We start from the raw sequence: 57671 nt of genomic DNA, 5'->3' as shown, positions 1-57671 counted from the left end.
CAATCAGGGCATATCGATATTTATGTCTGTGGTATGACGGTATATGACTACTGTCATATTGGTCATGCTCGCACAGTGGTTGCATTTGACTACATTGTCCGTTTCTTGCGCAGTCAAGGTTGGTCTGTGAAATATGTGCGTAATATTACAGATATTGACGACAAAATTATTAAACGTGCCAATGAGCGAAATGAAAGCATTCAGGTACTCACAGATCGTTTTATTGATGCAATGAATGAAGATTTTACAGCTTTAGGTTGTGTTGCGCCTGATGTGTCACCACGTGCAACAGATTATATTGATAAAATGCAAAATATGATTGGTACACTGGTCAATAATGGTACGGCGTATGCTGCCAATAATGGCGATGTATATTTTGAAGTCGATCAATTTAAAAAATATGGTCGTTTATCTGGGCGAAAGCTAGAAGACATGCAAGCGGGTGCAAGTGAGCGTGTTGATGTAGAAGTAGAAAAGAAACATCCATTTGATTTTGTATTGTGGAAACGTGCAAAACCGAATGAGCCCTTTTGGCCATCGCCGTGGGGGAATGGTCGGCCGGGGTGGCATATCGAATGTTCTGCCATGTCTACATGCTGCCTAGGCAATCACTTTGACATTCATGGTGGTGGTGGTGATTTACCTTTTCCACACCATGAAAATGAAATTGCACAAAGTGAAGCTTCAACAGGTGAGCAATATGTCAATTACTGGATGCATGTTGGTTTTGTAAATATTAATGGTGAGAAAATGTCTAAGTCATTAGATAACTTTTTTACTATTCGAGAAGTGCTAGAAAAATTTCACCCAGAAGTGGTGCGTTACTTTATTACTGCTTCGCATTACCGTAGCCCAATTAACTTTTCTGATACAGCACTGAAAGAGTCAAAAACTGCACTCAGCCGTTTTTATCATGCATTTAAAGGCTATGAACAGGTCTATGGTGCATTAGCACCAACGCATCAGGCAGATGCAGACTATGTGACTCGTTTTAATGCGGCGATGAATGATGACTTTAATACGCCTGAAGCGTTTGCGATTTTGTTTGAAGTCTCTCGTGAGCTGAACCGTGCACTCAAAGAACAAATCGAGGCAGATGCTCACCGTTATTGTGCAACGCTGAGACATCTTGCAAATGTATTGTGTTTAGTTCAACACCCGATTGATGAGTTTTTACAATCGACCATTGGTCAAGAAGCCAATGGCTTGTCTGATGCAGAGATTGAAGACAAAATACAAGCACGTGTTGATGCAAAAACAGCCAAGGACTTTGCACTGTCTGATGCTATTCGAGCAGATTTACTCGCTCAAGGTATTGTGCTTGAAGATACGCGACAGGGTACAACATGGCGACGTGCGGATTAATCATTCGCTTTAGATATTAAAAAACTGCCCATTTTCGGGCAGTTTTTTAATTCATATCTTGGCTATTTTGATGTGAAGTAAATAATTATTTGTCTTTTTTAAAGGTAATAATTGAACGTGTAGTGCCTGGCCAGTTTGGCATTTGACGCCACGGCGTCAGCACATTCAGCGTATCATCAGCGTTCAACTGAAATTCTCGGCACTGTTGAGTACCCACCCATTTAGGGTTCCAAGCTGCTTCAACATCAGTACACCATTGGTTCCCTTTAATTGACCATTTCCCTGTATATGCAATCACTGAGTCAAGCAGCGCTGCTTTTTCTGCATCTGTTTTGGCATTGGTATTTCGATTATCGCCTGTAAGCACAAAGTTAATTCGATGATCTGCGGTAAAAATCACGCGTCCTGTAGGATGCTCCCCCATAGCAGGGATAAATTTATGCGTGGCTTGGTCTTCTACTTTATAGCTTTGTAGCACCCAAGATCCTTCAATTGATGCGGGAGTCGTTGTTTCTGCTGCAAATACATGTGTACTCAAACAGGTTAAAGACATTAGTGTGGAAGATAGAATTTTATTGAATGAAAACATAATTTCCCCGAGGTGTTAAAAAATGAAGATTTTAAAAATAGAAAGTTGATGATTTTACGATCAAAAATGCTTTGGTTTCTCTAAAGTTGGCATTTTTGTATATTAAATCACATACATTGTAATTAAATTTTTATAAAAAGTATCTGTTTTTATTCGAGTTACTTTAATACTGTTCGATTCTTTGCAGTGTTCTCATTTATCTATCTTATTTTACGACTTCTTGTCTTACATAAACCACGATGATTTAAAATTATAGTACAGATTATTTTAATCTTATTTGTTTTTGATGAAAAAAGTCATAGATAATAAAAAATAGTTCACTAAACTTCATGTATGTTTACTTATTGTAAGTAAGATTCTTTAGCGTCGTGTCTTATGTATGTTTTTGAGTACAAAAATAGGCGCATCTCACTTTAGCTGAATTTAGGCCATAACAATGAAAAGTTTAATTCAATCTATGCATTGGAAAATGTGGGGATATTCATCAGTACTTGTTTTATGCCCAACGCTTTATGCCCATGCGGCACAAGATGTACAACAATTGCAACCTATTGTTGTGAATAGTGATACTGCTAATACCACAAAATATGCAACAAACAGTACTGAGTTAACAGGTTTTAGTGGGCTTCAATTACAACAAACACCTGCATCATTGTCGAGTATTACTGCAGGGATTATTGCAGATCAGCATGCAAAAATTTTAACTGATGTGGTTAAAAATGATGCTTCTGTTGGAGATGGTTATGCAGCTATAGGGTATTACCCAAACTTTATGGTTAGAGGGTTTTCTTTAGACACGGCATCAAGCTATTTAATTAATAATAATGTGGTACGTGGTGAGCAAAATATCGCTTTAGAAAATAAAGAACGAGTTGAAATACTTAAAGGTATTTCTGCAATACAAAGTGGTATGTCTACACCTGCAGGTGTGGTGAACTATGTGACTAAACGCCCTAAAGATATTAAAACCATAACTTTAGATCTAGACCAATATGGCGATCGTACAGTCTCTACAGACTTAGGTGGTTTTTTTGGCTCGGTAGATCAGCTTGGTTATCGTCTAAATTTGGCGCAAGAACGCCTGCACCCTTATGTAGAACAGAGTAAAGGTGAGCGTTACTTTGGTAGCTTGGCTTTAGATTGGAAAATAAATGATCAATCTAGTCTGGCTTTTAATATTGAGTCACAACGTCAACAACAGCGTTCTGTACCAGGTTATCAATTATTAGATGGTCAGATAGTTCCACAGAATATAGATTGGTCTAAATTATTGGGCTACCAAAGTTGGAGTAAGCCTGTCACTAATAAAAGTTTAAATACAGACTTAACTTATTATTATCAATGGTCTGAACACTGGAAAAGCAGTTTAACTGCTTCACGCAGTAAAGTGGTCATGGATGATTATTCAGCTTTTCCATATGGCTTTTATGCCAATGGTGACTATGATGTATATGACTACCGTAGCCCTAAAGATACGTATGTGACGAATCAAGTGAAAGCACAGCTTGAGGGGGAATTTACTACAGGTGTCATAAATCACCACACTGTTTTTGCAGTGTCTGATTTAGGAAAATCACGTACTCGCTATAAAGGAATTAATGAGTATGTGGGTACAGCCAATATTTATCAAAATAATACAGATTTTGAACCTTCAGCAAAAACCAATTTAGGTGCACGTTACAAATCTCTAGACAGTAAACAGCTTAGCCTGTTGGCTTCAGATTTAATTGACTTAAATAGCCAGTGGTCAGTGTTATTGAGTGGCCGTTGGATTCACTTAGATGAGCAAGCTTACAAAGCAAAAGGTTTAGTACGCTCAACAAAATTGGATCAATTTTTACCACAGGGCGCGATCATTTATAAACCGTCAAGTACGACGACACTATATGCAAGCTATGCGAAAGGCTTATCTGATGGTGGTACTGCGCCGTGGTATACCAATAATGATGGCGTGACTTTAGCCCCTCGTCACGCGACACAGTATGAGTTAGGTCTCAAACAACAATTGAATCAGGCTTTATTTAGCTTATCTATTTTTGATTTAAAGCAAGATAATCAATACAGCAAAGCCAATACAGATGGTTCGCTCGATTTTGTGCAAGAAGGCAAGCAACATAATCGTGGTGTGGAAGTATCTGTGAGCGGTCAACTCTTTGAGCGTTTAGATCTAAGCACGAGTATGAGTTATACCAAAGCACGTTTGCAGAATGTGAGTGATGTAAGTTATCAGAACCATCAAATACAAAATGTACCGACATGGCGTTTTGCAACTTATCTTTCTTACACTTTGCCTGTGTTCGATGATCGTTTGCGTATGCTTGCAGGAATGCAAAATAGCGCTACTAAATATGCCAATAGAGCAGGTACAGTGAAAGTTGCAGGGTATAGCGTATTTAATGTAGGTGCCGCATACACTGCTAAACCGTTTGGATACGATACAGATATTCGCTTAAATGTAAATAATGTATTTAATAAGCAATATTGGCGAGATGTCGGTGGATTTATGGGCGATGATTATATGTTCTTAGGTAATCCACGAACAACTCAGTTATCTGTTACGTTACACTTTTAATTATTTTCTTGCTGTAAATAACCCCATTTGCGTGCGTCGCAAATGGGGTGTTTTTTTACACAAAATCAATTTGCATATATTGTTCAAGTTTAGTTGTACTTAGACAATGCAGCTCATCTAAAAAAGCCACATTAAAAATACCTATACTTTGTGATTTCTGTGCAGCCAATTGACCCGCAATCGCAAAGTGTACATGCGCAGCGATTGTTGCAATTGCGGTGGGTGCAACAGCGCAATAGGCTGCAATGAGTGCACCGAGAGCACAACCTGTTGCAGTCACTTTGGGCTGTAGGGCGCTACCACCACTGACTTTTACAATATGTGGTAAATCATTCGAAATAATAAAATCTGACTCACCAGAAATTGCCACACATGATGTGAATTTGAGTAAAGCGGTTGCAGTATGATAAGTATCTGCACTACTTTGCGTGCTATCTACACCTTTTGCTTTGGTTTCATCTCCTGCAAGGCAAGCAATTTCAGAAGCATTACCACGAATGACTGATGGTACAAAATTAAGGAGCGATTGTGTCATTTCACTGCGCCATTTGAGTATGCTACTGTAACCTACAGGGTCTAATACCCAAGGAATACTTTGCTGATGTGCCGTGGCTGCTGAAATTCTAATGGCTTGCATTTGCTCAGATGTAGGTGTACCAATATTAATGCTGAGCGCATTACTCACTCGAGTAAAGCTTTCAGCCTCATAAGGATTATCTACCATGGCAGGAGATGCTCCACAAGCAAGCAGTACATTTGCAGCATAGTTTGCCGCTACAGTATTGGTAATACATTGTACTAAAGGCGTTTGTTGTTGTAACTCAATCCAAGCTTGGATGATTTGTGTTTTTAAATCATTAATTGCTGTCATGGGAGTACGTACCTTAAATCATTTACTGGGTAAAATAGTGGTCTCTATGCTTGCACTTACGACAAATCATAGAGACATAACTTTGAGCATCATATTCAATATCTAACTCATTTGAACCGCAATGCATACAGCGTTTGTCTGAGTAAAAGCCTAAGCGTGGTGATATTTTTTGCCATAAATGCCATACGGGTTGGCTTAAAATTTTTTGGTCATGATTTAAAAATTTGAAGTAAAGAATTTCTCCCATTTTGTGAAAAGGCAGTTGCTCTGGACGAGGAAAATTGGGTGTTTCCCAGCGCTGTGATATGGCTCTTTCACGATATTGTATAATGGTTTTTTTGAGTCTATGTGTATTAATAAAGCCATCATTTCGTGTTTCTAGTGCATTCTTTTCATGTAAATAAGATAACGCCGTATAGACTAAATGAAATATTTGTTCAACAGCCAGTTGATCTAATAGTTGATAACATAACTGTCTAAATGAGGCATGACCAGCAATTTGAATATTCCATGGTTTACAGGTGAACATACAAAATTGTATCACCTCTTGGTAGAGCATTAAATAAAGCACATCTTTGACTTCATTGCTATCTTCAAAAGGTACACCTTGGCTTAAATTTTCATAGAACCATGCTCTTAGCTGATGTGTAATACTAAATAAGCTAGGCTCTGTGTAGCCATCTAATCGTACATTAATATAATATGTAGCACAGTCATCTTGTTGTTCAGTTAGACAAATAATATCTTCTTTTTCAAGTTGTTTAATTAAAGCATTTTGGAATGATATATTGGGTGAAATAGGGGCATATTTTAACCTATTCCAATCGATATACTCTTTATGTTCAGAGTCTTCTCGTATATTGTCATCGAGTACAGCCAATAAAAAAAGTTTATGTAAAAAAGATATTTTATCTAGACGAGGTGTAGGTCGGTCTTTAACTTTCTTTTTTTTGTACTCTTGAATACGTGTCTCTTTTAAAAGGTTTTTACGCTGTTTTGTGCATCGTTCGCAGTGACAAGTAAAATGCTCACTTTGAAATACACGGTGTTGGCAGTGGCTACACTCGTGAAAATTAAAGTCATGCTCAAGTTGCTCTGCATCGACCCAGTACATTGCAGCTTGGCATAGAGGACATAAGGTACTGCTATCTAATTGTTTTTTGACTACTTGAATAAACACAAAAAACGACTCTGATTTAGACTTAATTTAAAGTATACAAGCCAAACGCCAATAAGTCAGTGTGATTTAATATTTTTGTATGAAACAAAGCCATTTTAAATATATTTAAAATTATTTATCTGATAAGTAATCACATAATCTATAAAATAATCATTTGATATATAAAACATTAACCTTTGAATAGATGAGGAAAGTAATCGCTCAATATGTGTGGAATATTATTTGGAAAAACTGTTTCAGGTGTGTTTTTGAGTTCATTCAAATGCCACCACTGATATTGCTTAATGACGCTTTTCTCATGTTTGGTCCAAGAGTCCATTTTAATGTCATTGTTTTCAATAAAAACAGCAAAAAAATGTTCATCAGCGATCACAGTCTCGGCGCTTGGTAGTTGCATTTCAAAACTGCGTGTGGCGATGCATGGCCCAACATCATTTATACTAAGCCCTGTTTCTTCTAATAATTCTCTACAAGCCGCTTGTTGGAAAGTTTCATTGGTTTTGACACCACCACCGACAGTTGCCCAGTAGCTTTGTCCTGCTAAAGCATCTGTTGTGTGACAAAATTTAAAAAGCAATATTTCTAAGTTTTTATTGATAAGTAATACTCTGGCTTATTTTCTAACACGCATAGGAAAGACTCTTTTGTTAATATTTTATTTATTTAGTAGATTGAAATGATAAAAACCAATGAAGTGATTTTATGACTTAATGTACAAGTGTTAATTTTGCTTACAAAAGCACTGTTAGTATTATCGTGCAAAGGATAAAAATTATAAAGTGGTTTAAGTTTGATCTCTTAGAATCTAGTAATAAACATATTCAAAAAACTGTAACTATATGGCATGTTTTTTGTATTTAATGCACAAATCAAAGTCAATTGAGCAGTGATCTATTGAATTTCTAGTGTGACTGCCTCATTAATGACATATATAACGACAACACTTAACAAAAGAAGGTTAAGTTGGTGCAACCAATAGGATCTAATATGAATATAGCTGCAAACCCTGTAGTACAAGCAGATGAAACGGTTTACCTAAAAGACTATCAAAAACCAACATATTTGGTTGAATCAGTTCACTTAGACATACAAGTCTTCGATGATTACACGATTGTTAATAGTGTGCTACATATGCAACGTCAAGCTGAAGGGCCATTGGTATTGCTAGGCCGTGAGCTTGAACTTAAATGTGTGAAAATAAATGATGATGTTCTGAGTGAAGCACAGTATCAGCTAGATACAGAGCAACTGGTGATCTTAAATACACCAGAGAAACTAAAGCTTGAAACATCAGTACATATTCATCCAGAAACAAACACCATGCTTGAAGGTTTATATAAAGCAGGTGATTTATTTGTGACACAAAATGAACCTGAAGGATTCCGTAAAATTACCTTTTATCCAGACCGTCCAGATGTACTGTCTGTGTTTACAACACGTGTAGAAGCAGATAAAAAATATCCAATTCTGCTGGCCAATGGTAACTTGCTTGAAAAAGGCGAAGTGAATGCCACACGCCATTATGCGATTTGGGAAGATCCAACCAAAAAACCTGCGTATTTATTTGCCTGTGTGGTCGGTGATTTAGCTGTACTAAAAGACCACTATGTGACGTCTGAAGGCCGTGATGTGGCTTTAGAGATTTATGCGATTGAAAAAGATATTCCTAAGTGTCACATTGCGATGGAAGCCTTGAAGCACTCTATGCGTTGGGACGAAGAGCATTACGGACTACCGTATGATCTAGACAACTATATGATTGTTGCTGTAAGCCAGTTCAATATGGGAGCAATGGAAAATAAAGGTTTAAATATCTTTAATACAGCGTGTGTATTGGCAGATGAAGAATACACCACAGATGGTGCGATTATGCGCGTACAATCGGTGATTGCACACGAATATTTCCACAACTGGACAGGGAACCGTATTACGTGTAGAGATTGGTTTCAGTTGTGTTTAAAAGAAGGCTTAACTGTTTTCCGTGATCAATCATTCTCGGAAGATTTACAGTCAGCGGCTGTACAGCGTATTGATGATGTATCTGTATTGAAATCACATCAATTCCCTGAAGATGCAGGCCCGTTATCACATCCACCGCGTCCAGACCACTTTGTAGAAATTAATAACTTTTATACTGCCACTGTGTATGAAAAAGGTGCTGAAATTAACCGTATGATGGCGACTTTACTGGGTAAAGCCAAATATCGTGCGGGTACAGATGAATACTTCCGCCGTCACGATGGTCAAGCCGTTACAGTAGAAGATTGGATTACTTCATTATCAGCAGGTTCAGGTGTTGATTTATCTGCATTTTTACGTTGGTATAATCAACCAGGTACGCCAACACTACATGTTCATGCAGACTACGATGCTACGGCGAAAACATACCAGCTTAGCTTTAAGCAAAGTCTAAAAGCCAATGCAAAATATCCTGATTTAAAAGCTGTACCGATTCCTGTTGCAGTCGCATTGTTTAATCCAAATACAGGTGAGCAATATACGTTGCATTCAAGTGACTTATTTGAAAATCACGTACAAGATGGCATGTATTTATTTGATCAAGATGAAGCAAGTATTGTTTTTACAGATGTAGCGCAAGCACCTGTTGTATCTCTATTGCGTAACTTTTCGGCGCCTGTGAACTTGGTCTTTGATTATTCAGATGATGCACTGGCATTTTTAATTCAACATGAAACCAATGGTTTCAACCAATGGCAAGCAACACAAACCTTGCTTGAACGTATTTTACTCAATGGTCACGCTGCACAAAGCTATATTGATGCGTTAAAGCATACTTTACCTGCGGTAGTGAAGAAAGATCCGTTACTGGCCTCTCGTTTGCTTGACGTACCTTCTGAAAATTATTTAGCTAGTCTTATAGATAATAACTATTCACCAGAGCATGTGAAAGCAATTCGTAGCCAATTAATTCAAACTGTTGCTGAAGCGATGGGTGAGTTTTGGAAAGACACTTATAAATCGCTAGATCCTGCAAAGCAATCTGAGTTTTCACAAGCGATGGGTGAGCGTGCTTTAAAAAATATTATGCTGAGCTATATGGCGACTCAAAAAGACAAAGAGGTCTTTGATTTGGCATTTGCACAGTTTAGTGACAGTAAAAACATCACTGAGCGCTTGGGCGCATTAAAAGTTTTGGTTTGGTATGATGCACCACAAGCGACGGATGCCTTGGCAACATTCTATACACGTTTTAAAGATGAACCTTTAGCACTTGATCAATGGTTTATGATTCAAGCAGCACATCCAAACTTAACAGAAGCGCAGTTAAAAGCATTGGCTACTCATCCAGATTACGACTTAGGTACACCAAACCGTATTCGTGCAGTGATTGGCGGTTTGAATAGTCGTCCTGTCAATGCATGGAGTTTTGGTGTACAACATGCCGTTGAGTTGGCGAAGTATTTAGACGAGAAAAACCCAATTATTGGGTCTCGACTATTACAAGCCTTGTCACGTTGGTATACGCTTGCAGAGCCAAAACGATCTGAAGTGTTGCAGGCGTTAAAAGACGTGCAACCAAGTATCCGTTCAAAAAATGTATCGGAAACACTCAGTAGTATACTGAATGCATAAGCAAATTTTTAAAAACCGTATCACGATGTGATGCGGTTTTTTTTAATATTATTAGGATGAGCTACAATGAACAGTACACAACTCATCAATGAAATAGATAAATTAAAACTTCCAATACATGAATATATTGTTGTTGGGGGCGGTGCTTTAGCCATTAGGGATATTCGAGAGACTTCTGATATTGATATTGTGGTAACGCCAAAACTATTTGAAGAACTAAAAAATAATCCTGATTGGATTTATAAGGTACGTCCAAATGGAAAACCTAAGTTATATCATCATGTGGCTGAAATTTACCTTGATGTAAATACTGAAAGCTTCTCATTAAGCACCAGTGAATTATTTGAACATGCCGATATTTTTCATGAAGTTCAGTTTATTGATTTACACACTTTAGCTAAATTTAAAAAGCACTATGGACGAGAGAAAGATGCTCAAGATCTCGAGCTAATTTATGTAGCATTAGGGTATATATTAGATTGAGATCATGAAAATATAACTGTTATATTTTGAAATAAAAAGAATTTTTATAGATAAAAGATATGCTGTTTCGCTGAAAAGGAATCATAAATAAATGAAAAAAACATCTATTTTAGGGTATACAGATTATCATTTTGACTGTGTTGTTAAATTTGGAGGAAGTTTACTCCTAGAACACGACAAAATGTACTCTGCTATTCAGTCTTTAGAACTGTGTAGACAGCATGGTAAGAAAATACTAGTAATACCAGGGGGTGGTCCAACAGATAAAACCATTGAAAGTATTAATAAAAAATTTCCATTGTCCCCTGAAACGCATCATGCGGCCTGTGCAAGAGCGCAAGATCAAACGGGGTTATTCATTTGTGATAAAGTTTTTAGCCAATTTTTACGGCCATGCACGACACTTTCTGAAGCTCGGTGTATCTCTGAAGAAGGGTTTATTCCAGTAGTCTTGCCTTCAAAAATTATTTTTGCTATGGATCCCTTTGAAAAAACTTGGGATATTACATCTGATGGCATCGCAGTTTGGTTTGCTTGGGCTGTACAAGCGCCAATCACCATGATTTTAACCAATGTGGATGGCATATTTCCTATAAATTCAGACTTTTCAAATGCAATTCCTATTCAAAATATTTCAGCAAAAGACCTGCTTACATTAGGTCATACTTCTGTAGATAAGTGCGTTCCAGATTTTATTTCAAAACGAGGCGGTAAAGTTTGGGTTGGAAGTGGGTTTTATGAAGATCGGCTATATAAAGCTTTAATTGGAGAAGATGTTTTGGGAACCTTTATTTTTTAAGATCTACTCATTAGATGTATAGTTTCAAATGCTAAACCTATAAATAAAAGGAAGTTTATCTACAATGATAAATTATGCTGATCTTTCTTTAGAATTAATCACTGAGTTTCAACTCAGCCAAGAAACAAAAGAGCAAATAGCCATATTGTTACATGTTGCGTTTCCAGAAGAAGACTTTCATGGTCGGCACTATTTTAAACAACTTCCACATAGTCGATTTTTGTTGAAAGATCATACTCAGTTGGTTGGTCAAATTGGTCTAGATTTTCGTGTAATGACGTTAAATAAACAGCCCATTAATGTATTGGGTCTGATTGATTTTGCAATTGTACCGGCATTACATCATCAGGGTTTAGGTACATTTTTACTTAAATCATTAATAGAGCAAGTCTCTGTATTGAGTGACAATATTGATTTTTTATTGTTATCGACAGATAAGCCTGATTTTTATGAAAAATTTGGTTTTAGATTAACTAGTCAATATGTAAAATGGCTCGTTACAGAAGAGCATGTAAATTATGGTATGAAAGAAGAACATGTTGGACATTGTTTGATGTATAAACCATTGGCTAACAAGGAATGGGTTGAAAATAGTGTATTAGAAATGATGGGATATTGGTATTAATAACATCTTGTTAAATATTTAACGATAAATAATATTTAATTTTCGGAGATATAGGTGAGCAGAGCATTACTGATTATAGATATGCAAGTTTTTATTGAAGAAAGAATACAAGCGGGCGTTGCTTTTTTTCCACCAAATGCCATAGATAATATGGTTTATGTACTTCATAAATTTAGAGAAAATAACGTGCATGTTGTACATGTCATGCATGAAACAGTTGAAAAGGGAAGCTTTTTACATAAAGAGGCGACCTCTTACCCAATAATTTCTAAGTTTCAAAGTCAAGCAAGAGAACCAGTTTTTATTAAAAATACATCATCTGCATTTGTGTCAACCGATCTTGCTGATCACTTAAAGCAAATACAGGTGGATGAAATTATTGTAATTGGTGGTGTCACAGGCTTTTGTGTAAATTCAACCATACGACATGGTGCTGATTTAGGCTTTAATATGTGTGTTGTTAAAGATGCGACCATCAGCTTTGATTTAGCAACTGATGGCTTAGATGCCGAGATCATTCACAATACAACAATATCTTTACTTGATGCTGACTTTGCCAAAGTACTCTCGATGCAAGAGGTTTAGTGAGCAGATGGTTACTATGCACTTAATGTGATCCCCATTTTTTATATTCAAGAACTACATATAGAGATAAAGATACAAACCAATGCTGTTTTTAAACAGAACTTTATCTATATTTAAGATTTAATAGAATAACGATATATGAAATGTGATGCGGAGTAGGAAAATGAAAAAGAAAAACTTACTGTTTGCAACAGTGGCAATTGGCGTAGGCGTGGTGCTATACCGGAAAAAGAAAAGTAAATCGGTTACGCATACCCCTCAAGCAATAGAAAGTGTTGATCTTTCAAAATACTTAGGACAGTGGTATGAGATTGCTCGATTACCGAACTATTTTCAAGATCGGGCCAGTTATAATACATCGGCACATTATGCGCTGAACCCAGATCAAACCATTGCTGTAACTAACCGTTGCATAGATAAAAAAGGCCGTAACAAAACAGCGAAAGGTACCGCATTTGTTCAAAACAAAGGCAACAGCCAACTTAAAGTGAGTTTTTTACCAAAATGTTTGCAGTGGTTACCTTGTACAAAAGGTGACTATTGGGTTTTACGTTTAGACGAAGACTATCAAACCGCGCTGATTGGTGATGGTCAACATAAATATTTATGGTTATTGGCACGCACACCTGAAATTTCAGAAGAAACGCGCCAATCTTTTTTAGATACAGCGATTGAACAAGGTTATGACTTATCATCTCTCATTGTTGGTGAGCATCGTTAAACCACGTTATTAACTCTGTTCATTGAGCAATGTATGTAAAATACTCGAGAAGTTAATGGCAGGTTGACAATGGTAGTCGTGCTGATGAGCTAGACCTAAACTGACTTTTGTGGTGTCTGGATGCAAAGCTTTATAGCGAATGCCTTTTATATTGACTTGTTGGGTTGTTTCAGGAACCAATGACACACCCAAATTAGCTGCAACAAGCGATAGAATAGATACAATTTGTGGTGCACTTGGGCCAAATATAGGCTCAAAGCCACTTTGTTTACAGGCATTAATGGTCGCATCGTGTAAGCCTGCGCTCACTTCGTATGGTGATACAATAAATTTTTGGTCTTTGAGTGAGCTGAGTAAAATGTAAGGCTCGCCCGTACAGGGTGTGTCTTGATGAAGTACAGCAACTAAATTTTCATAAACAAGATGTTGAATGCAAATATCTGAAGGGTAGTTGTGAGGTGTACGAATTACAGCAATATCTAATTCATTATTTGCAACATCATCTATTAATAATAATGAGTTTGCTTCTTTTAAAATAAGATTGACATTAGGATACTTTTTTTGAAAGGTATAGATTGCTTGTGGTATGAGTGGGTTTAATATAGCTGTACCAGTAAAGCCTAACCGTAATTCCCCCATATCGCCATTTGCAACGCGTTGCGTTTGTTCTATGGCCGATAATAGTTGTGCTTCAATATTCGCCACAGACTTTAAAAACACTTCACCTGCAGCCGTAAGTGTTGCACCTTGCGATGTACGATAAAATAATTCGCTACCAATTTCTTCTTCTAAATGTTTGATTTGAATACTTAAAGGTGGCTGACTAATCCCTAGCAGTTGTGCTGCTTTTGAGAAATTATGTGTTTTTGCCACAGCCATAAAGTATTTTATGTGACGTATTTCCATATTTAAAAAGTATAGTTCTATGATGTCTAATATATTATACATATATATTTCAAATTGTTACCATATTTCACATCTAATATATATTTTGTGATCATTTAGGCACATCATGAAAACTCAGTCAGCGACAGATTCTCTGGAGCAAAGTACATCAACACCTATTCAAAATGACCGCCCTTATGAGGGTATTAGCTGTGGAACAACAGACTATCAAAAAGCTGGAATATCTATATTCTTATTAGGCTTTGCCAGTTTTTCTTTAATTTACTGCGTACAACCTTTATTGCCTGAATTTACACATGCTTTTGGTGTAACAGCAAGCACTAGCTCATTGGCTTTGTCATTAACCACAGGGTTTTTAGCATTTTCTATTGTATTATCTAGTGCATTTTCGCAAGCTTTAGGCCGTAAAGGGCTTATGTTTTGTTCTATGGGGCTTGCCGCATTACTCAATATTTTATGTGCAATTTCCCCAAGTTGGAATTTAATGCTTGTTGCACGAGCAGTTGAAGGGTTTATTTTGGGTGGTGTGCCTGCGGTTGCAATGGCGTGGATTGCTGAAGAAATAAACCCAAAACATTTAGCACGCACAATGGGCTTATATATTGCAGGTACGGCTTTTGGCGGTATGATGGGCCGAGTAGGCATGGGCTTAATGACAGAGTACTTCTCATGGCGAGTTGCTATGGGTATTTTGGGTATAATTTGCTTTATGTGCTGTGTAGGCTTCTTTTTTCTACTGCCTGCATCGCGTAATTTTGTTGCTAAAAAAGGGATTAATTTTAATTTTCATTGCCAAGCATGGGCAACGCATTTAAAGAATAAAGTTCTCGTCACCAATTATGTGATTGGCTTTTTAGTGATGAGTATTTTCGTTACATTATTTAACTACGTGACGTTTAGACTATCTACTGCGCCTTATGAGCTGACTCAAACGCAAATTAGCATGATTTTCTTGTCTTATAGTTTTGGTATTGTATCGTCTACACTTGCAGGCTATATGGCTGATAAATTAGGTCGTACACCTATTATGTGTTTAGGTTTTTTATCTATGCTCATTGGTGCGCTAATTACATTAAGTGGTCATCTATTTGCGATTATTATTGGTGTTGCTTTTGTTGCAACAGGGTTCTTTATTGCACATGCAATGGCAAGCAGTAATGTAAGCTCAACCGCTAAAACCAATAAAGGGCATGCCTCTTCTTTATATTTACTATTTTATTATTTAGGCTCAAGTATTGTGGGTTCTTTTGGCGGTGTATTTTGGCAACATGGTGGTTGGCCTGCAGTTGTTGGGTTAAATATTGCATTATCAATAATTGCATTATGTTTAATTTGGCGAGCGGTCAAGGTTAAAATTTATGAATGGTAAGCGATAACAGTCTATAAAAGGCCACACATTATGTTGTGGTCTTTTTTATACAGTCATAAGTGAGTGATTAAACCATTAAATAAAATAAATAAAAAAATTATTTTAGTATATTAAATGTAGTATTTGGAAGATGGATTGATTTTAAGTGACAAGTTTTAGAAACCATATCAATTTAAATAAATGTCAGCAAATTAATATGGTATAGGTCTATATATACAGGTCTGTTTACAGATTACTCATCGCGAGTTTGATACCGAAACCAATAAATAAACATCCTACAATCAAAATAGAAATACTGGTTAGGCGTAAGTTTTTAGCAAAGTAGCTTGAAAGTTTGACCCCAGAAAAAATCAATAAAGTTAAATAAGTAATACTAATGGCTTCTAGAATTAGAGATAACACTAAAAAGCTCAATAGAGGAGAGTCATGCTTAGGATCAACAAATTGAATAAAAAAAGAGAGGAAAAATAAAATGGCTTTCGGGTTAAGTAAGCTAATGGTAAGTGCAGTTTTATAAGGTGTTTCTTTTCTGTTAGTGACATCAAAGGAAATTGTTTCGCGAGCAACAGGGCGATTTCTATTTTTCCAAGTGGTTATGGCATGTTTAATAAGCTTAATACCCAGATAAGATAAATAAATTGCACCACCACTTTTTAAAATTAAAAATAAAATTGGAAAATTATGTAATAAAGAGGCTGCTCCAAAAATTGTTGCTAAAATGAGAAAGAAATCGCCAGAAATGACACCAAAAGCCGCTTTATATCCCGCTTTAATACCATATTTGGAAGCAATAGATAAAATATAAAAAGAGTTTGGGCCAGGCAGAATAATAATCATGACTGTACCAATAATAAACGTAGATAAATTAATGATACCTAGCACGGAAAACCCCTTTTTTATTGAAATGAAAAACCGACACTGTAAAAGTATCGGTTTATATACTGCTTATATTAAATGATTTATTTTTTAATTTCAGCACTTACGCCCAATGATTGATGTAGTAGTTCGCTTAATTGCTCTCTAGCTTTAATAAATCCATCAATACCAGATTGCAATAATTGAAATGCCATAAGATCATGTTCGAGTTGTTGTTTAAACTCAGTTTCATTTATTGCAGTGGTTGTTTGTGTTGCAGATGTAGGCACGCTGAGTTGTTTTTCTACAGGAGTTGTTTCTTTCTCAAGATCAGCCAAAATACTTGGTGAAATTGTCAATAGGTCACAACCTGCAAGGCCTAGTACTTGTGCTGTGCTACGGAAGCTTGCACCCATAATTTCAGTAGGAATACCATGTGTTTTATAATAGGTGTAAATTTCTTTTACAGATAAAACACCTGGATCTTTCTCAATTGGATAGTCTGAAACATTTTCAGCTTTTTTATACCAATCTAGAATACGGCCAACAAATGGTGAAATCAATTTTACATCTGCATCTGCACAGGCTTTTGCTTGATGTAAACCAAATAATAATGTCAAATTACAATCAATACCTTCGCTTTGTAAAATTTTCGCCGCTTGAATACCTTCCCATGTCGAAGCAATTTTAATTAAAATACGGTCGGCTGAGACACCATAGCTTGCATAGAGTGCAAGTAGTTCTTTAGCTTTTGCAACAGTAGCTTGTGTGTCATAAGATAAGCTGGCATCTACTTCAGTAGACACACGGCCTTTAATTAATTTTAATATTTCTACACCAAGTTTTACAGTCAAAATGTCAATTGTACGTTCAATGAGTGCATCTGATGCATAACCTTCTGTTTTTGCTTGAGCATATGCATCTTCAATGAGTTGAAGGTTTTGAGGTTGATTTGCCGCAGCAGTAATTAATGATGGGTTAGTGGTTGCATCAAGTGGTCTAAATTGCTCAATTGCAAGTAAGTCGCCACTGTCTACAACAACAGTTGTCATTTGATTGAGTTGAGACAAAGCAGATTCAGTCATACTATATTTCATCATAGAGTCATACGTGGGGTATTTATACCATATTTGAGCAATTTTTTGATGACAATTCAGTGGCTATTTTTATCAGCTCTTTGTTTCTTCACGTAATTTATTAAAAACTGGCTGGCAACACCATGTGCGTGTTCCTTATGCCAAACCAAATCAACAAAGTAATTCAGTTGTTCAGTAAAGTTAATGACATTTAATGTCTGAATTTTTGCTTTCTTTTGGTCTATGTGTTGTAGCGACCTGAGTGGGAGAAATCCCCAGCCTAAATGTTCTTGAATCATAGAAACAGCCAAATGATGCTGATTGGTCCGCCAATACGTTTTAGAAAATAGTAATTCAGGCTGAATATTCAGTTGGCGACTGGTGACCACAATTTGCCGATATTGCTCTAAATCCTGTAAAGAAATTTCTTTAAATTGTGCAAGCGGATGATTTTGACTGACTACGGGTACAATGCTTTCATGAAAAAGTTCTACAAAGCTTTCTCTATAATCTAAAATTTCACGCTCAAATAATAGTGCAAACTGTACCTGATTATGGAGTAATAGTTGCATCGCTTCTTCTTGTGGTGCAGTAAATACATTAATTTCTAAGCTTGGAAAGGTCTTTTCTAGTAATAAAATATATTCGATCCAAGGGGTATAAATGAGTTCAGAAGCAATCACAATATTGAAATGACTTTCTAACCCCTCACTGAGTGCATGTGCATGCTGTTTCCATTGGTTCATTTCACTGAGTAAATATAATGTCTTTTGATATAAGCTGTGTGCAGCAGGTGTGGCAATCGGTTCACGCCCTTGTCGAGTAAATAACTGCATATTTAAATCAATTTCTAAATTTGCAATTGACATACTTACTGCCGAAGGGACTTTACCAAGCTGTCTTGCTGCAGCAGAAAAAGAGCCAAATTGCATAACGGCTTTAAAAATAAGAAGTTGCTCTTGATTAATATTCATCTATCACTATTACTGAAAGTTTCTAACTAGATATATCACTATTATAGAAATAAAATAAGCTCATATTATTAAGATTAAGAGGTTTTTTTAAATGTTTATTTCAAAACGTAGATTGATTCATGCATTAACTTATGAAGTCATTTTACTTGTTATTATTGCTGTTGCATTGAGTATTTTTTTACAAATGCCACTTGAGGTGACAGGTACTCTAGGGATCATTATGGCTGTTACCTCAGTCATCTGGAATATGATTTTTAATTATATGTTTGAAAAAGCTGAACATAAATATAAGCTCAAGAGAACAATTTTTGTACGTATTTTGCATGCCATTGGCTTTGAGGGTGGATTAGTTTTAGCGACTACACCGATGATTGCATATGCATTAAAGATCTCATTGTTTGAAGCTTTCGTATTAGATATTGCGCTTGCACTGTGTATTTTGGTTTATACATTTATTTTTCAGTGGTGTTATGATTTGATTGAGCAACGAATGATGCTTAAACAAAGATCTGAATAGGCTATATTTGAATATGAAAAAAGAGGTGTCTTGAAAAGGCTATTCTACAATGAATAGCCTTTTTTTTTATGTATTTTTGATATATGTATAGCGACATGCTTAAAGTGATCTGAATAAATATAGAGTATGTTCTTTTATAAAATGTCATATGAATATTGGCTTTAGAGGGGTAATAATCAAATGCCTAGAGTAAGCCGTGTATTTAAAGTTTACAAAATGAAAATGCCCCCAAGTAAACTAACTTGAGAGCATTAGATTAAATAATCCATTTAAAATGATGGATATTTAAGTCTTTGATCTAAAATATAATTTAGATTTTACCTACGAGGTCGATAGATGGCGCAAGTGTTGCATCACCTTCTTTCCATTTTGCAGGGCATACTTCACCTGGGTGAGCATGTACATATTGTGCAGCTTTTACTTTACGTAGAAGTTCTTGTGCATCACGGCCAATACCGCCAGCATTTACTTCAACGATTTGGATTTTACCTTCTGGATCAATGACAAAAGTTCCACGGTCTGCAAGGCCTTCACCTTCGATCAGTACTTCAAAGTTTTTAGACAGTGTCCAAGTTGGGTCACCTACTAAAGGATACTGAATTTTTTTAATTTCTTCTGATGTATCGTGCCATGCTTTGTGCGTGAAATGAGTATCTGTAGATACACCATAGATTTCTACGTTAAGCTTTTGGAACTCAGCATAATTATCAGCTAAATCACCAAGTTCTGTTGGGCATACAAACGTGAAGTCTGCTGGATAAAAGAAGAATATAGACCATTTGTTCTTAAGATCTGCTTCAGATACTTCGATGAATTGACCATTTTTGTACGCAGTTGCATTAAACGGTTTAACTTCTGTGTTAATCAAGCTCATAATATGCTCCGATTGATTATGGTTGCGTTTTAATAATTGGTTAAATGGTAAAAAAAATATCTTATACGAGGAAATGGTATTTTTAAATAAAGATTATCGGAAAAATAAATCACTTAGTATATATAAAACCGATAGTGCTTTCACAGTGCCTAAATATCGTGACATGCTGATGAATGACATGGGGCGCTTTTTATTTTTTTCAAGCGATTAGTCAAAAAAAACTTTAAATATAGTCTCTTTATATCGCCCTTAGAGTGGCGTAAAATAGCGCTCTTATGAAATTTATGTAGGGAATAAGTTCAGTGCAGAACGATTTATTAGATGTAGATCATTTAGTTATGGCACGTGACCGACATCATTTAAATCTGTTGGGTAAACAAAAAGGCAAACAATCCGAACAGTATATTCATGCATTTGAACGTTCAAATCATAAAGTCAAAGCACGTGCACAAACAAGGCCACGTATTCGTTTAAATCAAGATTTGCCTGTCACACGTTATGCGGATCAATTGATTACTGCTATTCAAAAAAATCAAGTGATTATTGTGGCGGGAGAGACAGGTTCGGGTAAAACAACACAGTTACCACAAATTGCTCTGCTCGCAGGGCGTGGTCTTACAGGTATGATTGGCCATACGCAACCGAGACGTCTAGCAGCACGTAGCGTGTCACAGCGTATTGCAGAAGAAGTGGGTGAAAAGCTAGGTCAATCTATTGGCTTTAAAGTTCGTTTTAATGAGCAGGGTTCAAACGATGCTTTAGTTCGTGTCATGACAGATGGTATTTTACTTGCCGAGTTGGTGAATGATCGTTACTTATTAAAATACGACACGATTATTATTGATGAAGCTCATGAGCGCTCACTCAACATTGACTTTATTATGGGGTATTTGAAGCAGTTGCTTAAAAAACGCCCTGATTTAAAGGTGATTATTACTTCAGCGACGTTAGATGTAAACCGATTTAGCCAATATTTTAACAATGCCTCTGTATTTGAGGTTGAAGGGCGCAGTTACCCTGTAGAGCTAAGATATCGTCCAATTTCAGAAATGAGCATCGCGAGTAGTGATGACGATGAGTTCGATGACTTTGAAGAGTTATTACCTCGTGCAGTAGTTAATGCTGTAGAAGAGTGTTTTGCAGATGCAGACCGTTCAGGGCACCCAGAACATGCCGATATTCTAATTTTTGCCAGTACTGAGCGAGAGATTAGAGAATTACAAGAAACTTTACAAAAGCATGGCCCGCGTCATACCGAAGTTTTGCCGTTATATGCACGCCTTGCGCTTTCTGAACAACAAAAAATATTTAACCCAAGCGGGCGAGGTCGCCGCATTATTATTGCCACCAACGTGGCAGAAACAGCACTCACAGTACCCAATATTCGCTATGTCATAGACAGTGGTTTTGCACGTATTTCTCGTTATAGTTATCGTTCACGAGTACAGCGATTACCGATTGAAGCAATTTCTCAAGCAGCAGCCAACCAGCGTAAAGGACGTTGTGGTCGTATAGCGCCAGGTGTATGTATTCGTTTATATAGCGAAGAAGACTTTTTAAGTCGTCCCGAGTTTACCGAACCTGAAATTAAACGTACCAATCTTGCTTCTGTGATTTTACAAATGCAAAGTTTAGGTTTGGGAGAGCTTGAGCAATTTGATTTTATTGAACCACCAGATCATCGTTTAGTGAATGATGGGCGTAAGCTACTTATAGAGCTTGGGGCAATGAATGAGAAGAAAACCATACTGACAAAAGTGGGTCAAATGATGGCAAAAATGCCCATTGACCCAAGACTTGCACGTATGATTGTGGGCGGTGCACATTTTGGCGTGTTGCAAGAAACACTCATTATCGTCAGTGCTTTGGCAGTACAAGACCCTAGAGAACGTCCTGCAGATAAACAAACCCAAGCAGACCAAAAACATGCATTGTTTAAACAAGCTGATTCTGACTTTCTATTTTATTTAAAGTTATGGGAAGTGCTCGAAAACAATAAAATAGAGATGAGTGAAAGTAAGCGTAGGCAGTTTGCTCGTCAGCATTTTTTAAGTTGGCTACGTATACGTGAATGGAAACAAACGTATATTCAATTGGTTGCATTGGCTGAGAGTTTAAAACTTTCTATGAATGAAAAGCCAGCCAGTTATGAAAACTTACACCGTGCTTTACTAACAGGATTATTGTCTTTTATTGCCAATAAAACAGATGAAAAAAATGTATATATGGCTGTTAAGCAACAAAAAGCACGTATTTTTCCTGCCAGTACTTTGCATAAAGCAGGTGCATCATGGGTAATGGCCTTTGAAATGGTTGAAACCTCGCAGGTGTATTTGCGAAGTTTGGCTAAAATTGAGCCAGAATGGATTTTACTGGCTGCACGAGATTTATTGAAATATCATTACTTTGAGCCACACTGGTCTAAAAAAACAGGCATTGTGCACTCATATGTGCAAATGACCTTATTTGGATTAGTTATTGAACCCAAACAATTGACTAATTTTGAAAAAGTAGACCAACCTGCAGCACATGAAATCTTTTTGCGAGATGCACTGACTACTGGGAATTTGGGTATTACACCGCCATTTCTAAAGCATAACTTGTTGAAACTACAAGAAGTCGAGAGAGTTGAAGACAAGCTAAGACGCCGTGACTTGGTGGTGGATGAAGAAACCATTTTTCAGTTTTATGCCAGTAAAGTACCGACAGATATTGCGAGTCGAAAAAGTTTTGAAGATTGGCGAGCTACGGTAGAAAGTAAAGATGCTCGCTATTTATATATAGATGAAGAATCACTATGGCAAGATGACCGACCAACTACGCAACAGTTTCCTGATTATTTACAGAATGGTGGTTTACGATTGTCCACCAGTTATCACTTTGACCCAAGTCATGATGAAGACGGTGCAACGGTTAAAATACCACTACAAGCACTGTCACAAGTCGATGAAAATATATGGTCATGGGGTGTTCCCGGTTGGCATTTAGCTTTGATCGAAGCATTACTAAAAACATTACCTAAAGATAAACGCCGTCATATTGTACCTATTCCAGATACAGCACAGCGTTTACTACGTGCAGTCGATGCTATACATTTAAAGCAACATATTTTTAAATATTTGGCGTTTGCGCTGCGTGGCGAGCAAATAACGACACAAGATTTTTCATTTGAGCGTGTACCAAGCTATCTTGTCCCTTTGATTAAAGTGGTTGATGATAAAGGGCGTGTGATTGAAAAAGGGCGTGATTTAGACGAATTAAAAGCCCGTTGCCGTGTTGAAACCCAAAAACCAGTTGTACAAACCAGTGGGGTATTAAGTAGTTTTCCTGAGCAATTTACTTTTGAATCAGCAAAAAAAGTGACAGGTGTGATGGTTAAGCAATACCAAGCGCTTGTACCAGAAAAGTTATTTTCTGAATTAAAATCAAAAGAAGATGCGAACGTAACAGTTCATACTTTACATGATGAATCAGAAGCATTACGTTTACATAAAGAAGGTGTGATTTTTCTGCTATATGCTCAGCTTGGTGACATGGTTCGACAACTGAAAAAGCAAATTAGTAGACCGCTGGCATTGGCTTATTCGCCTTTGGGTGACAAAACACAATTAGAAAATATGCTAGTCTACGCGACTTTAGATAATGTAATTAGCCAAGTTGAACTTCCTCAAACACTTGAAGCATTTCAAAAGCTACAGCAACATTTAAAGCAACAATTTTTGAGTACTGGCCAAGTGGTATTACAACAATTTCATCAAATTTATACGGATTGGCAGTCAGCGAGAACACAACTTGCACGCTTAGATGAGCGTATTTTTGGTGCGAGTATAGATGATATTGAAGATCAGTTGTCATTGATGCAGTTAGATCAATTTGCTTACACACAACCTGTATCATTGTGGCAAGAGTTTCCGCGTTACTTAAAAGCATTACTCATTCGTTTAGAACGTTTGCCTAATAATTTGAGTAAAGATAATGTTGCGATTGATGAGATTGATCCATGGATGGAAAAACTATTTGATAAAAAACGGCCATATACTCATGAGTTTTATAAAATGGTGGAAGAATTTCGGATTTCACTATTTTCTCAGCCAATGAAAACTAAAGTGGCTGTATCTCCAAAACGGTTACAACAGGTATGGAATAAACAGTAATAGGACTTTTGGTATTGTAAGCTGTTAGATATAAGTGTGCTGTTTGTATTGGCTTTAAAGATGCAAAGAGCATCAATATTTAATCATGTATAAAAAAATAGGGAGCTTAAATTGCTCCCTATTTTTTGCTGGTTTGAAAATTAGTCAATTTCAGGATGTTTATCAGCTAAACCTTGACGTTTTTTCTGTAGTGCAATGATTTTCTCATCAATTTTTTCAATACTTTCTTCAAGTGTGCCATGAAATTCCTCAAGCAATTCTTGCGCTTCTTCTTTATTGGTTGCCATTGGCGTACCACCAAAAAGTGGTTTATTGGCTGTCTCTTTTAAATTCCATGCAGTAATAATACCAATCACACCAAATACCATCAGATAGTATGCAGGAATCATAAGGTCTTTTGTCGACTCAACCAAAGCTGCAGAAATTGTTGGTGTTAAGCCAGCCACAATAATTGAAATATTAAAGGAAACAGCTAAAGCACTATAACGAATTGCTGTAGGGAACAATGCTGGTAATGTGGATGCCATCACGCCTAAGAGCATACTTAAGCTTAATGCTAAAATAGTAAGTCCTGCTACAATTGATAGCGTACTACCCGAGTCTAATAGCTTAAATGCAGGATAAGATAAGAAGAGTAATGATAAGCTACCTGCGAAAATAAATGGACGACGACCCCATTTATCACTTAACCAACCAATCAGCGGTTGGACAAATAACATACCAATCATCACTGCAATAATCAGAACCGTACCATGGGCTTCGTCATACTTTAAGTTATGTGTAAAGTAGCTTGGGAGATAGGTCAGCAACATGTAGTAGGCTACGTTGGTACATAATACAATCCCAACAGATAAGAACATGCTACGTTTATATTTTGAAAAAACTTCTTTGAATGAAAGCTTTGTATTTTTTTGTTCAGATTCACTATATTGTTTAAAGGCAGGTGTTTCTTCAAGAGAGTGGCGTAGGTAAAGACCGACAATACCTAACGGTAAAGATAAGATGAATGGAATACGCCAGCCCCACTCTTGGAATCCTTCTTGCCCCATCCATGAGCTCAGCAATGAGACTAAGCCTGCACCAAGTAAGAAACCCGCAATAGATCCAAAATCTAGCCAGCTTTCCATAAAACCACGTTTACGATCTGGTGAGTATTCAGCAACGAATACGATTGCGCCAGTATATTCGCCACCAACAGAAATACCCTGCAAAATTTTAATTAAAAGAAGCAGAATCGGTGCCCAAATACCAATGGTATCGTAGGAGGGGAGTAGACCAATAGCACATGTGCTAGCAGTCATTAATATAATCGTGGTTGCCAGTACTTTTTGACGTCCGTATTTATCACCTAGACGACCAAACAAAATACCACCGAGTGGTCTAAATAAAAATGGTACAGAAAAGGTCGCTAATGCGGCAACCAATTGTACGCTTGGACTAACATTTGGAAAAAATACTTTACCCAGCACATACGCTACATAACCGTATACACCGAAGTCAAACCATTCGATTGCATTACCTAGAGCGGCTGCACGAATGGCTTGTTTTGATTTATTTTGGTCGACAATGCTTACATCAGCAATATCGACAGGCTTTGCCTTTTTTCTAAATCCACGCATGTAATATTCCTAGTCTTAAGGGATTATTTTTTATAGACATCAGAAACTAAGATGAATTTAAAAAACAATCGTTTAGAGGAAAAAATTTTAGACATGACAAGAGAAAATAGGTGCGAAAAATAACATTCAGCATGTATTTTTTCTTGTAACGTTTAAAAATGAAAAAATTCAATGACTTAAAGTCTATTATAAAAGATTTGTAGCGGGGTACCGTGGTTACTTTATATGCTTAGTGTGTGGTATTTGTGTCTTTATGTATTTAAACTTGTTGGACAGTGTAAGTTTTTGTAAAATAATAATTACGATTAATACAGAATAATATTATAAGCTAATTATTGCTTAAAAAAAGCCCTATTAAGGTCATTAATAGGGCTTTTAAATATTTTCCAATAACATTTATGTTTTTTGTTGCTCTTTAAGTAAAAATTCGATTAATGCTTTTTGAGCATGTAACCGATTTTCTGCTTCATCCCATACTACTGCATTTTTATGCTCAAGCATGTGTTCAGAAATTTCTTCGCCACGGTGTGCAGGTAAACAATGCATAAATAAGCAGTCTGAATGTGCCAATTGCATGAGATTCTCGTTCACTTGGTAGTTGGCAAATGCCTTTTCACGTATTTTCTGTTCTTCTTCTTGGCCCATAGATGCCCAGACGTCTGTGACGATCAGATCAGCATTGACTGCAGCGTCTTCAGCAGAGGCAACAACTTCAGCACAGTGTGCGTATTCTGTTAAAAATCTTTCTTGTGGTTCGTATCCTTTTGGAGATGCAATTTTGAGTTTGAATCCCCACATGTGAGCAGCTTCAATATATGAGTTACACATATTATTGCCATCACCAATCCAAGCCACAGTTTTACCTTGTATTGAACCACGGTGTTCAACAAATGTTTGTATGTCTGCAAGTAACTGGCAAGGATGATGATCATCTGTTAGTGCATTAATGACGGGGACTTTCGAGTAAGATGCAAAGCGTTCAACGATATCGTGTCCAAACGTACGAATCATGACAATGTCTAACATACTTGAAATAACACGTGCAGAATCTTCAATCGGTTCGCCACGACCCAGTTGTGTATCTCTAGATGATAAAAAAATAGCACTACCACCTAACTGGCTCATGCCAGCCTCAAAAGAAACACGTGTACGAGTACTCGATTTCTCAAAAATCATACCCAAAACTTTACCAATGAAGGGTTGGTAGGTTTGGTGACTATGTTGTAGTTTTTTTAACTCTTGTGCACGGCTAATAATGCGTTCTAGTTCTGCAGAGGATAAATCACGCAATGTTAAAAAATGACGTAGAGCCATACTTACTCCACGTAATTGCTTGGGCAATTACTTATTTGATTGTGAATAAAAAAGAATCGTCAAATATACTACAGTCGATTAGAAATTCAAAAAGATTGTTTGTATTCATGCGCTTTTAGAAAGTTATCAACACAATATGTAATGTATTGTTGTATATCATTGGCAGGTTGGGGTTCAGAAATACCCATGAGCATTTGCCATTCAAAGTGCCATACTGAACCCAGTAGAGCTCTGGCGGAATACGTTGGATTGTGGCATATAATGATGCCTTGTTCGGTTGCTTTAATAAGATATTCTTTGATATTTTCAATAATCTGTTGCAGACCTTTTTTATGTAGGTGGTTTGCAAGTGCAGAATCGTGGTTGGCACGTTCTAAAATTAACCGCAAAAATTGAATATTTTTAGTATCGATCAGATGATTATGAAAATTTTGTAAAATTGTTAGAAAAAAATTTCTTAGGTCTGATTCATAGTTTTCAGTATTTAAATAAAGATCTTGTAAACAAACATCACGCCGATAGTCACAAATTGCTTTGAATAAACCTTCTTTGTTACCAAAAAACTTATATATAGATGCTTTAGAGCCACCTGTATGTTGGATGATATCGCTTAATGACACCGCATCGTAGCCTTTTTCCAAAAAAAGGTCAGTCGCTATATTTAAAAAAGCGATACATCTTTCCATGCCTCTTTTGGTTTGTGGAGGCTCATGAATATATTTATCTTTTGAATCTGGCATAAATGATAATTAACAAGTGAAAAGACGGAAGATTGTTAATTATATAACAAATTCTATAAGTTTCTCACTTGCTTTAATGTTTTAGGTGATTTGAAAAGTTGAGCCAGTGCCTAAAATGATGTTTATGAGCTGCTCATCTTCTTTGCTAAGTGTATATTCATCTTCAATTTTTTGTGCCAATTGAATAATTTTTTCACCTTGTATCAATTGCTCTTGTGCACATAAAATTTGACCAAATTGTTCTAAAGATGAAATATTCTTATCTGTTTGAAATGAGTGTAAATACCAATTTTTTGCATCATCTAAGTAATTTTGTTGTTGATACATTTGTGCAATGTAATGAGATGTATTAGGTAAATCTAAGTCTAATGCTTGAGTTAAAGTATCTTGTGCAAGGTCGTATTGCTTTCGTAATAGGTAGCACTGTGCCAGTGGAATAAATGCTTCGTTGTTATGATGTTCAAGTGCTTGATAAAAACAACCCATCGCATCTTCAATACGATACTGGTTTAGTAAAATCTTACCGAGTGGTATAAGCGAGCTATGATGACCATATTGTATTGCAGATAGGAAGTAGTGCTCTGAAAGTATATGATTGTGTCGTTCAGATTCTATTTGTCCTAGATGATCAAAAGCGATTGCAAATTTGAGTTGTGCGGCTTGCATGTAATAATGATAGGCGAGGGTCGTTTCTCCTTGGTAGTGATGTAAATTTCCTAAGCCGTGCATCCAGCGTGCATCTTTGGGTTGTTGTTGTTTAATCTGTTCAAGTAAAATTTTTGCATGATCAAATTGTTGTCGGGTAATTGCCGAGTTGGCTTGCTCAAAAAGAGACTGAATATTTTTATCTAAATCACGTATTGTATTTTTAAAGTCTCTAAATGCACCCATCTTCGCATACCTTAATATAAATGATAATTATTATCTTTTATAGCATGTTTTTGATAGGGGTGCTAGATGCACATACCCGTATGTGCATCTTTGCGGTTTGTACTTTAGCTTGAATCAGTCGCCTTTTTCATCGTCTTCGTCAGCAGAGTCATCCATTCCAAGTTCTTTGAGTTTTCTCGTTAGTGTATTACGCCCCCAGCCTAAGACTTCTGCCGCATGGCGCTTTCTACCTCGTGTTTGCTCAAGTGCAGCATTAATCAAAGTGCGTTCAAAAATAGGCGTAGCAATATCTAAAATTTTAATATCACCATTTTTGAGTTTGCTAACCGCCCACTCACTTAACACCTCATCCCATGCTTGTGTTGCGACACGTGTTGCTTTTGTTGGATGATCTTGGCTTTTTACAGCAACTGTTTGTCTAAGTTCTGCTGGTAAATCATTGGGATAAACTTCTCGTCCTGTAATCATGACTGTTAACCAGCGACAGATATTTTCGAGTTGTCTGACATTGCCTGGCCATGCTAGTTGTTGCATGTAGCTGATGGTTTCTTGGCGTAAAATTTTAGAGCTTACGCTGAGTTCTTTGCCTGCTTGTTCCAAGAAGTGTTGTGCTAGCATAGGAATATCTTCGCTACGGTGCGCAAGTTTTGGAATATGTATGCGTATGACATTTAAGCGGTGGTACAAATCCTCTCGAAAACGTCCTGACTCCACCAACTTTTCTAAATCTTGGTGTGTAGCCGCTACAATTCGTACATCTACTTTTACAGGAATGTGTCCACCAACACGATAAAACTCGCCATCTGCAAGCACTCGAAGTAGGCGCGTTTGTGTTTCAAAAGGCATGTCTCCAATTTCATCTAGAAATAATGTACCGCCATTGGCTTGTTCGAAGCGACCTTGTCTTTGAGAGTTTGCTCCTGTAAAGGCCCCTTTTTCGTGACCAAAAAGCTCTGTTTCTATGAGGTCTTTAGGAATTGCCGCCATGTTAAGCGCAATAAACGGTTTAGCCTTTCTTGGAGAGTGGCGGTGTAGTGCATGAGCAACTAGCTCTTTACCTGTACCAGACTCACCATTAATGAGAACAGTAATGTGTGATTGAGAGAGCCTGCCAATTGCTCTAAAGACCTCTTGCATGGCAGGCGATTCACCAATGATTTCGGTGGTTTGTAAGGGTTTATAGTTCTGTGTTGCTTCTTGGTTTTGTAGCTTTTCTAAATGTAATATTGCACGGTTAACCAGTGCAAGTGCTTCATCAATATCAAATGGTTTAGGTAAGTATTCAAAAGCACCTGTTTGATAACTAGATACGGCAGATTCAAGATCTGAATGCGCAGTCATAATAATGACAGGTAGGTCAGGGTGGTTGTTTTTTACACGGCCTAGAAAGGTCAAGCCATCTATGCCAGGCATACGAATGTCGGTGAGTATGACATCGGGGGTATCGCTGTGCAGTTGGTCTAAAGCGCTTTGAGCATCTTCAAAGCTCGTTACATTAAATCCCTCTTCTTTAAAGGTTTTTTCTAGTACCCAACGCATGGCACGATCATCATCAATCACCCAAATTTTATTTCGTGACATGTTTCGACTCCCAAGGTAAATATAAACTGAATGTGGTTTTTCCTGAAACAGATTGGCATACAATGACGCCGTTATGTTGGTGTATGATGTTTTGAGCAATACTCAAGCCAAGCCCTGTACCGTTGGCTCGGCCTGTAACCAGTGGGTAAAATACAGCCTCTAGTATATCTGCTGGAATACCTGGCCCATTATCTTCAATATCAATACGAATCGCTGAACGGTGTAATACGTTGTTAATGGTTACAAGACGCTGTATTCGTGTTCTAAATGTAAGCTGTGGTGGCTGGTCACGTTCGTGATAAAATGCTTTATTTTCAAGCATGGCTTGTACGGCGTTCACACTGACATTAAGCATGACTTGTATGAGCTGGTCACGGTCTGCCTGTATACTTGGTAGTGATAAATCATAATCACGTACCAATTTAATTTTCTTTTTCGTTTGGTTGTTGACCAAAGAGTAAACACGCTCTAAAGGTTCGTGTACATTTACATCAATATAGCTAGGCAGTTGTCTAGAACCAAGCATCGTATCTGCTAAAGTACGTAGGCGATCAACTTCATTAATGATAATTTCGGTGAACTCATTGTATTTTGGGTCATTTAAACTGCGCGCAAGTAGTTGGGTTGCACCACGTATGCCACCTAACGGATTTTTAATTTCATGGGCAACGCCTCTGATCAGTTGGCGAGTGACCTGATGTTGTTGAAGTAAATGCTCTTCTTTAGAGATTCTTAGCATTCTTTCAATTGGATTAAGCTCAATGAGCAAAAAAGGTGCAGTACTTTTATCTACATGAACACGAGACACTGAATAATCGACATGAATGTTTTGAAAGTTGACGCGAATAATTGCTTCTCTACGCGTATAGGCTTGGCCTTTTTCAAGGGTTTTGATTAATGCTTTTTCAGTATCAAACTCATCATCTGGGATTTCAAGTAACTGTAATACTGAGTAATTGCGTGCACGTAATGCGCTAATATCGAATAGTGATTCACAAGTAGGGTTTAAATAAAAAACGGTGAGTTTTTCATTTACAAGCAGTACGGCTGTGGATAAGCTATCTACCAAAAGCTGATAGTCAATCGCAAGTTGCGTAGTCATTTTTCAGCAATTCCTGTATTGAAATAGGGCGTAAATACAGTATTCATGGTCGCTCTTCTCTGTTGTAGCACGTGTTTGCGTCATAGTTCATAATAAATAAAGCAAGATACAAGCCAACTTTTTTGCTTTATGGTGCGTATTTTTTCTTTGTACAGCAATTTTTATAGACTATAGCTGTATTTGAGGGTTTTAATATAGGCTATATTTTTTATTTTGCACAGTCGTGGTGCGTTATTTCTTGAGTTAAATCTGTGGTTTTGTTTTAGTGCAATTTACAATCTGCGTGTTTTAAATCTATGCTTATGCATTGAAAAGTCATACAATACTCGCATTCTAGTAGAGTGCTGAGTTCCATGAAGTCCCCCAAAGTCGGTTTTGTTTCTTTAGGTTGTCCTAAGGCATTGGTTGATTCTGAGCGTATTTTAACCCAATTACGTATCGAAGGTTATCAAGTTGCATCAGATTATGAAGGTGCTGATTTAGTTGTTGTCAATACCTGTGGTTTTATCGAGTCTGCGGTACAAGAGTCTTTAGATGCAATTGGTGAAGCCATTAATGAAAATGGCCGTGTAATTGTGACAGGGTGTTTAGGTAAAGATGAAGATAAAATTCGTCAAATGCATCCAACTGTCTTAAAAGTTACAGGTGCTGCGGCATATCAGGATGTCATGGAAGCAGTACATCAGTATGTACCTGCACCCCCTAAAAAGCATGACCCATTTATTGATCTCGTACCAGAACAAGGTGTTCGTTTAACACCTAAACACTATGCGTACTTAAAAATCTCTGAAGGGTGTAATCATCGCTGTACATTTTGCATTATTCCAAGCATGCGTGGCGATTTGGTTTCTCGTCCGGTCAGTTCTGTGCTTGATGAAGCAGCAGCACTAAAGCGTGCAGGGGTAAAAGAAGTCTTAGTGATCTCACAAGACACGTCTGCTTATGGCTTAGATACCAAATACAAGCTTGAGTTTTGGAATGGTCAGCCAGTAAAAACTAAATTTTATGACATGTGTGAAGCGCTAGGCCAGTTGGGTATTTGGGTACGTTTACACTATGTATATCCATATCCTCATGTCGATGCAGTGATTGACTTGATGGCGCAAGGTAAAATTTTACCGTATTTAGATATTCCTTTTCAGCATGCAAGCCCACGTATTTTAAAACTGATGAAGCGTCCTGCGCACAGCGAAAATACACTTGAGCGTTTAAAAGTCTGGCGTGAAAAATGTCCAGATTTGGTGATTCGTTCAACCTTTGTGGTCGGTTTCCCAGGTGAAACAGAGCAAGATTTCCAACAACTACTTGATTGGTTAGAAGAAGCACAGCTTGACCGTGTAGGGTGTTTTACTTATTCACCTGTGGAAGGTGCAACAGCAAACGATTTACCAGACCATGTATCTGAAGACATCAAACAAGCGCGCTATGAACGCTTTATGGAAGTACAACAGAAAATTTCAGCAGCGAAATTACAAAAACGTATTGGTCAAACCATGACAGTGCTTGTAGATAGTCTAGAAGATGAATTTCCTGTTGCTGTAGCACGTTCTTACGCAGATGCACCAGAAATCGATGGTAATGTTTTCGTTGAAGATATAGATAAATCAACCATTAAAGCAGGCGATATTTTGGTAGTTGAAATTACAGATGCAGATGAGTATGACTTATTTGCCAAACTGATTGACGTAAAAACAGCTTAAACCGACAACATATTGAGAGAAAAATTATGGCAGATCCAAATAGCCCTCGTTATTCAAGAATTCTACTTAAGTTATCAGGTGAAGCTTTATCTGGTAACCGTGACATGGGGATCGATGCTCAAGTACTTGACCAAATGTCACTTTCTATTGCGCACTTGGTGGGTTTAGGTGTGCAAGTAGGTATTGTTGTTGGTGGTGGTAATTTGTACCGCGGTAGCCAGTTACAAAAAGATGGCTTAGTTGGTCGTGTAACAGGTGATCAAATGGGTATGTTGGCGACAGTCATGAATGGCTTAGCACTGCGTGATGCCTTAGTACGCCGTAATATTAAAACACGTTTAATGTCTGCATTACATATTGGTACAGTAGTTGAACCTTACTCAAGTCGTGATGCGATTCGCCATTTAAATGGTGGTGAAGTATGTGTGTTCGTTGCCGGAACAGGCAATCCGTTCTTTACTACAGATACAGCGGCATGTTTGCGCGGTATTGAAATTGAAGCAGATATGATTATAAAAGCCACTAAAGTAGATGGCGTATATAACAAAGATCCAAGTAAATATGATGATGCCGTTAAGTATGATCATTTGACATTTGACCAAGTTTTAGATGGTAAGTTAGGTGTGATGGATTTAACAGCAATTTGTTTATGTCGTGACCACGATGCTCAACTACATGTGTTTGATATGAATAAATCAGGTGCGCTTTTATCTGTAGTTATGGGTGAAAAAGAAGGAACTCACGTCACGAAGTGATGTACGTGAGTACGAAAGCTCTTTATACTAAGCCCAATTTTGGTTTTAACTCTTTTAATTATTTAGGAAGATCATATGATTAACGATCTCAAAAAAGACAGCGAACAGCGCATGCAAAAATCAATCGAATCTTTAGAGCAAGGTTTTGCTAAGGTTCGTACTGGTCGTGCGCATCCATCGATCTTAAACGGCGTGATGGTGTCTTACTATGGTTCAGATGTGCCATTAAACCAAGTAGCGAGTGTTGGTATTGAGGATTCAAGAACATTACTTGTACAACCGTTTGAGCGTCAAATGGTCACAGTGATTGATAAAGCGATTCGTGAAAGTGATTTGGGCTTAAACCCAATTTCAGCAGACAGTATTCGTGTACCACTCCCTGCACTGACTGAAGAAACACGCCGTGATATGCAGAAAGTTGCACGTAACGAAGCGGAGAATGCCAAAATTGCCATTCGTAACATTCGCCGTGATGTATTGGGCGACATTAAAGCATTGTTGAAAGAAAAAGAAATTTCAGAAGATGATGATCGCCGTGCAGGTGATGATATTCAAAAAATTACTGATAAATATGTTGCTGAAGTAGATAAGCGTCTCGCTGCAAAAGAAGCTGAATTACTGAAGGTTTAACAGACTATGACGATCGTTGAAGATATTTTTCCTCCTCAACATGTTGCTATCATTATGGATGGCAACAATCGTTTTGCTAAAAAAAGAGATTTACCAAAAGGTGAAGGGCATCGGCAGGGGAAGTTGGTTTTAGATCCTGTTGTTGAACATTGTCGTAAGGTTGGTGTGAGAGCATTGACGGTATTTGCTTTTTCTAGTGAAAATTGGAATCGTCCTCAAGCTGAAGTCGATTTGCTCATGTGGCTTTTAGAACAAGCCATTCTTGAGCAAATTCCACGAATGATTGAATTTGAAATTGCTTTAAGGTTTATTGGTGATCAAACACGGTTGCCACCTCATTTAAAAACACTTGTTTCAGACACTGAACGAAAAACTGCACATTTTAATAAAATGACGCTGACCATTGCAGTGGGTTATGGTGGTCAATGGGATATTGCAGACAGTGCTCGAAAAATTGCCCAAGATGCAATAGACGGAAAAATTTTAGTTAAAGACATTAATGCTGAATTATTTAGCCAATATGTCTGTTTAGGGGATTTACCTCCAGTTGATTTGTTGATTCGAACAGGTGGAGATTATCGCATATCTAATTTTTTGTTATGGCAACTGGCATATGCAGAGCTATATTTTAGTAAAGTATTGTGGCCAGAGTTTTCCATAGAAGAGCTAAATAATGCGTTTAAGGTATTTGCAGAGCGTGAGCGCCGTTTTGGTAAAACGTCTGAGCAGATCCAACAAGATAAAATTGAGAATTAATACATGTTTGAGCGGATAAAAACCGCATTGGTTTTAGTGGTCGTAGTTTTAAGTTGTATGTTTGCCACGCCGTCTCATTACCCAATGCTGATCTTAATGGTGATTGTAGCGACACTTGCAGGTAGTGAGTGGTACAAACTTATGCCTAAACCAGAAGCTGCGGGAGTTTCAGCTGTCGCTTCTAAGGTATATGCAGTAATCATTTTAATGACCTCTGTACTCACATTATATTTTAAAGATTTATCTTTGTTACTGTGGTGTGGTGCAATTTTTGTAGCCATATTTAGTATATTTTGCATTAAAAATTATCCTGAATATGACGCGTGGTATAACAAAGGTTTAACTATTGTCGGGGCAGTACTTATTACAGCAGCAATCACTGCTATATTTTCTGTGTGGCTGATTTCTGCTTGGTGGTTAATGTACCTCTTTTTATTGGTATGGGCTGCAGACAGTGGTGCATATTTTGTTGGGCGGAAATTTGGTAAAAGGCCAATGGTGCCGAATGTGAGTCCGAAAAAAACCATAGAAGGGCTGTGTGGTGGTTTGGCGACATCAGCGGTCATTATTGTTGTGGTGCAAAGTATTTATCTTGACCACTTAAATTTACTACAACACGCGGCATTCTTACTACTATCGTTGCTGACAGTATTGGCCTCGGTTTTGGGTGATTTAATAGAATCTATGCTCAAACGCCGAGCAGGTGTAAAAGACTCTGGCAATTTACTTCCCGGCCATGGTGGCATATTAGATCGTATAGACTCTCTATTAACAGCTACGCCTGTATTTGCAGCAGGTATTTATTTATTAAAACTGATTGGTGTTGAACTATAATGCGACAAAACGTATGTATTTTGGGTGCAACGGGTTCTATTGGTGACAGCACACTTAAAGTTTTGGCACAGCATACGGCGCAATATACTGTCTTTGCTGTTACAGGCTATCATCGTATAGATAAGTTGGTTGAAATCTGTTTAACATATCGACCAAAAGTTGTCGTTGTTCCCCAAGAGAAAAAACAAGAAATATGGCAAAAGCTACAGCATCACAATTTAGTTGATATAGAAATATTAAGTGATGAAGAAGGGCTCGTTTATATTGCATCACATGCAGATGTTGATATTGTTATGGCCGCCATTGTTGGCGCCGCAGGTTTGTTGCCAACACTTGCCGCGGTGAAAGCTGGAAAACGAGTATTACTGGCAAATAAAGAAGCCTTGGTCATGTCAGGTGATATTATGATGCAAGAGGCAGAAAAGAATAATGCATTATTGCTTCCTGTAGACTCTGAACACAATGCCATTTTTCAGTGCTTACCTCATGATTATAATACAAAAAATACAGAGATATCTTTAAGCCAAGGTATTTCACAAATTCTTCTCACAGCATCTGGCGGTCCATTTTTAAACAGCAGTGCTTCAGATTTAGAGCATGTCACTCCAGCACAAGCATGTAAGCACCCGAACTGGTCTATGGGGCAAAAAATTTCTGTAGATTCTGCAACACTTATGAATAAAGGTTTAGAGCTGATAGAAGCTTGCCATTTATTCAATATTTGTGAATCTAAAGTCACAGTTGTTGTGCATCCACAAAGTATTATTCACTCTATGGTGCAATATGTTGATGGTTCAACTTTAGCACAAATGGGTAATCCAGATATGTGTACGCCAATTGCACATGCATTGGCATGGCCTAAGCGTATACATACATCAGTACCGGCACTCGATTTGTTTGCAAATCATCATTTGGATTTTCAACCACCAGATCATCAAAGATTCCCTGCATTACAATTGGCAAGAGAAGCAATTCAAGCCGGTGGTATTATGCCAACTGTACTCAATGCATCGAATGAAATTGCAGTAGATGCTTTTTTAAACGGGAAAATAAAGTTTACAGATATTCCTAAATTGATAGATTTTGTGTTAAACAAAATCGACAATGTTGCTGCAAATAGTTTAGATATTATTTTAGGTCATGATACATTGGCTCGTCATACAGCAAATACATATATTCAAAGTAAGGGGCAGTAAATAAAATGAATGTACTTTTTATGATTGCTGCTGCTGCATTACTATTGGGTCCTTTAGTTGCAATTCATGAGTTTGGGCATTACTACACTGCACGAAAGCTCGGTGTCAAAGTGCTGGTTTATTCGATTGGTTTTGGGCCAACACTGTTTAAATGGACATCTAAAAAAACAGGAATTCAATACCAACTTTCTGCATTACCATTAGGTGGTTATGTAAAAATGCTAGATGAACGTGAAGGAAATGTGAAAGCAGAAGATTTACCTTACGCGTTTAATCGGCAGTCAGTATGGAAGAGAATAGCCATCGTTGCGGCAGGACCGGTTATTAACCTGATTTTAGCTGTAGTGTTATTTTGGATTTTATTTTTACCAAAGCAGGAGCAGCTTAACACCCGAGTCGGTAAAGTCATGAGTGATACGCCTGCTGCACAGTCAGGGTTAGGAGTTGGTGATAAAATTATTGCAGTAGATGGCCAAGCAGTATCTACATGGGATGCTGTTAATTTTGCATTGGTACGCCGTGTTGGTGAAACAGGCAATATACAGATTCAAGCAGAGAATCAAGGGAAAATTAAAATCTTTGATCTACCAGTCCAACATTTTTTGAACGATCAAAAAAAATCGGTCTTTGATAGCTTGGGTTTTTTACCATATCGACCTAAAATTGAACCAATTGTACAGAAATTAAGTGATGACGGTGCAGCCGTACGTCAAGGAATGCAAGTTGGTGATCGAGTCGTTTCAATTGATGGTATTGCTACACCTGATTGGTTTGATGTGGTTGATATTGTTAAAAAATCACCAGAGAAAATGCTGGATATTACAGTGCTTCGTAAAGCACAAGAAATTCATTTGAAGGTTATGCCACAAGGGCACCGTGATGACATGGGTAATGTGACAGGTGTGCTTGGTGTACAAAGTAACAGCAGTAAAATTGTTATTCCAGATGACTACAAGCAAACAATACAGTATTCTCCTATAGAAGCATTTAGTCGAGCGATTCATAAAACATATGATGTTTCTGGCATGATGTTAAACTCGATTGTTAAAATGGTTCGTGGTTTAATTGGTTTAGATAACTTATCTGGACCAATTACGATCGCAAAAGTAGCTGGGCAAAGTGCTGAAATGGGTTGGCAAACATTTATCTCTTTTATGGCTTTAATGAGCGTAAGTTTAGGTATTTTAAATTTATTACCCATTCCTATGCTTGATGGTGGGCATTTACTGTACTACTTTATTGAAGCAATTCGGGGTAAACCTGTTTCAGAACAAATACAGCTATTTGGCTTAAAAGTCGGTATGGTACTGCTTGGTAGCATGATGATCCTTGCTTTATTTAATGATTTTATGCGTTTATAAAAAACAAGGCTTACACAATATTTAACTTAGTGGAAAAAATAGGCATGCGTCACACACATCTTTTTATGCCTCTTGCGCTCGTTAGTGCAATGGCAGCAGTACAACAAGCTTATGCGGCTGATGACTTTATTGCACAAAATATCAAATTTGATGGTCTAGTTCGTTTAACACCAGCCAATGTCTCGAGTATGTTGCCTATTAAAAGTGGTGATCGTGTCAATGATGCCATACTCAATAGTGCAATTCATACACTTTACGATACAGGCATGTTTAATGATATTAAAGCATCCCAACAGTCTGATGGGACATTGTTATTCAATGTTTCTGAACGACCAGTTATTGCAAAAGTAGAATTTAAAGGCAATAAACTTATTCCTAAAGAGGCCCTACAAGACGGCCTTAAAAAAATGGGAATTGCTGAAGGTGAAGTCCTCAAACCTGCTTTACTACAAACGGTTGAGACTGAACTTGAGCAACAATACACGCAGCAAGGTCGTTATAATGCGACTGTTAAAGTCGAGACGACTGAGAGACCAAACAACCGTGTAGACGTCACTGTAAATTTTGTAGAAGGTAAATCTGCAAAAGTTATTGAAGTGAATGTGGTTGGCAATAAAGTGTTTAGTGATGAAGATATTAAACAAGTATTTGCACTCAAAGAAGCACGTTGGTATTCAATTCTGACACGTAATGATGCATTTGCTAAAGAAAAAATGGCAACAAGCCTAGATGCAATGCGTGCACTTTATCTGAACAATGGTTATGTGAATTTTGAAGTAAATTCATCTGATCTAAATATTAGTGAAGATAGAAATAAAATCTTTATTAACCTTTCAGTCAGTGAGGGCCAACAATTTAAAGTAGGTACAACTAAATTCTTGGGCGATACTTTGTATAAACCTGAAGAATTAAAAACACTCCAAATTTATAAAGATGGCGAAGTCTATTCACAAGAAAAAATTGATGCTGTTAAAAATTTATTATTAAGAAAATATGGAAATGCAGGGTATTACTTTGCACAAGTCAATGCTGTTCCTCAAATTGATAATGATAAAAAAATTGTAAATGTAGTTTATTTTATCAATCCAGGACAACAAGTTACCATTCGCCGTATTAATTTTATGGGTAATACGAAAACAGCAGATACCGTTTTACGTCGTGAAATGCGTCAAATGGAAGGTGCTTTCGCAAGCAACGAAAAAATTGATTTGTCAAAAATTCGCTTGCAGCGTACAGGTTACTTCAAAACAGTAGATATGAAAGTGACACGTATTCAAAACGTGCCAGATCAGGTCGATCTTGATGTAAATGTAGAAGAGCAACACTCAGGTACAAGTACGCTTGCGATTGGTTACTCACAAAGTGGTGGTGTAACGTATCAGGCAGGGATTAGCCAAAGTAATTTCTTGGGCACAGGCAACAGTGTTGCTTTTGACTTCACACGTTCGTCATATTCAACAAACTATAATTTATCGGTTACAGACCCTTACTTCACCATCGATGGCGTGAGTGCTGGCTACAATGTTTATTATCGTGAAACCAAACCGTATGAAGATTATCACGTTAGTGACTACTACTCAAAAGCACTCGGCGCAAGTGCAAGCTTGTCTTATCCGATTGATGAGAACCAAAGTATTAGTGGCTCTTTAGGTATTGAAAATACTAAAATCACCACAGATATTTATGGTTCTATCGCTTATGGTGGCTATTTATTAAATCATGATGGAAAAATTAAAAATAGCACAACCACCACAGCGGGTACCTATAATGAATATCAAGGCAGTTATTTAAACTACCTTGCTAATTTAGGTTGGGCATTTAATACCCTAGATCGTCCAATGTTCCCAACTGCTGGTCAACTTCACTCTGTCAATTTAGAAGTCGCATTGCCTGGTAGTGACTCTGCGTATGAGAAGTTGACTTATAGTGGGCAAGTATTCTTCCCAATTGGTAAAGGCTTTGGTTTACGTGGTTACGGTAAAATAGGTTACGGCCATGACTTACCATTTTGGAAAAACTTCTATGCAGGTGGTTGGGGATCAGTCCGTGGTTATGAAGACAATACACTGGGCCCAAGATACCCTGGTGAATATTATAGTGGTACACAAACAACTGACTCAAACAAAGATCCAGTAGGTGGTAATGCTTTAGTACAATTTGGTGGAGAAATTATCCTACCTGTACCGTCTAAAGGTGACTGGGCTAGAAATGTAAGACCTGCTTTATTTGTTGAAGGTGGGCAAACATTTGATACAGAATGTAAAAATATCTCGGATTTTTACGACGGTACGACTAAAGTAAGTGGCAAGCAATACTGTAAAGATAATTACGGCTTTGATTTATCAAACTTACGCTACAGTGCGGGTGTTGGACTCACATGGAACACTATGATTGGACCACTTTCAATCAGTTATGCGTATCCGTTAAACAAGAAAGACGGTGATCAAACCCAGTCCATTCAATTCCAAATCGGTCGTACTTTCTAAGTACGACTACTTAAAGCGAAATATTAAAAGGTTATCTTATGAACAAATTAGCAGCAACTTTACTTATTTTAAGCTCTACTATTGCAACAGTATCTCATGCAGCAGGTTATGGCGTAGTTGACATGCAACGTATTGTAGAGAGCAGTACGTACTTGAAGCAACAAAATGACTCGCTACAACAGTCAGTAAAACCAAGTGCAACGCGTGCTGAGCAACTCAATCAAGAAATTCAAGCGCTACAAGAAAAAGCAGCTAACGCTAAACCTGCTGAAGTACAGCAACTTAAAACACAGTATGAAGCGAAAGTAAAAGAAATTAATGGTCTAGAGCAAAGTATACAGCAACGTGTACAGACAGCATCGCAAACGACAAGTCAAATTTTTACTGCACGTGTACAGCAAGCTGCTGAACAACTGCGTAAAGAAAACAATTTAGATGTGATTTTGAATAAAAATGCTGCTCTTGCATATGACAATAATAGTGATTTAACTGATAAAATGCTTCAAAAAGTAAATGTAGCTAAATAATCTATGAATCAACAACACCATAAACTTTCAAATGTAACTCATCTTGTACAAGGTGAGTTACTTGGCTCGGCAGACTTTCTTGTTCAGGGCTTAGCTAGTCTTGAGCAGGCAAATGAAAATCAGATTTCTTTTGTTAATGGCCAAAAATATCTGCCACAGGCGATTTTATCTAAAGCGGGTGTGTTAATTATCACATCCGATTTACAAAAAGAATTACCGAAGACTAAACAATATATTATTGTAGATAATCCATACCTTGCTTTTGCACAACTCACACATGCATTTGAAATTCAAGGTCAGCATTCAGGTATTGAAGAAACTGCACAAATTCACTCGTCTGCGATTGTCGCAGATAGTGCATACATTGGACATTATGCGGTCATTGGTGAAAATTGCGTGATAGGTGATGCGACACGTATTCAGTCACATGCTAAAATTGACCGTGGTGTAGAAGTGGGAAAGAACTGCTTTATTGACTCTCATGTTACAATTACAGGTTGTGCTAAGCTTGGTGATCGTGTCAGAGTTCATGCAAACACTGTAATTGGCAGTGAGGGTTTTGGCTTTGCACCGTATCAAGCAAAGTGGCACCGTATTGCGCAATTAGGTTCTGTTCAAATTGGGAATGATGTCCGCATAGGCTCAAATTGTTGTATTGACCGAGGTGCTCTAGATGATACAATTTTATCTAATGGCGTGATTATTGATAACCTTGTGCAAATTGCCCATAATGTGAATATTGGTGAAAACACTGCAATTGCAGCAAATTCAGGTATTGCTGGCAGTACGGTGATTGGCAAAAACTGTATATTAGCAGGGGCATGTGGTGTGAGTGGGCACATTAAAATTGCTGATAATGTGACGTTAACAGGAATGTCAATGGTCACAAAAAGTATTTTAGAGTCCGGAACTTATTCTTCAGGCACAGGTTCTTTTGAAAGTAAGCAATGGCGAAAAATGGTTATAGGCCTAAGACAATTAGCAGATGTGCCATTGACCAAACTTGTCAAACGACTAGATCATATACAGACTCAAATAGAGTCAATTGAATCCACTTTAAAGATGCGTAAGTAATATGGTCACAGAGTCAGAAAAAACAAATCAAAATAAACCCGAATTGCCAATGAATATCCAGCAAATTCGTGAATATCTACCACATCGCTACCCATTTTTATTGGTAGATCGTGTGGTAGAAATTACAGACAATGCGATTGTGGGTTATAAAAACGTTTCAATTAATGAAGAGTTTTTACAAGGGCATTTTCCTGAATATCCTATTATGCCTGGTGTACTTATTGTTGAAGCACTTGCACAAGTATCCGGTATTTTAGGTTTTGTGATGAATGATGTTAAGCCTACCCCAGGCTCATTATTTTTATTTGCTGGTGCTGAGAAAATACGTTTTAAAAAACAAGTTGTTGCAGGTGATCAGTTGGTTTTAAAGTCTGAGCTCATTATGCAAAAACGTGGTATTTATAAATATCAATGTACTGCTTCTGTTGACGGAATTGTTGCAACAACAGCAGAAATTATTATCTCCCATCAAAAGTTATAGAGTAGGCATGAGAAATACGGCAAATATCCACTCCACTGCGATTATCGACCCATCAGCAGTTATTGCATCAGATGTTTCGATAGGTCCGTATTGTATAATTGGCCCAGAAGTAACGATTGCATCTGGAACAGTGTTACATTCACATGTTGTTGTCGCAGGCTACACGCGTATTGGTCAAAATAATCAAATTTTCCAATTTGCGAGTATTGGCGAGGTATGCCAAGACTTAAAGTATCATGGTGAAGAGACATGGCTTGAAATTGGTGATTATAATACCATTCGTGAACACTCAAGCTTACATCGTGGTACAGTACAAGACCATGCCTTGACCAAAATAGGGCATCATAATCTATTGATGGTGAATACGCATATTGCGCATGATTGTCAAATTGGTGACCATAATATTTTTGCAAATAATGTTGGTATAGCGGGTCATGTTCACGTTGGTAGTCATGTCGTTGTGGGCGGTAACTCAGGTGTACATCAATTTTGTAAAATTGATTCTTATAGCATGATTGGTGCTGCTTCTTTGATTACTAAAGATGTACCATCATATGTGATGGCTTCTGGTAACCCGGCACATGCTTTTGGACTTAATATTGAAGGCATGAAGCGTAGAGGTTGGTCTAGAGAGATTATTAATGGCTTACGTGAAGCCTTTAAACTAATCTATAAAGAAAACTTGACCACAGTACAAGCAATAGAGCGTATTCGCTCGGAAATTTTACCGAACGTAACTGAAGTACAGCTTTTAATTGATTCTTTGGAACAATCTAAACGTGGTATTGTACGTTAATTAAACGGTTTGGTAAAAAAGACGAGCTATATAGCTCGTCTTTTTTATTTCTATGATTAGCTTTTTGAAGTCGTTTTAAAATAACCAGCTTCTTTCGAATCTTGATATTTGCTTAAAATAATTTGCTTATACTTCGTTGCTAGAGCTAGATTATGATCAACTTCTTTTGCAATACTATAGAGTTGATATAAAGCACGAGAAGCTTTATCTGATTCAGCATACTGTTTGGCAACAATATCATAGTTCTTTTTTGCTGCCACGTAATTTGCAGGTGTAATGGCAAGATTAAACTCCGCTAACCAAAAGTGGGCATTACCAATATAAATACTTTTAGGATAATTTTTAATGAAGTCTTGCATAGGTGCAATTGCTTTTTTAGCCCCACCTTGTTTGTAAGCTTCTAGCGCAAGCGTGTAAGCCTCTTTCTCGGTTAAGTCTGTTTTTTTTGTTTCGGCTGTTGTTTCTGGTGCAATACTGGTTGCTTTGTTTGTACTTGCTGGTTTATTGGTTGTAGTAGGTGGAACAACCGTTTTAGGTGTAGCGGGTACAGAAGGCGCTACTGGTGCAGCGCTAGGTTGTTGTGCTTGTTGTTGCTGTTGATCATCAACTTTCTGCTGTAGTATCTGTAGTCTTTGATCTAGGTCGGCATAATGGTTATCTAGGTCTTTTTTCAGTTGTTGTATTGTATTTTCATGCTCTTCAATAGTGCCACGTAAACGGCGTACCTCTTCTTCTAACTTTTCACTTTTTTGCATGAGCTGCCAGTTAATATTTACAGGTACAGTACTATTGTCTGAAGTAGATGTATTGTTTGTAGCTGTTGTTGGTGCAATAGACGCTGTGCTATTTTGGCTTAAAGACATACTTTCAATAGGTATGGCCGCATAAGACACAGAACAACTCAACAGAGAGATTAAAGCATAATTGTATTTTGATAATTGCATAAACAGACCTAATTTAAAATTTACCCATGTGTAACTAAATAATCGTCAAATATCAGGGTAATAATACATATTAAGAAGATACTTTACAGTTTAAGCATTTTTTTTATTGGGGTACATCATTTTAAGTGATTTATTAGTAATCAAACACACTGTATTTGTACGAAAAAGTAGGTTTTTGACTTGTGTGAATTAAAAAAATCTCTATACTTGTCGTTGTGATGGTGATCCTACTGGTTATCTCGCAATTGTACCCTGTAAACCCCGCCAGGACCGGAAGGTAGCAACGGTAGCAGATGTGCGATGTGCCGAGTCTTTGCTAGTAGGATTGCCTCCATTTATTTATAAGTCTTCAAAATCTTCTTCCTTCATTTCAATAATTTTAAAAATAGTATCTAAACTATACCCTCTATATTGTAGAAATCTTACTTGTTTAGCTTTGATTTTGGGATCAGTTGCAATCTCTTGCCCAAACCTTCTTACTTTTAGTGTATACGCTTCAGCAAGCCAATTGGTCGACTCGAGTTGTGCTTCAATAAATTGTAGGTCTACAGATTTTTGCTGTACTTTCTGTTTAATACGTTGTGGTCCTTGTCCTTTATTTAGCTGACTTCTAAACATTTGCTGTGCATATCGTTCATCATTTTGGTAGTTATATTCAATCATTTGCTCAACAATCACGTGTACTTCATCTATGTCTTCTGCATATTGCTGTAATTTTTGTGTGAGTTCTGCTTTAGAGTATTCTTTGCGACCCAGTAGTCTATATGCGTAGGCACGTAGCTTTGCACCACTCAGTTTTGGTCGCTCATTTGGGCTTTGGATTTTTTGGTGATTTTTATACATGGTTTTGCAGTCACAGCAGTTTGATATTAAAAAAACCGAGCAATGATGCTCGGCTTTAGTGAATACTATTTACTCATCTAACGGTGCGAGTTCGTCATCTACTTCTTCAGTTACTGTTACTTTTGTGAGTAGCTCAGCACGAATTTTTGCTTCAATTTCAGCTGCTAAACTTGGGTTTTCTTCAAAATAACGGATTACATTATTTTTACCTTGACCAATTTTTGCATCTTGGTATGAGTACCAAGCACCTGCTTTTTTCACAATATTTTGTTGTACACCTAGGTCTACAATCTCACCCAGATGGTTTACACCCTTACCATATAAAATCTGGAACAGTGCTTCTCTAAATGGAGGCGCCATTTTGTTTTTAACGACTTTAATTTTGGTTTCTGAGCCAATGATTTCATCGCCTTCTTTGACTTGACCTACACGGCGAATATCTAAACGTACAGATGCATAGAATTTGAGTGCATTACCGCCTGTTGTTGTTTCAGGGCTACCAAACATCACGCCAATTTTCATACGAATTTGGTTAATGAATACAACCATACAGTTTGAACGTTTTGCATTTCCTGTAATTTTACGTAGTGCTTGGCTCATGAGGCGTGCTTGTAAGCCCATGTGCGAATCGCCCATTTCACCTTCAATTTCTGCACGCGGTGTCAGTGCTGCGACGGAATCGACAACAATCATATCTACTGCACCAGAGCGTACCAACATATCTGCAATTTCTAATGCTTGTTCACCGTGGTCTGGCTGTGAAACCAAGAGATTATCAATATCTACACCCAGCTTACGTGCATATTGTGGATCTAGAGCATGTTCAGCATCGATAAATGCACATGTACCGCCTGCTTTTTGGCATTCAGCAATCGCTTGGAGCGTCATTGTTGTTTTACCAGAAGACTCAGGCCCATAAATTTCAACAATACGCCCTTTAGGTAAACCACCTATGCCAAGTGCAATATCTAACATTAAAGAACCTGTCGAAATGGCTTCAACTGCTTGTACAGTGTTACTACCTAAGCGCATTACTGAGTTTTTACCAAATTGTTTTTCAATTTGTGCCAGTGCTGCATTTAAGGCTTTGCCTTTATTTTCGTCCATGTGAAGACCTCAAAAAGATAAATATAATTGGTAACCCAAGTGGACGTTTGAGTACATCTTGATTCCACGAAGGCTATACTGACAGGTTTAATTCATTTCTACCAGTAAGTTTTCACTTGATGCGACATTATGTGTCGCACTATTTTCTTATGGATATGTCCACTGTTCGTCGTGGCTTTGTTTAAATTTATGAATCTGGCGACGATCTTTTTTATTTGGTCGATGATCTGGTTTTGCTAAGTTATCCAGTTTACGTTGAGATGCTAATAACTCTCTACGAGCAATACTTACCGCAGTTTCTTCATACAATAATTGAGCTGTAGGCGCAGGGCCACGTTGATTAGATAGTCCTTGAATGATAACGGTTTTTTTATCTGAGCCTTGTTGTATTGTGAGTTCTAAGCCAATATACACTTCTTTAGAGACTTTTACCCGATCAGATAAGTGATGGACTTTACCCCCCTCAATGGCTGTTTTAGCTAAACTGCGAGTTTTAAAAAAACGTGCTGCCCAAAGCCATTTGTCAATACGCATACGTTCTATGTGATTTGTAGATTCATTGACTTGTTTCATCGTGTTCCTTTAACGGTTTCGGTAGGAATTTGAGGAGGTCGGTGAGTTGATCTAGCATAGGGTAGTGATGATTCGCGGTGATTTGTCTTGTACTTGAAGGCTGTGCAATGCCCCATAAGTGTTTGAGGCCAAATTGCTCAGCTTGTTGTAAGACAGCAAGCGTGTCATCTATAAATATGCTATTTTTTATACAAAATGGAAATTGTTTATGCAGTGTATGCCAAAACTGAGCATCTTCTTTTGCATAACCAATGTATTCGCTACTAATGATGTGTTTAAAATAAGGTCCAATCTGTGTTTTTTCAAGCTTAAGCTTTAAAGTTTTTAGATCTGCATTGGTCACTAGCCAGCATTCATGTCCTCTTTGATTTAGTTCGGTGAGGAGTTCTATACAGTAGGGCCGAGTACAAATATGTTCGGCATATTGTTGATGTATATTTACGACGTCGAGCTGTAATTTTTGTGACCAAAACTGAGTTGAATACCAAGACAGCGTGTGTTTGTATTGTTCGTGGTAGTGGTGCATGAGTGAATGAATGTCGTTATAAGTTGTTGCATGTGCTCTGACGTAGTGTTCGGGTACTTTTATATTCCAAATCAAGTCATCATACGCAAGATCGAGTAATGTACCATCCATATCAAACATATAAATTTGTTTTAACATCATGCTCATATATTTATAAAGTCTATGAAATTATGGCATGTTTTGATCTATAAAATCCACGTTTTGGTTCTTGTATAAATAAGGAGTATGTTTTACAGCAAAAAATACTGTAGATTAACCTTATTTATTGCTATTTTATTATGATGTTTAAACAATGTATTGCACCAAAAGACACACTGTTCAATGAAATTATTGTGCTATTAGATAAAGCGAACCAAATTTTAAGGGAACAGTATCAGCAGTATTTATTGCACAGTGATACTTTTAATATTCAACAAAAAGAAGATCAATCTGCAGTGACTCAAGCAGATTTTAGTGTTCATTCCTATTTTTCTACAGCATTGCAAAACTTAACTCAGAAGTATCCTGTTTTATCTGAAGAGGGAAAGCATAATGAGCGCCATGCATGGGATACTTTTTGGTTGTTAGATCCATTAGATGGTACAAAAGAGTTTCTAGCTAAGCGACCTGAATTTACAATTAATTTAAGTTTAGTACAGCATGGTAAAACGGAACTCGGTATTATTTCAGTACCACAAGAAAACTGTCTTTATATTGGTTATGCTGGAAAAAAGCCTTTTAAATATCAATTTTCAGACCATACATGGTGGGTATACGAAAAATCAGATATATGCTTAGCAGACCAAGTTTTACGCATTGGTATGAGCCACCAGAGTGACTCTAAACAGATGCAATACTTTTTACAACAGTTAGAAAAAATTAGCCCTCTACAGATCATACATGCAGGTAGTGCTTACAAGTTTTGTTTAATGTTAGAAGGTCTGATAGATATTTATCCAAGATTTCACCCTACATGTGAGTGGGATACCAGTGCAGGGCAATGCTTGCTTGAAAGTATTGGAGGTGGGTTGTGGTCACACACGCAAACTCCTTTTATGTATAACCAAAGAAAAACTTTATTAAATGGAAATTTTATTGCTTTTACTCATATGCAGTATGCAAAGTACGCATTTCAATGTTTGTAATATCATGGGTGGGTGATTTTTATTTTTATTGAGGAGCAAAGTATGACTTTAGCGAAACTCCCTGCAAACATGCTTGATGCGATTGCTTTGTTACCCAAAAATATTCCTGTTGTGTTATTGACTAGACACTCAATTCGAGAAGTTGTAAATGGTCAAGGATTAGCGGGTTATGATTTGCAACTTACGCCAGATGGAGTAGCCCTAGCACAAGCATGGGGTAGGCACTTAGCAATGCAAGGCGTTGTTTTTGCTAGTGCCAGTACAAGCCCTATTCAGCGCTGTGTAGATACAAGTCGCTATATGTTGCTCGGTGCAGGTAAAAATACTTTGCCTAGTCTACAGCAGGTCTGTAATCCATTATTGGTTGAACCGGGTAGTTTTGTACTGAATATAGAAAAAGCTTCGCCCTCATTTAAACAATATGGTGCTTTAGGGTTTGTGAATGCTTTTTTAAAAGAACAAGTTCCAGGTATGAAGTCTGTACAAGTAGGTGTTTTTGATATTTTGACGGATCTATATCAACTCACGAAACAAAGTGAGGGTATGCATCTTGTTGTGACACATGACACCATTATGGCAGTAATTTATGCACACTTAAGTGGTGTAGGTGCTTTAGAGAAACACCATTGGCCACAAATGATGGAAGGCATGTTTTTGTGGTTCGAAGGTGTAGAATTTTTAAAAAGTGATTTGGTATGGATTTGGCGTGGTAATGTTTATCGTATAGCAATAAGCAAAGTATTTGATAAACCCCAGCTTTAACAAATATAAAAAAGCCTCCTTAAAGGAGGCTTTTTTACTTAATACAACTTAGTTAGAAGCAAGTGCTTTAACTTGTGCATTTAAGCGGCTCTTATGACGAGCAGCTTTATTTTTGTGGATAATGCCTTTGTCAGCCATACGGTCGATTACAGGAACTGCTTTTTTATAAGCATCTGTAGCAACAGCATAGTCACCAGAAGCAATCGCACTTAACGTACGTTTTAAGTAAGTACGAACCATTGAACGCAAGCTTGCGTTGTGTTTACGTGCTTTCACGTTTTGACGTGCACGTTTTTTTGCCTGAGCAGAGTTTGCCACTCTTGCACTCCTTGAATTAGATTGGTCTGGGCGGGCTGAAACAAAACCGAAACTACGACAGTTTCCCTTAACCAGCCCGTAAACAAGTGCGATATTGTGATGAATCACAGCGATGAAGTCAACCCTTATTCGGTCAGCAAAGCCGTGTGTTTTCTTTTAAATGTTTAAATGTGCTTACAAAGTCTATAAATTTTCTTGTATTGTATGTTTTATAGTCATTTCATGTTTTTAAAATAATTTCATAAAATAGGCCGTTTATTATTTCGTCTAAGTCAATCATTGTGCAAAATTAGAACATAACAATACGCTTAGATACATGCTAATATCTAGCTTTATGAAAATGCAGATGATGTATTCGGTCTATGTTTATTTTTGAAAAAGAAATTTCAGCACTCCAGTTAGATCAGTTAAAACACAAACAAAAACGTTGGTTAGGTAGTGTAACTGGGTCTGCAATCAGTTTGCTGATGAAAGAAATTTTAGCCACAGAGAAAAAACAACTTTTTGTGATAGTGGCAAAAAACACGCAACATCTTGTGCAACTCGAGAGTGAACTGGCTTTTTATGGAATACACGCCTTTGTGTTTCCAGATTGGGAAATTTTGCCTTACGACCGCTTATCACCTCATCAAGACATTGTGTCAGAGCGTTTAGCCATTTTATCCGATATGCCAAGCAGTGGCGTTTTATTACTGACAGCATCTACATTTTCTCAGCGTGTCGCCCCCACTTCTTGGCTTTTAGGTGAACATTTTGATATTCAAATTGGTCACCACTTTGATTTGGAAATACAGAAAAAACGTTTAATTCAAGCAGGGTATCATTTAGTTGACTCTGTATACGACCACGGTGAGTTTGCTGTACGTGGTAGTATTATGGATATTTATGCTTCTGGACAAACACAGCCTATACGTATAGATCTATTTGACGACGAAATTGAAACTTTAAAGTTTTTTGATCCTGAAACTCAGCGCACTACTGAAAATTTAACAGAATTTCGTGTGTTACCTGCCAAAGAATTTCCATTGAAAGAGGGTAGATCAACGTTTCGTGAGCGTTACGCGCAGAGTTTTCCACGTTCAAATAGTAAAAAAAATCCATTTTATCAAGATATTCTTGAAGGTATTTCTTCACCAGGGATTGAGTTTTACTTTCCACTGTTCTTTAGTGAAGAAGCCATGTTGGCTGACGGCTATGTATCGTCTTATTTACCTCGCCACTCTATTGTCATTACATATGAAGGTATTGATGATGATTTATTACATTTTTGGCAAGATACCTATAGACGTTTTGAAGACCGTAGACATAACTTAGATCAGCCACTTCTTGCACCAGAGCAACTTTTTTTACAGCCAAACCAAGTATTAGAACATATAAATACTTTTCGCCGTATTGAGCTGTCTGAAAATTTATTAGCAGATAAGGTGGGCGTCGTTAATTTAACAGCCCAATTGCCCAAAAAATTGGCTGTTGATATTAAAAAACAACATCCGTTTGCCGAGCTGAGTGAGTTTATTGTATCGCAAACAGCGAATGTGCTGATTGTTGCAGAAACAGCAGGGCGTAGAGAGTCACTAAAAGATGCACTGCGGCCGCATTTAGGTGAAGTTAAACAGGTTCACTCTTATGCAGATTTCATTAAGAAAAAGTATCGTTTAGCGATTACCAATGCGCCGTTAGATCGTGGTTTAGATGTGCCTGAGCGTTTAGTTATTATTTCTGAAAACCAACTGTATGAACATCGTATCATTCAACGCCGTAAGAAAAGACAGCAAGAAGTTTCTGAAGAATTCTTAATTAAAAGCTTGACTGAGTTAAGTATTGGCTCGCCAATTGTACATATAGACTATGGTGTTGGTCGGTATGCGGGATTAGTTTTTTTAGAAATAGATGGGCAGGCACATGAGTTCTTACAATTAAACTATGCAGGTGAGGCGAAGGTATATGTACCTGTATCGAATTTACATTTAATTAGCCGATACAGCGGTGGAGATCCAGATTTAGCACCATTACATAAACTGGGTACAGATGCTTGGAATAAAGCTAAACGTAAAGCATTAGAGCAAATTCATGATGTTGCTGTTGAGTTATTACACGTACAAGCACGGCGTCAGGCTAAACCAAGTTTTGCGTTTAAAGTCGATAATACTGCGTATCATTTATTTGCAAATTCATTTTTATATGAAGAAACTTTAGATCAAGCCAATACCATTGAAATGACATTGCATGACATGCAACAACCTAAACCTATGGATCGCTTGGTGTGTGGAGACGTAGGCTTCGGTAAAACAGAAGTGGCCATGCGGGCTGCTTTTGTGGCAGTTGAAAATGGTAAACAAGTTGCAGTACTTGTACCAACCACATTGTTGGCACAGCAACATTATGAATCATTTAAAGATCGTTTTGCAGATTGGCCTGTACGTATAGAAGTACTTTCTCGCTTTGGCTCAAATAAAACCCATCAAAAAACCATTCAAGATCTAGCAGATGGTCAAGTAGATATTGTGATTGGTACACATAAAATTTTGCAAGACCATATTGTATTTAAAAATTTAGGTCTGATGGTGGTTGATGAAGAGCACCGCTTTGGTGTGCGTGATAAAGAACGGATTAAAGCACTGCGTGCAGATGTTGATATGCTGACTCTTACCGCAACACCTATTCCACGTACTTTAAATATGTCGTTTAGTGGTATGCGTGATCTATCTATTATTGCGACGCCACCTGCACGCCGTTTAGCCGTAAAGACATTTGTGCAAGAGCAGACTAGTGCAACCATTACAGAAGCAATTTTGCGTGAGCTGTTACGTGGTGGACAAGTCTACTTTTTGCATAATGAAGTCGATACTATTGAGCGTACCGCAGAAAATATTCGTAACTTAGTGCCAGAGGCACGTGTGGCTGTTGCACACGGTCAAATGCGTGAACGTGAGCTTGAGCAAGTTATGCAGCAGTTTTATCACAAAGAACATAATGTTTTGGTATGTTCAACGATTGTAGAGACGGGTATTGATGTACCGAATGCCAATACTATTATTATTGAACGTGCGGACAAGCTTGGTTTAGCGCAATTACATCAACTTCGTGGTCGTGTTGGTCGCTCACACCATCAAGCATATGCATACCTTTTAGTGCCGTCAATTAAAGGCTTAAAAGGAGATGCAGAAAAGCGTTTAGATGCAATTCAAAGGGCCTCTCACTTGGGGGCTGGTTTTATGTTAGCCACCGAAGATCTAGAAATTCGAGGTGCAGGTGAGTTACTCGGTGAAAAACAAAGTGGTTCGATGCAAACTATTGGTTATAGTTTGTATATGGAAATGCTTGAAAAAGCAACAAAAGCAGTACAGAAAGGCAAAACAGCAAACTTTGATGCACCACTGAATTTAACTTCAGAGATTAATTTACATTTACCTGCATTAATTCCAGATAGTTATTTGGGAGATGCGCACCAGCGGCTACTTTTTTACAAACGTATTAGTAATACCAGTACGTTAGATAAGCTCAATCATATACGCATGGAGTTGATTGATCGTTTTGGTATATTGCCCGACGCTGTAAAACAGTTATTTGCAGTGCATGAAATTCGCTTAACTGCAGAACAATTGGAAATTAACAAAATTGATATTGCGGCCCAAGGTGGATATGTAGAGTTTTCGCCAACCACACCTGTGCAAGCGATTACGATTATTCAGCTCATGCAAAAACAGCCCACATATTTTAGAATGGAAGGCGGCCAACGTTTAAAAATTACTGTTAATCTGACCGAATATGCACAGCGTATTGCTTTTATTAAAGATTTACTGCAAAAGCTTTTATAAGATTGGCATGGTTTCTTTTGATTGTTGCTAAAGACAGCACTCTATTGGCAAATATTGTCACAAATAGAGTGCTTAGATATTCACAATAGCATCTATATGTTAATATGAAGCAACTTCTACTGTCATGATCTATAAAGATATGTTTAGTTTACATCCACAATTAGCACAAGACACCTTTTTTGTTGGTGACTTTCCATTATCGACTTGTCGCTTAGTTAATGATATGCAATTCCCTTGGTTGATTCTTGTACCAAGAGTGCCAGGTATTACTGAGTTATATGAGCTAAGTCAGGCAGATCAAGAGCAATTCTTAAGAGAGTCTAGCTGGTTGTCTAGTCAATTAGCAAAAGTTTTTCGTGCAGATAAAATGAATGTTGCTGCGCTTGGTAATGTCGTATCTCAATTACATTTTCACCATGTCGTGCGCTATCAAAATGATACAGCATGGCCAAAAGCTGTTTGGGGTTTAAATGCTGTACCATACAGCAGTGAAGTATTATCACACATGCGACAAACTCTGATGCTTGCTTTACGTGGACAGGGTGATATGCCGTTCGATTGGCGTATGGATTAGTTCATACACACTATATTCATCAATATACTGGTTGCATAGGCGTGTATAGATGCTGTTTGATCGTATTTCAATGAATAGATTTGCTATAGAAAGCATTTATCGTGCGGTTGCATATACGATACTTTCTGTTGCTGTTTTTATTTACTATACAGATGAAACCATGCGGTTGGTTTATTGGACAGTGCCAATTGCCAGTGTGATTTTATTACCGATATCTATTAAAACATTTTATTATTTAAAATATAAAATTAATAATGAAGCCATTGCACGGCACTGTATTTTTGTATTTGATGTTATTGTTGCTGCATTAGCAATTGCATCTGTTCATTTTTCACTCGTTTTTAGTTTGCTGTTAATCATTAGTCTTATTTTTATTGGTAGTACCTTTAAAGCTTCATTTATAACCACAGTAGCTTTAAGTGCAATTGGCATAACAACCATTTACTTGGCCAGTATTTCAGCATTTGGTTTTAAAAATTATTTTAATTTAAATCAAATACATTTGGTTCTTTATAGTTTTTCATGCTTTTTACTCTTTCTGGGCTCAGTTTCTTATTTTTATAAAAACTATTTGGAACGTGTGAAAAAAACGAAACACTATTATCAAGAGCAAATGGACCGCTATGTCCAATTTTCAACGCAGTTAAGTCGCTATGCACCAAAACAACTGTGGCAGTCAATTATGAGTGGTGAAACACAAGCTAAAATTGATTATAAAAGAAAGAAAATGACGATTTTCTTTTCAGATATTCAAGGCTTTACTGAGCTTGCAGAAAGTTTGCCTCCTGAAGAGTTGGCATTTTTACTCAATGATTATCTAGACCATATGACCGAAATTGCTAAAAAATATGAAGCAACATTAGATAAATTTATTGGAGACGGGATCTTAATATTTTTTGGTGATCCGCATACGAATGGTTTAGAGCAAGATGCTAAGAAGTGTATTGAAATGGCACTTATGATGCGCCAACAAATGCATGTATTACGTGAAAGATGGTTAAAAATGGGATTTCCTGAATTACATATTCGTATGGGTGTGAGTACAGGATATTGCCACGTCGGAAACTATGGTTCAAATTACCGTATGTCTTACACTGTCATTGGTCATAATGTGAATTTAGCATCTCGTTTACAAGCTGTTGCTGATATTGATGAGATTTTAGTTGCAGACAGTACATATAGCTTAGTGAAAGATCAGTTTATTTGTATTCCAAAACAACACTTGCAACTTAAGGGTATGCAAAACCCTATGAACACGTGGCAAATTTTGGAAAAATATACGGGTAATACTGCAGATATGCAGCAATGGTTTGACTATAACTATAAAGGCTTTCATTTACTGTTGAATTTAGAAGAAATACAGCACTATGAGCATACTAAACTCATTAGCATTTTAGAAAAAATGACAGAAACGCTCAAAAATCAAAAAAATATAACCACGACTCAAGGTGTTGCTAAGTTAACACTGAGTGATGAAGTGATTGAAATTTTAGATAGGGAATAAATGCTTAGAATAAAGTCTAAGCATTTATCTTATCTAGGCTGTTAATGACTGCCTTCTGAAGCGTGGTTAATTGTATATTTTGGAATTTCTACTTCTAAATCTTCATTTACAATTTTAACTTGGCAAGATAAACGAGAGTCAGGTTCAAGTCCCCAAGCACGGTCAAGTAAATCTGCCTCTACATCATTCATTTCGTCTAGGCCATCAAATCCTCTACGAATAACAACGTGGCAGGTCGTACAAGCACATGACATATCACATGCATGTTCAATTTTGATACCGTGCTCATGGAGGCTTGCACACAAGTTGCTGTTTTCTTCAACTTCGAATTCTGCACCTTCTGGACAAAACTGTGCATGAGGAAGGACTTTTATACGTGGCATATCGGTTACCTATTTAGTACTTGGGGTGGACCAGTCATCAAGTTTAGTGCCTTTGAGGGCATGGTCAATATGACGGTTCATTCGTAAAGCAGCAAATTGATCACTCTGTTGCTTTAATTGCTTTACTGCACTTTCGATGTTATCAATTTGGTCACTTTGTAATGCAGTACCTAATTGTTGCTGAACGTGCTGCAATTTTAACAGTTGCTCTTCATTAAGCAATTGAGCATCTGCTGTAAGGGCTTGAGTGAGTGCTTCTAGTTCACGTTCTGCTTCCATCTTGGTTTCGTGCAAATGACGCAAATGTTTATCTTCTTCTGCATATTTATAGCCATCGAGCAGTAAACGTTCCATGTCTGCATCAGATAAACCATAAGAGGGTTTGATGTCGATATTTGCTTGTATGCCGGAGGTGGTTTCTTGTGCAGATACTGAAAGTAAGCCATTTGCATCGACTTGAAAAGTGACCTCAATACGTGCTTGACCTGCTGTCATGGGTGGAATGCCATGCAAAATAAATTGACCAAGAGATCGACAATGTTCAACTAAGTCACGTTCACCTTGTAGTACATGAATCAACATTGCAGTTTGACCATCTTTATACGTGGTAAACTCTTGTTTTCGTGCAATTGGAATAGCAGTATTACGTGGAATAATACGTTCGACTAATCCCCCCATGGTTTCTAAACCAAGAGAAAGTGGAGTCACGTCAAGTAGTAAAGCCTGTTCTGTACTGTTACCAATCAGTTGATCTGCAGTCATTGCAGCACCAATTGCAACCACTTCATCTGGGTTAATACTACACAGCGGTGTTTGATTGAATAGCTTCTCGACAGCATCTTGAACCGCATATGAACGGGTTGAACCACCAACCAATACAACCTGTTTGATCTCGCTCAGCTCGAGCTTAGCATCTCTCAGTACACGTTTACATACGTGTAGGGTACGGTCTAAAGCAGGCTGTATAATTGTTTCAAATGTTAATCGATCTAATTCAACACTATGTTCTTCAACAGCAATATTCACATGGGTTTGTGTAGATAATGCTTCTTTTGCCTGTTTTGCAGCGTTAATAAAGTTTGCATAACTCGTGTTATCTATATTTTCAAGATTGAGTTGTTGCTTCAGCCATTTTACAATCAGGCGGTCTAGGTCATCACCACCTAAAGCAGTATGCCCGCCTGTAGCCAATACCTCAAATACGCCTTGTGAAAAACGTAAAATAGATACGTCAAATGTACCG

The 57671-nt window shown here is 37.4% G+C and carries 51 protein-coding genes and 1 other RNA gene (2 of these 52 running past the window's edge); 29 read left to right on the top strand and 23 right to left on the bottom strand.

The window, feature by feature from the left end; all coding sequences use genetic code 11:
* Positions 1–1365, top strand: the 3' portion of a protein-coding gene (gene cysS / locus BLS38_RS04645; protein ID WP_092747166.1) for a cysteine--tRNA ligase. It extends 60 nt beyond the left edge of the window; the window shows 1365 of its 1425 coding nt (coding positions 61–1425); its start codon lies off the left edge, out of view; it ends in the stop codon at positions 1363–1365.
* Between the two features lie 85 nt (positions 1366–1450).
* Here cysS and BLS38_RS04640 read toward each other — a convergent pair whose 3' ends face one another.
* On the bottom strand, positions 1451–1954 hold the full coding sequence (locus BLS38_RS04640) for a lipocalin-like domain-containing protein (protein ID WP_244518175.1): 504 nt from the start codon (positions 1952–1954) through the stop codon (positions 1451–1453).
* 436 nt (positions 1955–2390) lie between these two features.
* On the opposite strand from BLS38_RS04640, the gene BLS38_RS04635 reads away from it, so the two are divergent.
* Positions 2391–4526 (top strand): TonB-dependent siderophore receptor, encoded by a 2136-nt coding sequence (locus BLS38_RS04635; RefSeq protein WP_244518173.1) that lies wholly within the window; start codon positions 2391–2393, stop codon positions 4524–4526.
* 55 nt (positions 4527–4581) lie between these two features.
* Here BLS38_RS04635 and thiM read toward each other — a convergent pair whose 3' ends face one another.
* From thiM to BLS38_RS04620, 3 genes are all read right to left on the bottom strand, one after another.
* On the bottom strand, positions 4582–5397 hold the full coding sequence (gene thiM, locus BLS38_RS04630) for a hydroxyethylthiazole kinase (protein ID WP_092747165.1): 816 nt from the start codon (positions 5395–5397) through the stop codon (positions 4582–4584).
* Positions 5398–5419: 22 nt separating this feature from the next.
* Positions 5420–6577, bottom strand: coding sequence for a hypothetical protein (locus BLS38_RS04625; protein WP_171258534.1), 1158 nt, complete (start codon positions 6575–6577; stop codon positions 5420–5422).
* Positions 6578–6746: 169 nt separating this feature from the next.
* Complete coding sequence (locus tag BLS38_RS04620) at positions 6747–7175, bottom strand: NUDIX hydrolase (RefSeq protein WP_244518186.1); 429 nt, start codon at positions 7173–7175, stop codon at positions 6747–6749.
* A 389-nt stretch (positions 7176–7564) separates the two neighbouring features.
* Here BLS38_RS04620 and pepN point away from each other — a divergent pair, with 389 nt between their 5' ends.
* The 6 genes from pepN (at position 7565) to BLS38_RS04590 (ending at position 13384) form a co-directional block, all read left to right on the top strand.
* Entirely contained in the window at positions 7565–10171 is a 2607-nt protein-coding gene (pepN, locus tag BLS38_RS04615; RefSeq protein ID WP_092747164.1) for an aminopeptidase N, read from the top strand.
* 66 nt (positions 10172–10237) lie between these two features.
* The gene (locus BLS38_RS04610; protein ID WP_092747163.1) at positions 10238–10654 is read left to right on the top strand and encodes a zinc ABC transporter substrate-binding protein; all 417 of its coding nucleotides are present in this window, start codon (positions 10238–10240) and stop codon (positions 10652–10654) included.
* Positions 10655–10745: 91 nt separating this feature from the next.
* Positions 10746–11453: an amino acid kinase family protein gene (locus tag BLS38_RS04605; protein ID WP_092747162.1), complete on the top strand. Its 708-nt coding sequence runs from the start codon at positions 10746–10748 to the stop codon at positions 11451–11453.
* A gap of 64 nt (positions 11454–11517) precedes the next feature.
* The gene (locus BLS38_RS04600; RefSeq protein WP_092747161.1) at positions 11518–12078 is read left to right on the top strand and encodes a GNAT family N-acetyltransferase; all 561 of its coding nucleotides are present in this window, start codon (positions 11518–11520) and stop codon (positions 12076–12078) included.
* 54 nt (positions 12079–12132) lie between these two features.
* Positions 12133–12663, top strand: coding sequence for an isochorismatase family protein (locus BLS38_RS04595; protein ID WP_092747160.1), 531 nt, complete (start codon positions 12133–12135; stop codon positions 12661–12663).
* Positions 12664–12826: 163 nt separating this feature from the next.
* Positions 12827–13384 carry a lipocalin family protein gene (locus tag BLS38_RS04590; protein WP_092747159.1) on the top strand — a complete coding sequence of 186 codons (558 nt, stop codon included), beginning with the start codon at positions 12827–12829 and terminating at the stop codon, positions 13382–13384.
* A gap of 9 nt (positions 13385–13393) precedes the next feature.
* On the opposite strand, the gene BLS38_RS04585 is transcribed toward BLS38_RS04590, so the two are convergent.
* Positions 13394–14290: a LysR family transcriptional regulator gene (locus tag BLS38_RS04585; protein WP_092747256.1), complete on the bottom strand. Its 897-nt coding sequence runs from the start codon at positions 14288–14290 to the stop codon at positions 13394–13396.
* 106 nt (positions 14291–14396) lie between these two features.
* Here BLS38_RS04585 and BLS38_RS04580 point away from each other — a divergent pair, with 106 nt between their 5' ends.
* Entirely contained in the window at positions 14397–15659 is a 1263-nt protein-coding gene (locus tag BLS38_RS04580; RefSeq protein WP_092747158.1) for an MFS transporter, read from the top strand.
* 225 nt (positions 15660–15884) lie between these two features.
* Here the strand turns inward: BLS38_RS04580 and leuE are convergent, their stop codons facing one another.
* The 3 genes from leuE to aceR all read right to left on the bottom strand — a co-directional run bounded on the left by leuE (position 15885) and on the right by aceR (position 18564).
* Positions 15885–16541: a leucine efflux protein LeuE gene (gene leuE / locus BLS38_RS04575; protein WP_092747157.1), complete on the bottom strand. Its 657-nt coding sequence runs from the start codon at positions 16539–16541 to the stop codon at positions 15885–15887.
* Between the two features lie 77 nt (positions 16542–16618).
* Positions 16619–17599 carry a transaldolase gene (tal, locus tag BLS38_RS04570; protein WP_092747254.1) on the bottom strand — a complete coding sequence of 327 codons (981 nt, stop codon included), beginning with the start codon at positions 17597–17599 and terminating at the stop codon, positions 16619–16621.
* 68 nt (positions 17600–17667) lie between these two features.
* Positions 17668–18564 (bottom strand): HTH-type transcriptional regulator AceR, encoded by an 897-nt coding sequence (gene aceR, locus BLS38_RS04565; protein ID WP_092747156.1) that lies wholly within the window; start codon positions 18562–18564, stop codon positions 17668–17670.
* A gap of 91 nt (positions 18565–18655) precedes the next feature.
* On the opposite strand from aceR, the gene aceI reads away from it, so the two are divergent.
* Complete coding sequence (gene aceI, locus BLS38_RS04560; RefSeq protein ID WP_092747155.1) at positions 18656–19081, top strand: chlorhexidine efflux PACE transporter AceI; 426 nt, start codon at positions 18656–18658, stop codon at positions 19079–19081.
* Positions 19082–19391: 310 nt separating this feature from the next.
* Here the strand turns inward: aceI and ahpC are convergent, their stop codons facing one another.
* Entirely contained in the window at positions 19392–19955 is a 564-nt protein-coding gene (ahpC, locus tag BLS38_RS04555) for an alkyl hydroperoxide reductase subunit C (RefSeq protein WP_092747154.1), read from the bottom strand.
* Positions 19956–20257: 302 nt separating this feature from the next.
* On the opposite strand from ahpC, the gene hrpA reads away from it, so the two are divergent.
* On the top strand, positions 20258–24109 hold the full coding sequence (gene hrpA, locus BLS38_RS04550) for an ATP-dependent RNA helicase HrpA (protein WP_092747153.1): 3852 nt from the start codon (positions 20258–20260) through the stop codon (positions 24107–24109).
* Positions 24110–24249: 140 nt separating this feature from the next.
* Here the strand turns inward: hrpA and proP are convergent, their stop codons facing one another.
* From proP to glnL, 6 genes are all read right to left on the bottom strand, one after another.
* A complete protein-coding gene (proP, locus tag BLS38_RS04545; protein ID WP_092747152.1) occupies positions 24250–25728 on the bottom strand; it encodes a glycine betaine/L-proline transporter ProP in 1479 nt (492 codons plus the stop codon).
* Positions 25729–26124: 396 nt separating this feature from the next.
* Positions 26125–27042: an ornithine carbamoyltransferase gene (gene argF, locus BLS38_RS04540; protein ID WP_092747151.1), complete on the bottom strand. Its 918-nt coding sequence runs from the start codon at positions 27040–27042 to the stop codon at positions 26125–26127.
* Positions 27043–27128: 86 nt separating this feature from the next.
* A complete protein-coding gene (locus BLS38_RS13280) occupies positions 27129–27782 on the bottom strand; it encodes a TetR/AcrR family transcriptional regulator (protein ID WP_092747150.1) in 654 nt (217 codons plus the stop codon).
* An 81-nt stretch (positions 27783–27863) separates the two neighbouring features.
* Positions 27864–28673 carry a tetratricopeptide repeat protein gene (locus tag BLS38_RS04530; RefSeq protein ID WP_092747149.1) on the bottom strand — a complete coding sequence of 270 codons (810 nt, stop codon included), beginning with the start codon at positions 28671–28673 and terminating at the stop codon, positions 27864–27866.
* Positions 28674–28787: 114 nt separating this feature from the next.
* Complete coding sequence (glnG, locus tag BLS38_RS04525; protein WP_425283460.1) at positions 28788–30212, bottom strand: nitrogen regulation protein NR(I); 1425 nt, start codon at positions 30210–30212, stop codon at positions 28788–28790.
* A gap of 28 nt (positions 30213–30240) precedes the next feature.
* Positions 30241–31356, bottom strand: coding sequence for a nitrogen regulation protein NR(II) (glnL, locus tag BLS38_RS04520; RefSeq protein ID WP_092747147.1), 1116 nt, complete (start codon positions 31354–31356; stop codon positions 30241–30243).
* Between the two features lie 353 nt (positions 31357–31709).
* Between glnL and rimO the strand changes: the two genes are divergently transcribed.
* The 12 genes from rimO to lpxA all read left to right on the top strand — a co-directional run bounded on the left by rimO (position 31710) and on the right by lpxA (position 43952).
* Complete coding sequence (gene rimO, locus BLS38_RS04515; RefSeq protein ID WP_092747146.1) at positions 31710–33056, top strand: 30S ribosomal protein S12 methylthiotransferase RimO; 1347 nt, start codon at positions 31710–31712, stop codon at positions 33054–33056.
* A 26-nt stretch (positions 33057–33082) separates the two neighbouring features.
* On the top strand, positions 33083–33811 hold the full coding sequence (gene pyrH, locus BLS38_RS04510) for a UMP kinase (RefSeq protein WP_092747145.1): 729 nt from the start codon (positions 33083–33085) through the stop codon (positions 33809–33811).
* A gap of 75 nt (positions 33812–33886) precedes the next feature.
* The gene (frr, locus tag BLS38_RS04505) at positions 33887–34441 is read left to right on the top strand and encodes a ribosome recycling factor (RefSeq protein ID WP_092747144.1); all 555 of its coding nucleotides are present in this window, start codon (positions 33887–33889) and stop codon (positions 34439–34441) included.
* Between the two features lie 6 nt (positions 34442–34447).
* On the top strand, positions 34448–35197 hold the full coding sequence (gene uppS, locus BLS38_RS04500) for a polyprenyl diphosphate synthase (protein ID WP_092747143.1): 750 nt from the start codon (positions 34448–34450) through the stop codon (positions 35195–35197).
* A gap of 3 nt (positions 35198–35200) precedes the next feature.
* A complete protein-coding gene (locus BLS38_RS04495; RefSeq protein WP_092747142.1) occupies positions 35201–36031 on the top strand; it encodes a phosphatidate cytidylyltransferase in 831 nt (276 codons plus the stop codon).
* Positions 36031–37227 carry a 1-deoxy-D-xylulose-5-phosphate reductoisomerase gene (ispC, locus tag BLS38_RS04490; RefSeq protein ID WP_092747141.1) on the top strand — a complete coding sequence of 399 codons (1197 nt, stop codon included), beginning with the start codon at positions 36031–36033 and terminating at the stop codon, positions 37225–37227. Before BLS38_RS04495 ends, ispC begins: the two co-directional genes overlap by 1 nt.
* A gap of 5 nt (positions 37228–37232) precedes the next feature.
* Positions 37233–38588, top strand: coding sequence for an RIP metalloprotease RseP (rseP, locus tag BLS38_RS04485; protein WP_092747140.1), 1356 nt, complete (start codon positions 37233–37235; stop codon positions 38586–38588).
* 44 nt (positions 38589–38632) lie between these two features.
* A complete protein-coding gene (gene bamA / locus BLS38_RS04480; RefSeq protein ID WP_092747139.1) occupies positions 38633–41074 on the top strand; it encodes an outer membrane protein assembly factor BamA in 2442 nt (813 codons plus the stop codon).
* A 38-nt stretch (positions 41075–41112) separates the two neighbouring features.
* Positions 41113–41601: an OmpH family outer membrane protein gene (locus tag BLS38_RS04475; RefSeq protein ID WP_092747138.1), complete on the top strand. Its 489-nt coding sequence runs from the start codon at positions 41113–41115 to the stop codon at positions 41599–41601.
* Between the two features lie 3 nt (positions 41602–41604).
* A complete protein-coding gene (lpxD, locus tag BLS38_RS04470) occupies positions 41605–42675 on the top strand; it encodes a UDP-3-O-(3-hydroxymyristoyl)glucosamine N-acyltransferase (protein ID WP_092747137.1) in 1071 nt (356 codons plus the stop codon).
* Position 42676: 1 nt separating this feature from the next.
* Entirely contained in the window at positions 42677–43156 is a 480-nt protein-coding gene (gene fabZ / locus BLS38_RS04465; protein ID WP_092747136.1) for a 3-hydroxyacyl-ACP dehydratase FabZ, read from the top strand.
* Between the two features lie 7 nt (positions 43157–43163).
* A complete protein-coding gene (lpxA, locus tag BLS38_RS04460) occupies positions 43164–43952 on the top strand; it encodes an acyl-ACP--UDP-N-acetylglucosamine O-acyltransferase (protein ID WP_092747135.1) in 789 nt (262 codons plus the stop codon).
* Positions 43953–44008: 56 nt separating this feature from the next.
* Here lpxA and BLS38_RS04455 read toward each other — a convergent pair whose 3' ends face one another.
* On the bottom strand, positions 44009–44896 hold the full coding sequence (locus tag BLS38_RS04455; protein ID WP_092747134.1) for a YbgF trimerization domain-containing protein: 888 nt from the start codon (positions 44894–44896) through the stop codon (positions 44009–44011).
* Between the two features lie 228 nt (positions 44897–45124).
* Between BLS38_RS04455 and ffs the strand changes: the two genes are divergently transcribed.
* Positions 45125–45221, top strand: an RNA gene (gene ffs, locus BLS38_RS04450) — signal recognition particle sRNA small type.
* 14 nt (positions 45222–45235) lie between these two features.
* Here the strand turns inward: ffs and BLS38_RS04445 are convergent.
* The 4 genes from BLS38_RS04445 to BLS38_RS04430 all read right to left on the bottom strand — a co-directional run bounded on the left by BLS38_RS04445 (position 45236) and on the right by BLS38_RS04430 (position 48083).
* A complete protein-coding gene (locus tag BLS38_RS04445) occupies positions 45236–45739 on the bottom strand; it encodes a regulatory protein RecX (protein ID WP_092747133.1) in 504 nt (167 codons plus the stop codon).
* A gap of 69 nt (positions 45740–45808) precedes the next feature.
* Positions 45809–46846: a recombinase RecA gene (gene recA, locus BLS38_RS04440; protein ID WP_092747132.1), complete on the bottom strand. Its 1038-nt coding sequence runs from the start codon at positions 46844–46846 to the stop codon at positions 45809–45811.
* 147 nt (positions 46847–46993) lie between these two features.
* Complete coding sequence (locus tag BLS38_RS04435) at positions 46994–47419, bottom strand: RNA-binding S4 domain-containing protein (RefSeq protein ID WP_092747131.1); 426 nt, start codon at positions 47417–47419, stop codon at positions 46994–46996.
* Positions 47403–48083 carry an HAD-IA family hydrolase gene (locus BLS38_RS04430; RefSeq protein WP_171258533.1) on the bottom strand — a complete coding sequence of 227 codons (681 nt, stop codon included), beginning with the start codon at positions 48081–48083 and terminating at the stop codon, positions 47403–47405. Before BLS38_RS04430 ends, BLS38_RS04435 begins: the two co-directional genes overlap by 17 nt.
* A gap of 143 nt (positions 48084–48226) precedes the next feature.
* Between BLS38_RS04430 and BLS38_RS04425 the strand changes: the two genes are divergently transcribed.
* The gene (locus tag BLS38_RS04425; RefSeq protein ID WP_092747252.1) at positions 48227–49069 is read left to right on the top strand and encodes a 3'(2'),5'-bisphosphate nucleotidase CysQ family protein; all 843 of its coding nucleotides are present in this window, start codon (positions 48227–48229) and stop codon (positions 49067–49069) included.
* Between the two features lie 42 nt (positions 49070–49111).
* Positions 49112–49831 (top strand): histidine phosphatase family protein, encoded by a 720-nt coding sequence (locus tag BLS38_RS04420; protein WP_092747129.1) that lies wholly within the window; start codon positions 49112–49114, stop codon positions 49829–49831.
* A gap of 48 nt (positions 49832–49879) precedes the next feature.
* On the opposite strand, the gene rpsT is transcribed toward BLS38_RS04420, so the two are convergent.
* Positions 49880–50149: a 30S ribosomal protein S20 gene (gene rpsT, locus BLS38_RS04415; protein ID WP_092747128.1), complete on the bottom strand. Its 270-nt coding sequence runs from the start codon at positions 50147–50149 to the stop codon at positions 49880–49882.
* A gap of 368 nt (positions 50150–50517) precedes the next feature.
* Here rpsT and mfd point away from each other — a divergent pair, with 368 nt between their 5' ends.
* The 3 genes from mfd (at position 50518) to BLS38_RS04400 (ending at position 56045) form a co-directional block, all read left to right on the top strand.
* Positions 50518–53967, top strand: coding sequence for a transcription-repair coupling factor (gene mfd, locus BLS38_RS04410; RefSeq protein ID WP_092747250.1), 3450 nt, complete (start codon positions 50518–50520; stop codon positions 53965–53967).
* Positions 53968–54106: 139 nt separating this feature from the next.
* Entirely contained in the window at positions 54107–54541 is a 435-nt protein-coding gene (locus BLS38_RS04405; protein ID WP_092747248.1) for an HIT domain-containing protein, read from the top strand.
* Between the two features lie 49 nt (positions 54542–54590).
* Positions 54591–56045 (top strand): adenylate/guanylate cyclase domain-containing protein, encoded by a 1455-nt coding sequence (locus BLS38_RS04400; protein ID WP_092747127.1) that lies wholly within the window; start codon positions 54591–54593, stop codon positions 56043–56045.
* A gap of 41 nt (positions 56046–56086) precedes the next feature.
* On the opposite strand, the gene fdx is transcribed toward BLS38_RS04400, so the two are convergent.
* Together fdx and hscA are read right to left on the bottom strand one after the other, a co-directional pair.
* Positions 56087–56428 (bottom strand): ISC system 2Fe-2S type ferredoxin, encoded by a 342-nt coding sequence (gene fdx, locus BLS38_RS04395; protein ID WP_092747126.1) that lies wholly within the window; start codon positions 56426–56428, stop codon positions 56087–56089.
* A 9-nt stretch (positions 56429–56437) separates the two neighbouring features.
* Positions 56438–57671: the 3' portion of a Fe-S protein assembly chaperone HscA gene (hscA, locus tag BLS38_RS04390; RefSeq protein WP_092747125.1), read on the bottom strand. The gene runs 632 nt beyond the window's last position; the window shows 1234 of its 1866 coding nt (coding positions 633–1866); the start codon falls outside the window, past its right edge; its stop codon occupies positions 56438–56440.

Origin of the sequence: Acinetobacter boissieri, assembly GCF_900096955.1 — a bacterium.
GTDB lineage: Bacteria > Pseudomonadota > Gammaproteobacteria > Pseudomonadales > Moraxellaceae > Acinetobacter > Acinetobacter boissieri.
The sequence above is the reverse complement of the archived record's forward strand: the minus strand, read 5'-3'. Positions and strand labels throughout refer to the sequence as shown.

What these genes read in the sequence shown, in the direction of transcription:
- BLS38_RS04640 (WP_244518175.1), bottom strand. Translation starts at nt 1,954, where the DNA reads ATGTTTTCATTCAATAAAATTCTATCTTCCACACTAATGTCTTTAACC.
- BLS38_RS04635 (WP_244518173.1), top strand. Translation starts at nt 2,391, where the DNA reads ATGAAAAGTTTAATTCAATCTATGCATTGGAAAATGTGGGGATATTCA.
- thiM (WP_092747165.1), bottom strand. Translation starts at nt 5,397, where the DNA reads ATGACAGCAATTAATGATTTAAAAACACAAATCATCCAAGCTTGGATT.
- pepN (WP_092747164.1), top strand. Translation starts at nt 7,565, where the DNA reads ATGAATATAGCTGCAAACCCTGTAGTACAAGCAGATGAAACGGTTTAC.
- BLS38_RS04610 (WP_092747163.1), top strand. Translation starts at nt 10,238, where the DNA reads ATGAACAGTACACAACTCATCAATGAAATAGATAAATTAAAACTTCCA.
- BLS38_RS04605 (WP_092747162.1), top strand. Translation starts at nt 10,746, where the DNA reads ATGAAAAAAACATCTATTTTAGGGTATACAGATTATCATTTTGACTGT.
- BLS38_RS04600 (WP_092747161.1), top strand. Translation starts at nt 11,518, where the DNA reads ATGATAAATTATGCTGATCTTTCTTTAGAATTAATCACTGAGTTTCAA.
- BLS38_RS04590 (WP_092747159.1), top strand. Translation starts at nt 12,827, where the DNA reads ATGAAAAAGAAAAACTTACTGTTTGCAACAGTGGCAATTGGCGTAGGC.
- BLS38_RS04585 (WP_092747256.1), bottom strand. Translation starts at nt 14,290, where the DNA reads ATGGAAATACGTCACATAAAATACTTTATGGCTGTGGCAAAAACACAT.
- BLS38_RS04580 (WP_092747158.1), top strand. Translation starts at nt 14,397, where the DNA reads ATGAAAACTCAGTCAGCGACAGATTCTCTGGAGCAAAGTACATCAACA.
- tal (WP_092747254.1), bottom strand. Translation starts at nt 17,599, where the DNA reads ATGACTGAATCTGCTTTGTCTCAACTCAATCAAATGACAACTGTTGTT.
- aceR (WP_092747156.1), bottom strand. Translation starts at nt 18,564, where the DNA reads ATGAATATTAATCAAGAGCAACTTCTTATTTTTAAAGCCGTTATGCAA.
- aceI (WP_092747155.1), top strand. Translation starts at nt 18,656, where the DNA reads ATGTTTATTTCAAAACGTAGATTGATTCATGCATTAACTTATGAAGTC.
- ahpC (WP_092747154.1), bottom strand. Translation starts at nt 19,955, where the DNA reads ATGAGCTTGATTAACACAGAAGTTAAACCGTTTAATGCAACTGCGTAC.
- proP (WP_092747152.1), bottom strand. Translation starts at nt 25,728, where the DNA reads ATGCGTGGATTTAGAAAAAAGGCAAAGCCTGTCGATATTGCTGATGTA.
- argF (WP_092747151.1), bottom strand. Translation starts at nt 27,042, where the DNA reads ATGGCTCTACGTCATTTTTTAACATTGCGTGATTTATCCTCTGCAGAA.
- BLS38_RS13280 (WP_092747150.1), bottom strand. Translation starts at nt 27,782, where the DNA reads ATGCCAGATTCAAAAGATAAATATATTCATGAGCCTCCACAAACCAAA.
- BLS38_RS04530 (WP_092747149.1), bottom strand. Translation starts at nt 28,673, where the DNA reads ATGGGTGCATTTAGAGACTTTAAAAATACAATACGTGATTTAGATAAA.
- glnG (WP_425283460.1), bottom strand. Translation starts at nt 30,212, where the DNA reads ATGCGTTGGGTACTAGAAAAAACCTTTAAAGAAGAGGGATTTAATGTA.
- glnL (WP_092747147.1), bottom strand. Translation starts at nt 31,356, where the DNA reads ATGACTACGCAACTTGCGATTGACTATCAGCTTTTGGTAGATAGCTTA.
- rimO (WP_092747146.1), top strand. Translation starts at nt 31,710, where the DNA reads ATGAAGTCCCCCAAAGTCGGTTTTGTTTCTTTAGGTTGTCCTAAGGCA.
- pyrH (WP_092747145.1), top strand. Translation starts at nt 33,083, where the DNA reads ATGGCAGATCCAAATAGCCCTCGTTATTCAAGAATTCTACTTAAGTTA.
- frr (WP_092747144.1), top strand. Translation starts at nt 33,887, where the DNA reads ATGATTAACGATCTCAAAAAAGACAGCGAACAGCGCATGCAAAAATCA.
- uppS (WP_092747143.1), top strand. Translation starts at nt 34,448, where the DNA reads ATGACGATCGTTGAAGATATTTTTCCTCCTCAACATGTTGCTATCATT.
- BLS38_RS04495 (WP_092747142.1), top strand. Translation starts at nt 35,201, where the DNA reads ATGTTTGAGCGGATAAAAACCGCATTGGTTTTAGTGGTCGTAGTTTTA.
- ispC (WP_092747141.1), top strand. Translation starts at nt 36,031, where the DNA reads ATGCGACAAAACGTATGTATTTTGGGTGCAACGGGTTCTATTGGTGAC.
- rseP (WP_092747140.1), top strand. Translation starts at nt 37,233, where the DNA reads ATGAATGTACTTTTTATGATTGCTGCTGCTGCATTACTATTGGGTCCT.
- bamA (WP_092747139.1), top strand. Translation starts at nt 38,633, where the DNA reads ATGCGTCACACACATCTTTTTATGCCTCTTGCGCTCGTTAGTGCAATG.
- BLS38_RS04475 (WP_092747138.1), top strand. Translation starts at nt 41,113, where the DNA reads ATGAACAAATTAGCAGCAACTTTACTTATTTTAAGCTCTACTATTGCA.
- lpxD (WP_092747137.1), top strand. Translation starts at nt 41,605, where the DNA reads ATGAATCAACAACACCATAAACTTTCAAATGTAACTCATCTTGTACAA.
- fabZ (WP_092747136.1), top strand. Translation starts at nt 42,677, where the DNA reads ATGGTCACAGAGTCAGAAAAAACAAATCAAAATAAACCCGAATTGCCA.
- lpxA (WP_092747135.1), top strand. Translation starts at nt 43,164, where the DNA reads ATGAGAAATACGGCAAATATCCACTCCACTGCGATTATCGACCCATCA.
- BLS38_RS04455 (WP_092747134.1), bottom strand. Translation starts at nt 44,896, where the DNA reads ATGCAATTATCAAAATACAATTATGCTTTAATCTCTCTGTTGAGTTGT.
- BLS38_RS04445 (WP_092747133.1), bottom strand. Translation starts at nt 45,739, where the DNA reads ATGTATAAAAATCACCAAAAAATCCAAAGCCCAAATGAGCGACCAAAA.
- recA (WP_092747132.1), bottom strand. Translation starts at nt 46,846, where the DNA reads ATGGACGAAAATAAAGGCAAAGCCTTAAATGCAGCACTGGCACAAATT.
- BLS38_RS04435 (WP_092747131.1), bottom strand. Translation starts at nt 47,419, where the DNA reads ATGAAACAAGTCAATGAATCTACAAATCACATAGAACGTATGCGTATT.
- BLS38_RS04430 (WP_171258533.1), bottom strand. Translation starts at nt 48,083, where the DNA reads ATGTTAAAACAAATTTATATGTTTGATATGGATGGTACATTACTCGAT.
- BLS38_RS04425 (WP_092747252.1), top strand. Translation starts at nt 48,227, where the DNA reads ATGTTTAAACAATGTATTGCACCAAAAGACACACTGTTCAATGAAATT.
- BLS38_RS04420 (WP_092747129.1), top strand. Translation starts at nt 49,112, where the DNA reads ATGACTTTAGCGAAACTCCCTGCAAACATGCTTGATGCGATTGCTTTG.
- BLS38_RS04405 (WP_092747248.1), top strand. Translation starts at nt 54,107, where the DNA reads ATGTTTAGTTTACATCCACAATTAGCACAAGACACCTTTTTTGTTGGT.
- BLS38_RS04400 (WP_092747127.1), top strand. Translation starts at nt 54,591, where the DNA reads ATGCTGTTTGATCGTATTTCAATGAATAGATTTGCTATAGAAAGCATT.
- fdx (WP_092747126.1), bottom strand. Translation starts at nt 56,428, where the DNA reads ATGCCACGTATAAAAGTCCTTCCTCATGCACAGTTTTGTCCAGAAGGT.